Origin of the sequence: Legionella septentrionalis, from assembly GCF_003989745.1 — a bacterium.
GTDB classification, from domain to species: domain Bacteria; phylum Pseudomonadota; class Gammaproteobacteria; order Legionellales; family Legionellaceae; genus Legionella_A; species Legionella_A septentrionalis.
The window spans coordinates 55,676-113,346 of sequence record NZ_RZGS01000002.1 but is presented as its reverse complement, the minus strand read 5'-3'; the positions used below and the strand labels follow the sequence as shown (position 1 = coordinate 113,346).

Here is a 57,671-nt window from a genome sequence, read left to right as displayed (position 1 = left end):
TCCCACGATTGCCTATTTTATTCCTAGAGCCTAAAACGCTGTCACCCGCACAAATAACCATTCTGCGCCAATCGCTTAAAGTTGAGGCCACTGCCTTCATAAAAGATAAATTTCCTAGCGAGGGCCCCTACCTTACTGGAAAACGGATGGCTCGCATAGCCAGACTGATTCTTATTGCCGATTATTTGCATGCTTTCGACCTCATGCATGAGATGCTTGCCCGCCTTGAATTAATATTAGAAGAAAAAATGCTGGGGCAATCATCCTGGTTTTTTCAGTATGATGAAACTTGGGGTGGAATTATACCTAGCCAGGACGACTATGGCGCCCGCCATTACAATGATCACCATTATCACTATGGTTACTGGGTATATGCTTTTGCAGTACTGGCAAAATTTGACCCCCAATGGCTCAATACACCTCTTAAAACAAAATCTTTTACTCCCAGGGAATGGATCAATAATCTTATCCTTGATTACGCAAATAAAGATCCTAATAACCCATATTTTCCTCTGCAGCGACATCAGGATGACTATGCGGGACATTCCTGGGCATCAGGCTTAACGGCAACTGCGGCAGGGCAAAATCAACAATCCAGCAGTGAAGCCGTACATGCTTACTACGCGTTAGCATTATATGCCAAAGCAATACAAGATAAAGACACGTATGCCTGGGCATGCTTTCTTATGGGAAGAGAACTAAGAGCAGCACAATTATATTGGCAAATTGCCGCCAATAATTCCGTTTACAGTGAACAATTTAAGAAAAATAATCAGGTCGTTGGAAATTTATGGGCCAGTAAAGTCGATGCTAATGCTTATTTTGTAAGCTGTACAAACGCTTATCGATGTGGGTTGCAATATTCTTTTGGCATGCAAATGTTACCTTTTACAGCGATCACCAGATATTTATTGCATAAAGATTGGCTGCTGCATGCCTCGCCCGCTATCCGGGGGTTGATTAGCGGGAAATTGGCGAAGGTGGAGCCGGCATGGCGATGGATATTAATAAAAGGAATTGCCCCTATCCTGAATAAAGAAGAAAAAATAGTTTTTTTTCAACAGGCTGTAGATTCAAAACCGGATGAATATGATAATGGAGATTCAAAAACAAATACCTTATATTTTCTAATTGATGAATAATTTATTCATAAAAAGAATGGGATGCTTTCTCACCTCCCGCCTGATTATTTTTTCTATAGTATTAATTTTTTGTAGCCAGCAAACCGCATCTGCCAAACCCGCAGAAATAATCCCGACAGGCAAAAGTGCAATAACTTTTTCATTGCCACAAAACGCGCAAAAAGCGCTAGAAGAAAACTTACCCGTCGCCAATGATGCCTATCCTCACCCGGCAAACCAAAGCCAATGGCTGCATACCATCCTCTATTATCTCCTTTTAGGCATGGCACTTTCCGGAACCATCCCAGTCATTACTTTTTTTATAGAATATAACCTCGCCGGATTACATGTTTTCGTAAATCATCTCAGGAAATGCAAGGATTATTGCCCACAGACGGCTGTCATCATCCCAGCCTGGAATGAAGGCCAAGTGCTCGAACATACCATCAATATTTTATTAAAAATTGATTACCCTCTTGCAGCCTTACGTTTATATATCATTGATGATGGCAGCACGGATAATACTCAGGAAATTTTAAGCCGCAAGCAACAGGAATTTCCGGAAAATGTCTTTCATGTGCGCAAGGAGGGAGGAGGAAAAGGCAAAGCTTATGCTGTTAATTATGGATTGGATGTTGCTCTTGCTGATCCATGGACAGAGGCAGTTTTGCTGATTGATGCAGACATTTCCTTCAAAAAAGATGCTTTAAGGCGCATGACTAGACATTTATCTGATCCCGAAGTGGGAGCTGTCACAGCGTATATTAAAGTTGGGAACCGCAATACCAATTACATCACCCGCTCCATTGGCTATGAGTATATCGTATCGCAATCTATTGCCCGCAGAGCGCAAAATGTAATGGGGGTTGTGGCCTGCCTGGCTGGCGGCGCACAATTGCATACCCGTGCCAATATTGAAGCTCTAGGCGGGCATATCGATACATCGACATTAGCTGAAGATACCTATACCACCTTGGCAACGCAAAAGCTTGGCAAGCAGGTAATTTATGAGGGCAATGCCTTCGTTTATGCCGAAGAACCCACCACAATACTTGAATTATGGAAACAACGGTTTCGCTGGGCCCGGGGCAACTTGCAAATCACCAAAGCATTCAAAGGCGTTTGGTTTCGCAGTAAATATTCTGGCTTAGGAAGTTATTTTTTTGGCGTCATCTGGTTTTGCGTATTGTTAACACCCATAATCATGATCACTTCGGCACTGGGTTTGGTTGGACTTTACTTTCTTAATAAACAACACTCAGCCCATATCTTCTTTTACTTAGCTTCAGTCAGTCTTTTTGTTTATCTCTATACCACTCTTTTTGCCATCATAGTCGATAGAAGAACTTCGCGTCTAAGTTGGTTTGAGGGCATCGTCTATCCGGGGCTCATTGCCCTCACCATCTTGTTTTTTTCCATAAATCCCACATTTTTCTTTTATTTGATCAATACCTTATTTGCCTACGATAACCCGGATAAGATTAATAATGGTCTACTTTTATTTATGGAAGCGTGGAGTGCATTATGCATGTTTTTTTCCTGGATCGTATTTCGTCTTGAATACGCTGGGGTATCACCGCGAATAACCAATTTCTTATTAATCATCATCGGCTATGGCCCTTTTTTATGTTTAATTAATCTCGCAGCCTACATTGCTGAAATTAAACAACCCAATCTTCGCTGGGACAAAACAGAAAAAAGAAGTTCTAAAAGAATCATACGTTACCACCCACCACCCGTTAAGAATTATCAATTTGATCAGGCTATTGCCCGTGATATTCAAAGGGAATATCGAATTTTCTGCCGTGAACTCGTCAGCCTAGGACTGGTTGCCTTATTTTTTTTATTTCTTAATTACATATAACTTATGAAATTAATTTACCTGTTTATTCTATTTTTCTTCCAATCCCTTCATGCAGAAAGCATCATTTTATGCGATGTAAATAATGGCCTTAATTTAATAAATAGAACTTACTACTCCCCTGCACAAATCGAAAGTATATTAAATTCCTGCGATAAAATTTCACCCAATGCGCCCTCTGTTTTATTGCTGCATGGTTTATTCGCCAGAAAAAACCAGCAAAATGAGCAAGCTGTCATTTGGCTGCAAAAGGCAATGCTTGCAGCTCCTGATAATCTTCCCATCATCCTGGAATTGGCAACAACTTATGAATTGATGAAGCAATGGAATAAAGCTCAGGAATTGTATGGATTAATTTTGGCAAAAAGCCCCGAGGACAGGGCAGCATTATTGGGTTTAGCCAGAATATTTCGTCTGCAAAAGCAATACGACAAAGCTTGGGCAATTTATAAAAAATTTTTACTGGTTGATCCGCATGATACCGATGCATTAAATGGCATGGGCTGGATAAGTTCGGCACAAAATGATTTAGCTAGGGCAACAAATTATTTCGAAGAAACTTTAAAAATACAGCCGGAAAATGAGGAAGCATTAACCGCACTTAAGAATATCAAACTGACTGAGCTACAAAAACAAGGCCCCCCAATTTTATGCGATGCAACTCAAGGATTAAATTTATTAAACCAGCAAAAGGCATCGACTCAGCAAATTAATCAAATCTTAGAACAATGCAGCGTAAGTAAAATTGAGAATGCCGACACCTTATTACTGCGGGGTTTACTGGCAAGAAGAGAGGCTTTGCAAAACAACCACTATAACGATGCACTCTTCTGGCTAAAAAAAGCTGCTGCTTTTTCCTCGCAACTCAATCAAAACATTTATCTTGAATTAGCGATAACTTATGAATGGGCAAACCAATTTAATGATGCCTTGCTGATTTATCAGCATATCTTGTTAAGGCTCCCGGAAAATAGACTAGCCTTATTGGGTAAAGCACGCACGCTTAAGGCACTAAAAGAATTCAATGAAGCACGCAAAATCTATCAACAATTACTCATTAAAAACCCAAGAGATCTGGATGCTTTAAACGGCATGGGCTGGCTTGAATTAGCACAAAACCAGACTGAATTGGCAAAGCAATTCTTCAAAAAAAGCTTAAGCATCAACCCGGCAAACCAGGATGCCAACCGCGGATTAAAAGAAAGTGCACATAAAATACAGGTAGCAAATGTCGCGCCGACTGTTAGCTTGTGTGACGCCGACGAAGGGCTTATCCTTCTCAATGCAGCAAATCCGCCTTTCCAAAAAATTCAAAAAATATTGGCGCGCTGCGATCGAAATACGCCGAATCAAGTCTCCAATTTATTATTGCATGGCTTATTGGCCCGCCATGTTGCCCTGCAAACAGGTGATTATCAACATGCCATCACCTGGCTAACCAAAGCAGCGCAATATGCGCTGCCTGCCAATGACCTGCCCGCTTTGGAATTAGCAACTACCTATGAATGGGCAGGCGAATTTAATAAATCTTTAGCACTTTATCAGTTAATCCTCGCTAAAAGCCCGAATAACCGCGCGGCGCTACTAGGTAAAGCAAGGGTTTTGCGTTTTTCCTATCAAATCGAACCATCTTTACAAATTTATCGACAATTACTGATTGCCTCACCTAATAACAAAGAAGCATTAATAGGGCTTGGCGAAGCTTATATGGCAAATTACGAATTCGATAAAGCCAATGTAGTATTTAATAGGGTTTTAACGCTTGATCCCGATGATCAACAGGTAAAAAAGGATTTAAGCCTTCTCGCCAAAGCCACTAAAAACATGCTCGATTTCACCATAGGGGATTATCGGGTGCCTCCAGAGCATGCCAACGGATTTAATTTGAATTATTTCCGCAATCTCAATGCTACTGATGGCTTAACCCTTTATGCTACGCATAACACGAGACAGATTGAAAGCAATTTTGGCATTGGCCCCACTCTTTTGCCTAATAACAGTCTATTAATCGGCTACCAACATCTGGTACCGCAGCAACATGGTTGGCAAGTGAGTTACGATGCCCGGCAACATGACCACTTACCCTTTGAACATCGGTTGTTCGGTGCAGCGAACTTGTTTCTGCAAAAAAATTTGGAATGGTATGGCGGATTACGCCTCATTTTTCCTGATATCTGGAATACACAATTATTAACTTCGGGTATGACGGTGTATACAAATTTACCAGTCAATGTGTCTCTTACCGGATTTTGGGCATTCCAAGAAATTGGGGGTTACAATTCTTCTTACTCTTTGGACTTTAGCAAAGAATATAACAACCATCTTTTTTATAATTTTGGCTCGGCTTACCTGGTGGAACAAAAAAGCATGGAAATACATGGCCGCTTGATCTTCCCTGTTTCCCAAAATCAGGCTTTAATGGTTCAGGGTTCACATTATTTCTTTAATGACAGTACGTTTATTAACGCCGGATGGCGTGTATATTGGGCATAGCATAGGGAGCTGCGATGAAAATTTTAATTACGGGCGCAGGCGGAGCAGCCGCAGTGAGCGTCTGGAAAAGCCTGTCACAACTGCATGAATTGGTCATGGCTGATATAGACCCTTGTGCAGCAGGCTTATACCTTGTTCCTGCAAAAAATAGGGTTATTATTCCCGCCGGCAAGGATCCCGGGTTTGCCTCTACCTTACTTAAGCTTTGTTTACAACACTCAATCGAGTTACTCATCCCGACAGTTGATGCAGAATTATCCCATATTGCCAAACATAAAGCAGATTTCACGACAGCAGGGATAAAAATACCCTTAAGTCCTCTGCCCTGCTTGGAATTATGCCGTGATAAATATAAGTTATTGAATTTTTGTAAAGAAACTGGTGTGACACCTGCTTTCCAATTATATGATGAAGGATTTAATGCCTCACAATTCAATTTCCCCTGTTTTGCAAAACCACGCATGGGTGCTGGCTCCCATGGAGCTACAATGATTGCGAATCCTTCCGCCTTAAACCGTCTTCCTAAAGACGGAAGTTATATCATTCAAGAATTACTCCCCGGTGATGAATATTCGGTGGATGTGTATGTAAGCACGACAGGCCATGTTTTGGCTGCAGTACCTCGTTTAAGAATGAAAATTGATTCTGGGATTGCTGTTGCTTCGCAAACCAAAAATAATCCTGAATTAATCGAAAAAGCGTTAAATATCGCCCAAAAGACAGGGATAACCTACGTAGCAAACATACAATTTAAAGCTAATGCCAGTAAAGAATTCAAGCTCTTGGAAATAAACCCAAGATTCCCTGGAACATTACCCTTAACCGCAGCCGCCGGAATTGATATCCCCAAATTGCTTATTGATGATTTACTGGGCAAACCTTTAGGCGCATCCTTGCTTCCCTTCAGGGAATTAATGGTAGTGCGTTATTGGACAGAGCATTTTTTTGCAATCGATGAATGGAAGGCACTATGCCAGATTTAAATCTTTGGCTGATACGCCATGGTGAAACGGAAGTAAATTCTGGTACCTGGAGTAAAACACCTAATGAAACGTGTTTAACTGCACGCGGCATAGAACAAGCCCGAAAAAGTGCTGCGCAAATTCTTAGGCAGCCGGATTTATTTATTGTTTCTCCTGTAATCCGTGCCCAACAAACTAGTGAATTTTTTACGCAAAAGTGGCCGAAAACGCCTACGATTAATTTGCCCATTCAAGAGTTTGCGTATTTATCATCACAACGACTTGGCGAACTGAGTCAAGCCGAAATTCAAGCTAATATCAAAGAATATTGGCAGAAATGTGATCCTCTTTTTTGTGACGGTAAGGATGCAGAATCCTTTGCCGATTTTTTAAAGCGCGTATTTGCTTTTTACCAGGCAGTATTAAAAATGAGAGGTTTTGTCATAGCCATTGGACATGGCCAATTTTTTAAGGCTTTTCAATTAGGCTTAACCCACTCATTTACTCCTGATGCAAACTGGATGCGTTTATTTCGTAAACTGGAAACTTTAAACCCCATTATGAATGGTGAAATAATTAAATTGGATTTGTAATCGAACTTAAGAGTGACCGCATAAGGACATAACTTGAAAAAATTCTATAAAATTTTACTCATCGAACCGGATCTTGCTCTTGCTCAAAAGATCATAGAATGGATACAACCAAAGGCAGAGATAACCCATGTAGCAGATAACCAGGAAGCTAAAAAACAAGCGGTTATTAGGGATTGGGACTTGGTGATTACCGATATTAATGTATCTGAAATCAATGATCTCCATATTACAAGGTTAGTAAAAAAATCCAACCCCTCCACAGCCATTTTAATCATTGCAGAAAATATTAAAGTGGATTTTATTTTAACAGCCATGAAGTATCATGCTGATGGCTTATTTTTTAAGCCGCTGGATAAAAAAGAATTTGTAACACGTGCCTTAGAATTAGCCGAAGAATCAAAATTAAAAAAAGCTAAAAATAATAAAGTTGTTCTCGCCATAGGCGCACATCCTGATGATGTAGAATTTGGCTGCGGCGGAACTTTGGCGCGCTTAAAATCCGAAGGCAGTGATATTAACATCCTGACTTTAAGTATGGGGGGATTTGGTGGGGATCCGGAAGTTAGAAAGCGAGAAGCACAAAAAGCGGCACAACTTCAAGGTGCAAAACTTTTTTTAGGCGATTTTTTTGACACCAAAATAGATAATGGTATAGAAACGATTCAGTTTATTGAAACCGTGGTTGAGCAAGTCAAACCGACGCATGTGTATACGCATTCTATCTTCGATTACCACCAGGATCACAGAAGCACTTATCAGGCAACAGTCATCGCATGCCGTACCGTACCCAATTTATTCAGCTATCTGTCTCCGTCAAGCACCGTTGATTTTAGGCCTAATGTTTTTATCAACATCGATAAGTTTATAAAAAAGAAGCAAGAAGCCATTGCTGTCTATACCAGTCAAATGGACATTCGCCAATATTTAAAGCCGGAAATGATTCGTGCTATTGCTCTTTACTGGGGACGATTTAATAATTACAGCTTAGTTGAACCCATGGAAATTATTAAAGAAGCATTATAGAAATTGGTAGCAGGAATACCACCGAAAGATTATTTGTGCCATTACCCTTATTTTTACCCATGACGAGCCTTCTTTTCTATCTAATATGCAGTAAAAAAGAATAAATTCCCCTTGCTAAATAAAATGTGCGAAAATATTATTTAACAGGCAAATTATTCTTGTGTGCAATTCTTTTCATAACTGCCATAACATTTACTTTTAATGCCCTCAAATTTGTTCTTAGGATTACAGAAACATGGCAACTTCCACCCTAAAACTTTTTTTTGCTCTAAGCATACTGGCCGTCATCTTGCTAGCCGGCTGGTACCCTTTCAAAAAACGCAAACACCATGGCGAACATTTTGATTTTCCTTTAGGTGAAACCTTGGCTACCGGCGTTTTTCTGGGTGCGGCACTGTTGCATATGCTTCCTGAATCCAATGCCATGTTCAACGCCATGGGTTATGAGTACCCTTTCGCTTATATTATTACCGGACTTACTTTTCTGATTTTCTTATGGTTTGAGCATCTTGGCAAAGAACTCTATCATCATCATGATGGCAATCATCCTGCATTTGCCTTACTCGCCTGGCTCATGTTGTCCATCCACTCTTTGGTGCTTGCTACTGCCTTGGGATTTACCCATGATTTATCCGTAATCATCATGCTTTTCCTCGCCATCATCACCCATAAATGGGCGGAGAGTTTTGCCATTGCCGTACAATTGAATAAAAGTTCATTATCTACCCGGCAAAGCTTAATCTTTTTTCTGATTTTTGCATTAATGACGCCATTAGGTATATTTTTAGGCTGGTATTTTGAGCAGGGAGTTGAAACCAATTCTTTATTTGATCCAATCCTGGTTTCCATTTCTGCAGGGACGTTTTTATACCTGGGGACATTGCATGGTCTGGAGCGCTGTGTCATGGTAGAGCGCTGCTGTAATCTGCGCGACTTTAGTTTTGTCATCATTGGATTTTTACTCATGGCATCGGTGGCTGCTTATGTTTGATTTAATTCATCAAGAACCAATCATCTTGGCTTCAGGGTCAAAAAGCAGGCAACATTTGCTTAAAAGCGTGGGGCTGGATTTTAAAATCATCCCGTCAGGGGTTGATGAAACAGCGGTAAAAAATGATTTTAAGAAAGATTGGTTATCATTGGCAGTAACACTTGCCCATGAGAAAGCCTTGACTGTCAGCAAACGTTTTCCTGATACTGCTGTTATTGCGGCCGATCAATTGTGCATACTGGATAATGAGTATTTTGACAAACCGATTACCCATGCCAATGCAGTGGGCCAGCTGCAGCGGTTGAGTGGGAAAAAACACCAATTATTCACAGCCGTTTGTATAGCCAAAAATAACCGAATTATCTGGCAGCAGGAAGAATGCCCCGAACTGACCATGCATACACTTAGCATGTCAACCATTCAAGCTTACCTTCACCAGGAGCAACCTTACCAAAGTTGCGGCTCATATCATTACGAAGGCATGGCCAAATGGTTATTCAAGGAAGTTAGCGGTGCGGAAAGCACCATCATGGGTTTACCCTTGCAATCTTTGGTCAATGCGTTGCTTTCCCTGGAAATAGTGACTATCGCGTAAATGCGCACCCTTTAGCCTGCAACGGTTTAAAGGATGCTGGCACGAATCGATAAATTAGCCTGCATACGGCCTTGGCTGCAAAATTAGTTCCACTTCTTGAGTTTTTCCATACCACCCATGTATGGACGCAAAACAGATGGGATGACAATATTTCCTTCCTTATCCTGATAATTTTCCATAATAGCAACTAAAGTACGGCCTACGGCCAGGCCGGAGCCATTTAATGTATGCACCAGTGCCATTTCCCCTGTTTCAGGATGCCGATACCGGGCTTGCATGCGCCTAGCTTGAAAAGATTCCATATTGCTGCAAGATGAAATTTCCCGGTAGGTATTTTGGCTGGGCAACCAGACTTCCAAATCATAGGTTTTGGCAGAAGCAGCACCTAAGTCCCCGGTACACAAACTCATGACCCGATAGGGTAGCTGCAAATGCTTGAGAATAGATTCTGCATGGCTTGTTAATTGTTCAAGCGCTTCATAAGACTGTTCAGCTGTTGTTATCCAGACCAATTCAACTTTTTCAAATTGATGCTGACGGATCATGCCTTTGGTGTCTTTACCATAAGAACCTGCTTCACTGCGAAAACAAGGAGAATGGCAAACATAACGTATGGGAAAAGCCTGTGCATCAACAATGGTATTACGTACCGTATTGGTAACCGGGATTTCAGCAGTGGATGTCAGATAATATCCCTGCTCACCGGCGAGCTTAAATAAATCTTCTTCAAATTTCGGCAATTGGCCGGTACCGAGTAAACTCTCTGCATTGACAATATACGGTACATAAATTTCCTGATAATTGTGCTCGCGGATGTGGAGATCCAGCATGAATTGAATGAGGGCGCGGTGCAGTCTGGCTAATTCTGACCTTAATACTACAAAGCGGCTGCCTGTGATTTTAGCAGCCATGGCAAAATCCATCTGGCCTAATGCTTCCCCTAATTCATCATGGGAACGAACTGGAAAATCAAACGTGGGGATATCTCCCCAGCGGCGTACTTCTTGATTGCCTTTTTCATCCTCCCCTACCGGCACAGAAGCATGCGGCAAGTTAGGCAGGCTTAAACTCATGGCTTCAATCTGCTGCAAGACATTATCCAAAAGAGCTTTTTTTTCTTCCAGCTCAGCGCTAATGCGGGTGACTTCTGCACGCATAGGCGTGATGTCTTCATTCCGTGCTTTCGCCTGGCCAATTTCTTTGGAACGTTGATTGCGTTCATTTTGCAGCGCTTGCGTGGCTACCTGTAACGCTTTTCTCTGCTCTTCAAGAGTTTTAAATTTTTCCACAGTAAAATTAAAACCACGCAGCTTTAATCGTTGTGCAACCAGTTCGGGATTATTACGTAACAAATGGGGATCCAGCATGTCAATCAACCTCTGCTAACCATTGCAATATACGGCCACTGCCAATTTTTTCTTGAAAATAATTTAGCACTGCATTTATCCGGCTGGGTTCATCAAAAAACTCGATCACCATCGGTAAATCCATATGTAAATCCAAAAAACGCGCTTCACGCGTTTTCCCACTGCTGCCAAAGCCTTTTACACCGCGGAATAAAGTGGCGCCTTTAATATGTTGCTCATGCAGGTAAGTAAATATTTCATTCAACAAGGGTGAATCTTCACTAAGATAAATTCGGGCTATCTTGACTTCCATTATACTCCCCCAAGCCAACGTCCAGATTGTATACCTATCAATACCAATAACAGAGTCATGCAATTGTTAAGCATAATATTTAACACTGCACCAAGCCATTGGCCATTTTCATAAAGTACCCAAGTTTCCCAGGCATAACTGGAAAATGTAGTGTATGCGCCTAAAAAACCCACAACCCAAAACAAACGCCAGTGCGCCTGGTCAGCATAACGTTCTAAGAACAAATGCATGAGCAAACCAATTAAAAATGAGCCCAGGCAATTAACCAGTAAAGTTCCCACTGGGAAACGCGTCTTCAGCAAGGTTTGACTTAGAAATACAGTGCCAAAACGTGAAAGCGCGCCTAATGCGCCACCGCTAGCAACAGCAATAGCGGCAGAGAACCACATTATCTTACTATACCGCGGGTTGATTGATTAAGAGCATCAATCATCGGCACAACCTCAGGGCAATCCTTCTGTAATACCTCAAGTTCGGCTATGGCTTGCTGAACTGTCAATCCTTTACGGAAGATGATCTTATAAGCCCGGCGCAAACAATCAATTGCAGCGGAAGAAAATCCGCGACGGCGTAAACCCACCGTATTGATGCCGCAAGCTGAAGTGGAATGTCCGGCAATCATTACATAGGGTAATACATCCTTGGTCACATACGTAGCGCGTGCAATAAAAGCATAAGCGCCAATATGGCAAAATTGGTGTACCGCCGCGTATGCGCCAATATTGGCATAATCCTGCACGATCACATGCCCGGATAAAGCTGAATAATTCACCATAATGACATGATTGCCCACCATGCAATCGTGACCGATGTGGGTATATGCCATTAAAAAATTATCATTCCCCAAACGAGTCAAGCCACCGCCTTTGACAGTACCGCGGCTTATCATGCAAAACTCGCGAATGATATTATTATCCCCGATTTCAAGTCTGGTCGGCTCGCCTTTATAAGTAATATCTTGTGGTTCATCACCCACAGAGGCAAACTGAAAAATCTTATTATTTTTACCAATGACGGTTGGTCCCTGGATAACCACATGCGGACCTACCCAAGTATCCTCGCCAATTTCAACATCAGCACCAATAATGGTGCCTGGGCCTACTGTTACGCCTTTAGCCAGCTTTGCTGAAGGATGGATTATTGCATTCTCACTTATCACTTTTTATTTCCTTCGCCGCACTCATTAATTCCGCAGAACAAGCCAGTTTATCACCAACATAAGCTTCACCTTGCATACGCCAAAAATCTCGTTTCTGCCCTATCAGCTTAACTTCAAGCCGCAATTGATCGCCCGGGGTAACCACTTGCTTAAATCTGGCTTTGTCAATTCCGGCAAAAAAATATAAAAATTCATGACCTTCCGAAGCCGTGCGCGACAAATTGGATAAGATTGCACTGGCTTGCGCCAATGATTCCAGCATTAAAACCCCAGGCATAATTGGATTACCCGGGAAGTGCCCTGTAAAAAAAGGCTCGTTAATGGTTACATTTTTTATCGCCACCAAATAATCGAATTCCTTATAATCCAAAACCTTATCCACTAGAATGAAGGGATACCGATGAGGCAGTAACTTCAGAACTTTATTAATATCCACAGATCCATTCATAACTTATGTCTCGCTTGGTTCTTAAGTTTATTAACCTAATTATGTTAAAGGTGACACAGAGCATCACATGCTCAAATTTCAGTAATTTGTATTTACATCATCACTGCCCACTAAGGAGGAATAAAATCAAAGAGGAACAACGACATCAACACAGATGCAACTCTTTCAGCTTGTGCTTATTTGCACATACTGAAAGAGTTGCAACATCAATCATTAGAATATAGATTAGCCAATAGCTTGCATTACCTTGCTGGTTACATCAAGCTTCTCAGAACTGAATGGAGCAGCATCTTTTTGCAACACGATGTCGAACTTTTCAGTTTCTGCTACTTTAGCAATAGCCGCTCTGATTTTATTATAAAAGTCTTCCATTGCTTCATTGTGTGCCGTGCTTAACTCTTGCTGGTATTGTTGGCCTTCTCTTTCGAATTTTTGTTGTGTGCTAACAATCTTCTTCTCGAGTTCTTTACGTTGAGACTGGCTCATCACTGCACTGTCGCGCTTGAACTTTTCCATATCCTTTTTCAAGTTTTCTTCTACAGCGACTAACTTATCGCGACGCGGCTTAAATTCCTTTTCCAGTTTTTCCTGGATGGCTTTCATTTGCGTTGAAGTTTGCATGATCTTTTGCAAATCCACCACGCCAATCTTTGTGCCTTCAGCGAATGCACTGGCGCATCCTAATGTAAACATTAACGCTATAATAACGCTACCTAATCGCTTCATTATTTTTACTCCCGATTGAAAGACATACAAATAAACTCAAAACAAGATGCTCGCAACATCACTTTAGTAGGCTACAGGGCTTCTCACAAAATGATTTGCAATGGCCTGCCTCCTGTGAACCAGCTTTCCCAAATCCACAGGTCAGGGTTATAAATGCTAGCACAATTCATTATCCGTTGCGATAAATTGACGCCCATTCTTTTAAAAACTCGATGATAAGGTAAATTGGAAAAATTGCTTTTCATCGGTAGGCTGCGCGTTCAATGCTTGAGCTACACTGAATGCCAAAGGCCCAAAGGGTGAGCGCCACTCAACCGATACGCCGGTAGAGTAACGCAACGGGCCTGCATCAGTTCCTGCTAATGCAACCGGCGTTCCCCTTACAAAAACGTTACCCGCATCGACAAAGAGCGTGGTGCGCACATTATCCCGACTTAATGGATAAGGTAAAATTAATCCGGCACTGCCATTTACCAGGAAGTTAGCACCTAAAGCACGCCCTGTATTGTCTTGTGGCCCCAACGAGTAACTCTCGTATCCACGTACCTGCCCAGGTTGTGCAATACCCCCCGCAAAATAGTTTTCAAAAAACGGCAACCCTTGATTATTAAATGTATTGCCATAAGCCACATTACCCAGGGCCGTAAAGATAAATCCACGCGTTATTGGATAATACATTTTGGCAAGGTAAGAAGTTTTATAATATTTAAATGAATCCGACGAACCAGGAAGAGCCACCAGCAAACCCGCTTGCTGATTCGTGCCGCGGGTAGGATAAGGCATTTGATCGTAGGTATTGCGGTTCCATCCGGAACTCAAACGGATTTGGTCAAAATTACGACCATACAAATCCACAAAATTTTGAATTTGCTGCACCGTCCCTACCGATTTAATATTTAAACCTTGATACCCATACCCCAGTTGCATGCTGCTGTTTTCGCTGAGCAAGATATTGTAATTTACATCGCCCCCGAAACGATCCGAGCTATAAGCTGCGACATCCAATTGTTTTGGATCAACGGTTTGGAAATACAAATTGACGCCACGTCCGATACCTGTATTGGTGTAGAAAGGATTGTAATAATTGAAGGAGTAATTTTGCCCCCAGTTGCTGGCATTGAAAGCCAATCCGACTGCACGCCCAGTCCCCATAAAGTTATACTGATCAAAGGCTGCATTAAACTGCGGCCCGGTCGTGCCGTAGCCTAGCGACGCACTCGCTTCAGCGGAAGGAGCTTCTTCCAAGTAAACATCCAAATCCACCTGGTTATTTGCTTCGGGTACCGGTGTGGTTTTTACGTTGATATTTTTTAAATAGCTTAAAAGTCTTAATTGCCGTTCAGATTCTTTAATATTATGCAGTGATAACAATGCCCCTTCTTGCTGGCGGATGATATTACGCAGGACATAATCCCCAGTCTTTGTGTTGCCGTGGAAATTAATGCGGCGCACGTATACATGGCGGCCTGGATCGATCACAAAAGTAATCAAAACTGTTTTATTTTGTTCATCAATCTGCGGTTCGGCATTGATGGCAGGGAAACCAAAACCCACATCCCCCAAGGCAAGACCAACGGCAGAAATGCTTTCCGTCACTTTTTTACGTGAAAACACATCGCCTTTTCTCACCTGAATTAATGAGTCAATTTTTTCCCGCGGCAGGATTGTTTTGCCGCGAATTTCATAACCTGCAAAATGATATTGTGGCCCTTCTTCGATATGAATATTGATGAATACGTCTTTTTTATCGGGTGATAATAAAACTTGCGAAGAAACAATCTTGAATTTCAGATAGCCACGATCTAAATAATAGGAACGCAATGCTTCAAGCGAAGCATCCATGGCTGCTTTGGAATATTGGTCTTTTTTGGAAAAATAAGTAAACAGATTGCTGGTAGTCAGCGACATTTCTGACAACAACTCGCTTTCCGTAAAATCGTGGTTACCAATGATCCTGATTTCCTTAATGCGGGAAACCCGCCCTTCTGAAATGGATACATTGATGGCTACGCGGTTTTCAGTAAGGGCCGTTACATTCGATTCAATACGTGCATTGTATTTACCGCGCGCGTTATAGGCTTGCTTGAGCTCCTTTTCCAATCGTTCCAAAGAAGCACGCTGAAATACACGTCCCTTAACCAAGCCGAGATCTTTAAGAATTTCCTTCATTTTGTCGCTGGGAATTTCGCTATTTCCCGTGACATTGATCGAGCCCACGGTGGCGCGTTCGATAACTCGGACAATTAACGTATTTCCCTGGCGTTCAAGCACTACCGATTGAAAAAAACCGGTATCATATAAAGCGCGGATAATTTGCGGGGTAGACGCCGGGGTAATTTCCTCCCCCACTTGTACGGGCAGATAATTCAATACTGTCCCGGTACTGACTCGCTGGGCACCAATTACTTTAATATCCCGCACGATAAAGCCATTTTCGGCACTTACAGCTGCTGACCACATTAACGCTGTACTACAAAAAACACTCAATACAAATTGTTTACTGATTTTTTTCATTATTGTTTTTACATCCAGGGATATTTTAGTTTACTCAACTTCACTGGCTACATAGCAATGAAACGATCATGGTTTAAGCCCATTCGCTTGGTCTATCATGTGACATTAAAATGCACCCTTTTATAGGAAGTAGCAAATTCTGTCAAGAAATCAGCACATGCCGCATCGGTTCATAAAGCAATTTTGCTTGTAGCCTCGAATAAGCGTAAAGCAGGCAGCGCCGACTTATGCCCGTGCTAGGCAGCACAAAAAAAGATGGTTAAACCAGACAAATCATAAGCAATATCCAGCAGGCAGTACCTCTTATCCGACAAGCCTGCTTATGTCATTAGTTAAAGCCACCACCATCAAAGCAATTAAAATTAATAATCCTAAATACATACCCAGCGAGCGCACTTCCTCAGAAAGAGGCCGTCTCCTTATGATTTCAAGCAAACAATAAAGCAAATGCCCGCCATCCAACATGGGAATCGGCAATAAATTTAAAACGCCTAAACTGATGCTCACCAATGCCAAAAAAGAAAGATAGTAAGCCAAGCCACTGCGCGCTGATTCTCCCGCCCCCTGAGCAATGCCTACAGGGCCGCTCAAACTTTGCCAGGGTAATTTTCCCAAGGCTAAACGCCCCATTAAAGTAAAGGTGGCCTTGGTAAGGTTTAAAGTTTGCAAGAAAGCCGTGCCGGCAGCTTGCAAGGGATTTTCCTGATGTAACCGCAGCCAGTGAGACGGCCAGTTTATTGGATTGGAACGCACACCTAACAAACCTTCAACCGCCCCGTTATTATTGGCTTGACCGATTTTTACCGGAATAGTATGTGATGCACCGTTGCGCTCTATGGTGAGATGGGTTTGTTTATTCGGATTTTTCCGGACGTACTCGACCAGAACCAGCCAACTGTCAACAACGACCCCATCAATATGCGTTACCTTGTCATCAACCCTAAGACCCGCCGCCTGGGCAGGCGAATTCTCAAGCACACTGCCTACAATGGGGGGGATAGTGGGTACAAAAGGCGTGATCCCCATACTTTTTAAGACATCCTGGCTTTTGGTATTGAGCTGCCAATCAGCCAGAGGCAGGATAAGCTCGGTTTCCTTGCCATTATCTAAGGATTTAACGCGCAGGGTAACAGGTTCTTCTGTACCTATTAAAGGCATCAATGCATATTGAAAATCGCGCCAACTATTAATTTTTTCTTCATTTAAAGCCAAAATTTCTTGGTTGGCTTTAAATCCTGCCCGAGCGGCAAAGCTGCCGGGCTGCACTGCATCGATCATCGGCGCTAAGGATTTAATGCCAATGATAAGCATCAACCACAAGGCAGCAAAGGCAAATAAAAAATTAAATAACGGGCCGGCCAATACGATGGCCATGCGGGCCCATACCGATTTATTATTGAAAGCAAGATGTTTTTCATCTGCCGCCACTTCTCCTTCCGACTCATCCAGCATTTTGACGTAACCGCCTAAAGGAAAAATTGACCAGGCAAATTCTGTGCCACGCCTATCACGCCAGCTGGCAATCACTTTGCCAAAACCAAACGAGAAGCGCAGTACTTTTACTCCGCACCAACGTGCTACAAGAAAGTGTCCAAATTCATGCACAATGATAAGAAGGACAAGAGCAAGAAAGAAATAAAACAGCGTGAATAACATAAACTCAAAGCCCTGCAAAAAAGAATCTTACACCACAATAAAATAGGGGCAAAGCAGCAATCAGACTATCTAAACGATCAAGCACCCCCCCATGGCCTGGGAAAATATTGCCAGTGTCTTTCAATTTACAACGTCGTTTTAAAATACTGATGCATAAATCACCCAGTATTGAAATAAATATAGTGCCAGCCGCTAAAATAAACCAATAAAAGGAATAAACGGGCTTGAAATATAAATACCCTGCTGCTGCAACTGCCATGGCTAACAGCACCCCCCCGAGGGTGCCTTCGATGGTTTTACCTGGGCTTACCAATGGAATGAGTTTGCGGCGCCCACAGCTTTTCCCCGCTAAATAAGCACCGATATCAGCCGCCCAAACCAGGGCCAACAAATAAACGACCAAATCTTTCCCCGCCGTCAACCGGTAAAGCGCCATGAGGCTGCTTGCGAATAACGGCAGTAAGACCAAGGCAGCTCCTGCCACGATGAAAGGATAACCCCACACAACTTGGGATGAAGGAAACAGCAAAACAGCAAAAAAAATTAAAGTCCACAAGATTAATCCTGTGATCGACCAATAATCCAGCCATTGCATACATAACCAAGTGGCTGCGAGAACCAGCAGGGTAAACAGAATCTTATACGGTAATTTTTTTACAGGAATCAACTGGCTCCATTCCCAGGCACCTGCTGCCGTCAGGAGCAAAACTATGCTGGCCAAAAGCCAGGAAGGAGCATAGTAAATAGCGAATAAAACTGCAGGGATTAAGATAAGGGTGGTAATAAGCCTTTGTTTAAACATGGTTTTTCTCAGTTAATTGCTTTGAGGTTTGACCATAACGCCGTTCGCGCAAACTGTAGCTCTGCAATGCTTTTTCAAATTCTTCTAGTGTGAAATCCGGCCAATGAACTTCGCAGAAATAAAGCTCCGTGTATGCAAGTTGCCAAAGAAAAAAATTGCTGATTCTTTGTTCTCCACTCGTTCTAATGAACAAATCAGGCTCTGGAAGTTTGTGAGTGCTTAATTGCCGGGTAAAAACTTCTTCATCCATATCTTCAAGACGAATTACCCCTTGTTGCAATTCTGCCGCCATTTTTTTTGCGGCCTGCAAAATATCCCATTTCCCGCTGTAATTCACTGCCACATTTAAAATCAAACGCTCGTTTTTACAAGTCAGCGCTTCAGCGGAATGCATTTGGGTTTGCAAATCCGCTGATAATTGCCTGCGCTCGCCTATGAAACGCAGGCAGACACCATATTCATGCAATTGTTTTATTTCTTCTCTTAATGCATGGATAAAAAGTTGCATTAAAAAATCAACTTCGCCTTCCGGGCGAGACCAATTTTCGCTACTAAATGCAAACAAGCTTAAAATATGAATATTTTTTTGCAAACAATGTTGTACAACAGACTTTACCGTTTCGATACCGGCTCGATGCCCTTCAGCGCGAGGCAACCCTCGATTTTCTGCCCAACGTCCATTACCATCCATCACAATAGCAACATGTTCGGGTAATTTTTGATTCAACCCACTTCTTCCATCAACAAAAATGGCCTATAGTCTACCTGCTTTATAACAAAAGATTAAGCAAAACTAACTGGCGTAGCTTTTTAGTTTGCGGCGACAGTAACATTAAGCGATGCATGCCTTAAGGAGTGATTATGTTCTCGGGAAAAAAACCTCCATTGGTTTTATTGATTCTGGATGGCTGGGGGTATTGTGAAAACTCGGAACATAATGCCATTGCCCAGGCACATACTCCGCACTGGGATAAATGGTGGAAAACCGAACCGCATATTTTACTGCAAGCATCTGGGAATCCGGTTGGTTTGCCTGCTGCGCAAATGGGTAACTCAGAAGTAGGCCATATGCACATCGGCGCTGGCCGAGTGATATACCAAGACTATACCCTGATTAACGAAGCAATTAAAACAGGGGAATTTTTCAACAATCCCGTATTTCTTAACACCATTGAAGAAATTAAACAACAGGGAAAAGCCCTGCATGTGATGGGCTTGCTTTCACCTGGCGGCGTTCACAGTCATGAAAACCATTTGTTTTCATTTTTAACTCTGTGCGCAGAGAAAGAATTTTTTAATGTCTACCTGCATTTATTTCTTGACGGCCGCGATACCCCGCCGCAAAGTGCTGCAGCAAGCATCAAAAGATTGCAAGACCATTTAAACAAATATCCTGTAGGCTTTATAAGTTCTATATGTGGTCGCTATTATGCGATGGATAGGGATAAGCGCTGGGAGCGAGTCTATCCCGTTTATCAACTACTCACCGAAGTAATCAGCCCCTACGAATTTAATACGCCTGAAGAAGCACTGGCTTTTTATTATCAGCAACAAATTTATGATGAATTCATTCCCCCGACACGTATTGGCATAGGCAAAGCCATTACTGATGGCGATGCAATTTTCTTCTTCAACTTCCGCGCAGATCGGGCTCGGCAATTAACCCAAGCATTTACCCTGGATGAATTTGATGGCTTTACACGCGTACAAAAACCACAGCTTGCTGCTTTCATCAGCATGACCCGATATGCCAAAAATTTACCAACCAAGCCTGCCTTTCCGCCAGCATCGCTTAAAAACACGCTGGGAGAAGTCCTCGCCTACGAAGGTTTGACGCAGTTGCGCATTGCTGAAACCGAAAAATACGCCCACGTCACTTTTTTTCTAAACGGTGGCTCTGAACAAATTTATCCCAATGAAGATCGGATTTTAATCCAATCCCCACACGTCGCAACTTATGATGAGAAACCAGAAATGAGTGCGCCTGAATTGACTAAAACGCTCGTAGATGCGATAAAAAGTGGCGCGTATGATGTCATTATTTGTAATTATGCCAATGCCGATATGGTAGGTCATACCGGGAATTTCGCGGCTACCGTAAAAGCCATTGAATATCTGGATAAAGCAATGCATGAGATTTGGCTTGAACTACAGCATGTAGGCGGTAAATTATTAATTACTGCCGATCATGGCAATGCGGAAATGATGTTTGATGAATCCACAAGCCAACCTCATACTGCACACACCAGCGAAGCTGTCCCTTTTTTATACTTGGGCGGAAACTGGCATTTCAATGCCATCCATGGCAGCTTGATTGACATAGCTCCGACTTTACTTACCTTGCTTGACATTACCCCCCCAGTGGAAATGACCGGAAAACCGTTATTGGTAAAAAATCATGCGCATGCGGACTAAACTTTTCTGTGTATGTTTATTTCTGAAGGTGAGCTCTCTTTCATTTGCCGAAAGTGCCCCCATACACGAAACGCGAAATAAACTAAAAGATTTAGACATTAAAATTAGCAAGCTGCAACAAACGCTGGCGCATGCTCATAATAAGCAGGCGGTGCTCTATCAAGAACTTGCCGCAACAGATAAAAAAATTGGAGAAAGTGTAAAAAAATTGCACGAAACTCAAGAAATATTAACAGAAAGACAAAACAAAATTGCAGACTTGCAACAACAAATTGCATCGGTAAACAAACGCTTGCAAAAAGAGCAGCACTTGCTGGCTATCCATGTGCGGACTCGCTATAAAATGGGTGAATATCAACCCCTTAAATGGTTCATCAATCAAGAAGACCCTGCTACTATCAATCGCTTGCTTACTTATTATGAATATTTGATTCGCTCACAGAAAAATATGGTAGCACAGGTAAAAAAAACCAAGGAAACCCTCACTTCTTTAACTGCAACATTACATGCTGAATTGCTTGCACAACAAAAATTGCAAGAGCAAATCGTATTAAATCAGCAAAAACTCAAAAATGAAAAGAGTTATCAAATTCAATTAGCCCATACTATGGGAAAAGACATTCTCTCCGCCCGGCAAACTTTAAAGGAATATCAACAGAACAAGGCTAATTTAGCCCGCTTGCTACAAACGCTGATGCAGCAAAGTTTGCTGCAAACCCACTCACCTTTTTCAAGGATGCGCCATAAATTACCCCTACCCGTCAAAATTGCTCGCGATACGTTGCAAAAATTGAATCATGGGTTGATTTTTTATGCCAAGGAAGGTACTGCAATTAATGCCGTATACCCGGGAAAAGTAGTGTTCAGCGACTGGCTTAAAGGCTATGGCTTGTTATTAATAATCGACCATGGACAGGGTTTTATGACGCTGTATGCACACAACCAATCCTTGTACAAACAAAAAGGCGATGTTGTGCACCAACACGAGCAAATTGCAACGGTTGGCCATAGCGGTGGACTTAATCAAAACGGTCTATACTTTGAAATAAGACACCGGGGGAAAGTCATTTCGCCACTTGAATGGTTGTCTTGATTGTTTTTGGCGAGTTGCCGAACAACAACAATAACAACACGGAAAGCAACTATGGCCAACCAGCCGTGCTTTCAAGGAGAATTTTATGTCCGCTAATTATTTGTCTAAGGGTTTACTCACCTTATTCACGGCTTTTGTTTTATCTCCTGCCCCAGTTCTTGCTGAAGAAGAAGCACAGCAACGTATCCCCATGGAAGATGTTCAGCGCTTTTCCGATGCCTTGAGTCAAATCAAAAAATATTATGTAAAACCAACCAATGACAAAGAATTATTCGATAATGCCATACGTGGCATGCTCTCCGGTCTTGATCCGCATTCAAGCTATCTTGACGAAGAAGATTTCCAGGATTTGCAAACAGCGACCAATGGTGAATTTGGCGGTTTAGGCATTGAAGTGACCATGGAAGAAGGCGTGGTTAAAGTGGTGACGCCACTGGTGGATACTCCTGCCTATAAAGCGGGTATCAAAGCGGGTGATTATATTATCAAACTCGGTTCGCAATCTGTGCAGGGGCTTGATCTTAAGGATGCAGTGAATTTAATGCGCGGAAAAATAGGCTCTCCTATCGAACTGACCATTTTACGCAAAGGCGAAACCAAACCATTAATCTTTACCTTAGTCCGCGAAAAGATTTTAATAAAAAGCGATAAAAACAAACTTCTCGATAACAACTATGGTTATATCCGCCTAAGCCAATTTCAAGCTACAACCTATAAGGATATGAAACAAGCGATTGATCAACTCAAACAAGAATCCGGCGGGAAACTTAAAGGATTGGTTTTGGACTTGCGCAACAATCCAGGCGGCTTGTTGGATTCAGCGATCCAAATTTCCGATGCATTCATCCACAATGATCAAAAAGGTGAAGAAGAAAAAATCGTTTATACGGAAGGCCGTTTACCCGGCTCCAAATTTACTGCTTTAGCAAACCCTGGTGATATTCTGGAAAATGCCCCCATGGTTGTCCTTATTAACAATGGTTCAGCTTCCGCTTCTGAAATTGTCGCGGGTGCTTTGCAAGATAACAAGCGGGCGGTTATTCTCGGTACCAGAAGTTTTGGCAAGGGTTCAGTACAAACGGTCCTGCCCCTTGATAGCAAACGAGGCATAAAACTTACGACTGCCTTGTATTATACTCCTGCGGGCCGCTCTATCCAGGCTACCGGTATTACACCGGATATCGTGGTTGAAGAGGTAACGGTTCCCAAAGCCGGTTCCCAGGAAAATTTCTCAGGCTTTACTGAAGCAGATTTGAGTGGCCATTTGTTGAATGGCAATAAAAATGATGATGGTAAAGCCAAGCCAACCAATACGGCTCAAGACGACCAAACATTGCTGCATGAAGATTATCAACTATATACGGCTTTGATGATCTTGAAAGGATTAGTCATTGCTCGTCATTAATACAAATTGCAAATCCACTTGTCTTATTTAAGTGGATTTTGCAGTCGCTCTTTGCGATAATTGCGCTTTAGTTTGGCACGAACTATTTATGCGCTTATACAAATCCTGGCTGTTTATATTTTTTATTTTTTTCGTACAACAAGCTACGGCCGATGTTGTTGCACATTTTAATCGGATTAAATCTGATCCCAACGCTCTTTATGCTTTCTTGAAAAATATGCCAAAGGGAGGGGAGTTGCACTACCATTTAGCGGGTGGCGCTTATCCTGAAACCATGGTAGCACTGGCAGCTCAAGGAAATTATTGCCTGAATAAAAATACCTTAGCGCTTAATAAGACTGTAGAATTGTGTCATGGGGTCAAGTCATCGGACATTTATTCCCAACCTGAACTTTATCATCAAATTATTCGCGCATGGTCCTTGAAAGATTTTGTGGCAGGGCAAGAATCATCCCATGATCATTTTTTTGCAAGTTTTTTTAAATTCATGCAGATAGTTGCGGATTTCCGGCCACAATTGTTAGCTGAAATTATAAAACGTGCCGCCTCCCAGCAAGCACTTTACCTGGAAGTGATGATATTACCGGATAACGCACACTCGGCTTCATTCGCCAATCTTATCCAAAATGCAACTTCATTTGCTGAAAAAAAACGTTTGCTGCTGACTCATCCTGAATTTAAAAAAAATATTCAGCATACTATCACCGAAAGCGCCCGCATTTTAAAAAAAACCCGTCAGATCTTGGGCTGCGACAAAAATCCGCATTTGCCTGCATGCAAGGTTACCGTTAAATTTCAATATTATATTTTACGCGAGCAAGCACCTGATAACATGTTTGCGCAGGCTGTGAATGCGTTTGCCGCAGCCTCTGCATCGCCCGATCTGGTTGGGGTTAATTTGGTACAAGCTGAAGATGGAATCATTTCCCTGCGCGATTATCGTATGCATATGCAAGTGATGCAGTTTTTACACCAAATTTATCCAAATGTGCATATCTCCCTGCATGCGGGAGAAATGGCGCCCACTGCCGTGCCTCCGGAGGATTTACGTTTTCATATTCATGACGCCATATTCACAGGTCATGCAGAACGCATCGGTCATGGAGTAGATATTGCCTATGAAAATCAGGCTGAGCGAATTGTGCAATACATGGCCGAACGCCCAATCCCAGTAGAAATCAATTTAATCAGCAATCAAAAAATTCTACAGATCAGCGGCAAGAATCATCCCCTGCTTTATTATCTTGCCCACCACGTGCCCGTCGTGCTTTCCACCGATGATGAAGGCATATTGCGCACGGATTTAACGCAACAATATGTAGAAGCGGTCATGACGCATGGGATTGGCTACCACAAGCTTAAAACAATTAATAGAAATGCCTTGACCTACAGTTTTCTCCCTGGGAAAAGCATCTGGAAAGATGCCAAGCATTCTCTGCCGATAGCAGCATGTGAAAACTTAGAAAATCCCACATGCCTTGAATTTATAAAAACAAATGAAAAGGCAAGAATTCAATGGCAGCTTGAAAAACAATTAAGCGCGTTTGAAAAAAGCTTTGCCGCTTCGCATGAGTTCACTTAAGCTTAATAAGCTGCAGTGATAAGACTTCAAAATGGCAAATTAATAACGTATTATCTTGGAATCTTTGCCGGAATTATGATGCTATTTGGAGTAGAACCATGACAGCCGAATTCTATTCGGCTTCTCTTGTAAGCCGATTTTCCATCGCTGAGAAGCACCTCGTTCCTAAAGGTTATTATCGTTCAAAGTTATTCATCGCTTCTTCTACCTCCAATCCATTGGTGGCAGCGGCAGGACCTTTACTGTCTTTACTTGAACGCTTGTGCATTAGCCCTACCCTACCTCCTATTCATAATATCCGCGACAACATCGAACATGAATTATTGGCTTTTAATAGTCGCCTTCTTGGGCAAAATTACTCCGAAGAATTTGTCGTCATTGCTCATTACCTACTAAGTGCCACCATCGATGAATTGTTAGGTAAAAATTATCTACGCTTGTATAAAACCCCCGCCGAGTTTAAGGCATTTACCCCTTCCTCCCATGACGAAACAGGTCCGCAGCGGCGTTTTTTTGACATTGTTAATTTCATCAAAGAACGCAGCAGCCAATATTTGGATTTACTTGAACTGGCTTACTATTGCCTTATTGCCGGATTTGAGGGCGAGCAGCACTTGCGCGCTGACGGCCGTCAAACCCTGGATAATTTAATCGAAGAATTATTTCAGCTGATCCAACAAAACCGTGTGAACAAACCGCACAAACTGTTCAAAGAACAAGCGAATACCATAGCGGAACCCAAAAGCAATAAATATCTATTGATTGCTGCGCTATTTTCTCTGGGTTTATTGATTTCGATTTATTTTCTTAGCCATACGCTCTTGGATCACAAAGCCAAAACCCTCTTGCTTGATCATACTGTACTTACCAATATGGATAATTAATGGATAAATCGTTGTCTGCTTTATGCCACGCCTTAAAAAAAATTATCGGGCAATTAAAACCGCAAAATAATGCACTCTCCTTTTTATTATTGACAGGAAAAATAAATCAGGGAAAAACTGCTTTATTGCGGCAAAGCCAGCTCCAACATGTTATGGTCGATGCGGAACGCAGTGCGGATATTTATTACAATCAACAAGGAGTTATTGTCGAACTGGGCGAGACGTGGTTAAACCAAAGTACCAACCCTCTGCAACATACCCTCAAACAGTTAAATCGCTGCCACCGAGCTCTTAAGATCAGCGGCTTATTACTTTGTGTAGACGTCAATGATTTATTTGCTGCCGAGCCAAGCCAAGTTGCTGAACAAATAAAAAGCCATACGCAATTGCTGCATCGTTTTGGCCAAAGCCTCGGGTATCGCATTGATGCAGGGCTTATTCTTACCAAACTGGATGCTTTAGCCGGGTTTGCTGAATTCTTCCAGTATGAACATGAATCTGAACTGAAAAAACCGCTTGGCTTCTCCATTTTCAGTAGCATGCAACGGGAAAAATTGCTTGAGGCATTCACCAGCCAATTTGAGCATTTAATAGAAATGCTAGGGCAACAAGTTATCAGTAAAATGCATCCGGCACGCTCCAGCCTTAAAAGAACGCTTATCCGCGAATTTCCCCTACAATTGGCAAGTTTGCGAGGTGCGCTGCAGCTTTTAATTTTAAATACATCGCCTCGTTTTTTTAACCTACAGGCGCTTTATTTCACCAGTGCTGAACAAGGCGGGGTGAGCCTTGATCGATTAAATAAAAAAATTCAACATGAATATACGCTCGCAGTGCAAGATAAATACCCACAATCCCTAAATTATCGCGCTTATTTTATCGATGGGATGCTGCAGGCATTTCAGCAACAAACCCGGCGTTTTGTTCCAGCGGTTACTGTCCCGCATAAGTGGCTTATGGCAAGTTTATCAGGTGCCGTAGGAATATCGCTTATTTGGGTTGCACATCAATATTTAAAATCTTCGCAATTGTTGGATGAAGCAAGCAAAGAATTGTTAATGTATGAAACCATGCGTGGGCAAAAAAATTCTAATGCCGCCCCAGCTTTATACCATTTAGCCAAAGCATCCAATTCCCTGGAAAAAATTTCATCCCATATTGCATTACCCACAGTACAACTTTTAAAAACACAATTGCAAAGCAATACCAAGCAGAATTTACAAGGTAATTTTCTGCCAGCACTGCTTGCTGAAATTGAACAGCACATGACTGACGTCAATGCTTCACAATATGACCGCTATCAAGCTTTGCGCATCTATCTAATGCTTGGCGATGCGCAAAAATTTTCTCAACCTGAGGTTATGGGATGGTTTAACCAAGCATGGAATAAAGAAGCGCCCGAACAAGTGCAAAAAAAGATGAGCTTGCTGAAACGCATTGGGCAACAACCTTTTCAGCCCATAAGCATCAATGCACAAATTGTCAGCGATGTCCGCAATTACTTAAATGCCTTGCCAATGAGTTATTTATATTATTCGCTGGCAAAACACCATTTTCCGCAAGAAAAACAAGCCATCGCAATTCCAGGCTTTACGCTACCACAACAAGAATTGCCTGTTTATCTCACCAAAGCAGGATTTCAAAATATCATCAGCAACTTGCCAGAAATTAGCAGGAAACTTCACGAAGATAACTGGGTATTAGCGCGCCAAGATGTATTCGATTTACAAACAGTATTGCAACAAGCTTATTGTTATGAATACGTCTCCTGGTGGCAGAATTTCATGCGCCGCTCCATGCCGGTTCATTTTCAGGATTATCAGCAAGCTCGGGAACAAACCTTGTTATTGCACCAATCCGGTGCAATTCCTAAGCTAATTGATTTTATTCAGCAACAAACTACCCCTGAACTTGCAAACAGCTCTACCCTTTTTAACCAGGAAATTGCCAGTAAATTTACCGAGCTTAGTTTGCTAAGCCAATCTGCCATACAAGACTTAGGAATAAATCTCAATGAACTGCAAAAATTTCTGGCTACTTTGTCCGTGGTTAACGATAAGGGCAAGACCGCGTTCACTTTAACACGATCTCGCTTCCTGGATGATACAGTTTCCAATCCGTTGAGTGTTCTTTATTCCCGTGCCCAGCAGTTGCCGGAACCGGTAGCAAACTGGGTAAAACAAATTGCGGACGATGCCTGGTTTATCCTCATTAATGACAGCAGGCAATATATTAACCAGCAATGGCAGCAAACGGTTTATCAAAATTATCAATATCAAATCGCCCAACGTTATCCTTTCGATCCCATGCAACCACAAGAGGTTGCCATAGCCGACTTTGAGCGCTTTTTTGCAAGGCAAGGAATTTTAAATCAATTTTTGGATTATTATATAAAACCTTATCTTGATACTTCACGTGCTCAATGGCAGCCCAAAGAATTAAATGGTTATGTATTGCCTATTGCAGCGGAAAATATTAATGAATTAATCCGCGCCAATGTCATCACCAACATGTTCTTCCCAGAACAAAGCGCCACAAGTAAAATTGACTTTAGCTTACAAAAAATTAGCCTCGATCCAATCGTTGCTAATCTGGCATTGAAAGTTGGCCACACGAAACTTTACGATGATCAGAACTCTGAATCTACAACGCATTTTTCCTGGCCTGAAGCGGATGCCAAGCTTGTATTAAACTCCATCGAAGGAAACCATTTCGAGTTAAACGAAACGGGACCTTGGGCATTTTTTAAAATTCTGCAAAAAGTAAACGTACTGGTTAGCGAACAAGACAGTTCCAGCTTACAAATTTTATTTGATATAAACGGCAATTCCGGGCGCTATTTGTTAAGAACGCAAAACCAGGTAAATCCATTCATCCCGGGGATATTAAATGGATTTACCTTACCGGAAGCAATCGTTTAATCAGATATTGGCAGGAGTAAACATTGCTTGCTGACTTCCCGAATGAATTGTTACCTGGGCAGGTTTTGGTGACGTAGTTAGACAATCCCGCAGCTTGGCCGCCATCATACTTATCTCTTGGCTAATGATTGTCGGCGATGAAGCTTGCGGGGAGTAATAATAGTTATGAAATACATAACGCGTATGATAAGTTTCTGTATCCACTTTATATGGAGTAGGCTCTAACAAATTTTCCCGGGTAAGTGGGTGCGTCGCATTAGCCGAAGTGCAGTAAGTTTGCAAGGATTGTTTATTAAAAATTTGCGACCTCCCAGGAACAGGCAGCCATGCTGAATCCTTAAAATATTGCTTTACCAGCACCACTGCGTTTTCCGGTGCAGGCTTCTCTAAGTCTATCGTACAGTTGCCATTTAACCGTTCAAGCATGTCTTGGTATTTTTGTAGTAAATCGGCAATTTCGCGGCTGTCTTTTTGCGCGAGCTGTTGCGTTTCTTGAGGGGTTAATAATGGGGCAGAGTTTTTTATGATTTCGTTTAATTCTTCCTGGCTTAACTCTAAAGCTTCAAATTGCTGCGGTTCTATGGGATTAGTATAAGTATTTTCTTGAGCGGCTTGGAGCATGGACAGCAGTTGCTGCATTTGATCTGCATCGGCATATTGGAACCTTCGCTGTATTAGATCTTCATCCATTGCCTCTGGTGCATCACTACTTGAAAAGAAAGAAAAGAAAAATAACCGAAATGCATAATCATACCAGCCCTCCAGGCCACCCTCCCATGCTGCCCGAGCGCCCTTAATAGGGGAGATTATCACTTCACATAAAGCAAAAAAAAGCACTACCGGAGTGATTGCTGCAGCAAGCAGGGTCAATACCGCTGCTGTGCCTGCCGCGACCAATGCAGAGGCGACATAGGAGGGAACCAACTCAAAAGTCTTCGCGCCCACAACGAATGAAACAATAAGAATAATGACCGCTGCTATAGGAATCGCCAGAGCTGTAGAAAGTAATAATGCACCCAAACGCACGAATGGGCTGGCAACTAAGGCAAAACCAGCCAGGAAAAGACGGCTCAATTTGTGAAGAACTTCGGGCAACCCCATGTTTATCCTTTAGCAACAATTTAACCAAAACGTATCATACAGTAACCTGCATAATAATTCAACTGGGTGAAAATTATTAAAACAATTTATCCGCTGCTCTCAAGCAATCCACATGGCTTGATGAACAAACTTGCGAATAAATGGTGTCTTAACAGTAAAATGGTGCAGGCAAGCTTTAACCTCGGTGCGGAGGCAATGTTTTACTGTTGGGATCGCGAGAATAAGTTTCGAGAATGTCTCTAACCAATTCTTCAAGTACACTGACTTTGCCTTCTTCTTCTATAAACCCACCTTCCGCTTTTAAAACGTCAAGGCGTGCAGCCAGTTCTTTGGTTACAGTACCATTTGGAAATAACGAGGCAAGAAAACGTCTTGCCTCGGCAGGGCCAAGATGCCTATACAGCTGATTGCGCACAGTGGCATCTTCCGCGGTGGTACTGAATGCCCATAATTCAATAGGACCTAAAGTCAATGTCAACAATTGCACATTGACGCCGCTTTTGGTAGCGAACTGCGCAAGAAAAGTTGCCCCGCCTTCACGAGGCCCATGCACCCGTGTTCTTAAAGCTGTTTTTGCGGTATCAGAAAGCCCGAAAATTTTGGTGGTTTTCTCAATTGCCTGCGATGGCCCGGCATCCATAATATAAATGGATGTCGCAAATTCTATCATCACCGGATCAAAATCATCAACGGATTGAGACAACAAAGAAATTTGTACCTTCCATTTCCGCCCTTCCCGCATGTCAATAATCACTTGATCACGCACTGCAGCTGATTTTGAAGTGCGATGAAATTCATCATAAACAATTCGCTTGGGATCTTCGCGGATCTCGGCAATCCGCTCTTTATGATACGCTTGATATTGCTGAGGAATGCTGCTTAAACTTTCATCGGTTAGATAATAATGTCGCGCCAGTACATAACGCGCCAGCATGTACATAACAGACGTTTGCCTATCCGCAGCATCCCCTCCGCTTTTTGCTACTTCATCTAGGTCCAAGGAAACGATACGTGCATCACCAATATCAAAAGCAGTCACTCTGGATAAAATCGGGTATTCCCGTACAGCTCCGGAAACCATACGCGAAAACGAACTAATCAAGGATTCACCCGTTGGTGCCGTAATTTTTCCATATAAATCCTCTATCGATGGCGTACGACAAATAGCTGCAGCGTCTGCAAGTAACGGCATAGCATAGCGTTGTGCCAGCATAGCTTCGTGTACAAAGCCTGCAGAATAAAGAGCGTCTGTAACTTCCCACCATGTCGATTTGGAATCTCGCACAAACCCTATTTCCTCCAAAATACTATCTATAAACTCTTCAACGCCCGGAGTATAAGGGGTTGGATTAAACTCATCCGACAAGCTTTTATAAAGCTCATCAACCACCATACCATTCAAATCTGCCATGCCGTCATAAGGTTTTGTAGCACCGAGAGGCGTTGTCAATAAAGTTAAAAAATTTACTAGGAAAGAGCGCTCTAATGCCGTAGGAAATCGGCACCCTAATTGTGTGTCAAAAGGGTTTATTGAATATTCTGGTGTCATGCGCAGGCGATGATAGGCAACCAAATGCCTTTTTGCGGCAGGCAACGCCTCTTTAAGCAGGGAAATTAACCCGCTGCTAGAAGGGCCGATATCAATAATGGCAATTCTTGGTAAGCGGGTTAACCCTCCTGACAAACATAAAGCCAGGTTTTGCGCATTGGATAATACCGATTTACCAGAGCCTGGACGAGCGTATACCAGGTCAATCCAAGTGGTTTGTTGATTCGAACCGGGCTGAAAAGGCCAAGGTTTGCCGTCCGGAGAGCGATACAATAAGGCCCCAGTACGCCAGGGAGAAGCAGGTCTTGTAATAGGCAGCATAGCCACTACGTCGGAAAGAGGGGCTACAGAAGGCACGGCAACACTGTTCGTAGTTGCAGCCAACATACCGGAAACAAATCCAGCAAAAGGATCCCCGCTCACCTCCGATACATCGGTAGAACCCCACCCTTCTACCGCTTTAATCAATTCAGAACTACGGCGGCGCAATAACGGCAGGTTATCGGCAGGCGCCCAGGTGGTGGCCACCACACGCAGGCGAATGAGTGCCTCGTCTGTATTAATTTTTAGATACTTTAGTAAATTGACTGAATCGCTTATTAAACGATTTTGGGCAGAGGAAAAACTCAAAATTGAAGCCAGCAAACCTTTGAGTTTAATGGTTTCCAATCCTTCACTTTCCAGCAGAAATGAGATTCTCCAAGGAATATGGGTAGGAAGGATTCGTGAAAATAACGCTAAAAAAGGGCGGAAATCCTTTGGAAAAAGATCGATGTAAGTGCAGGAATAAATTTTATCGCCTACCTGAACCGTGCGGCGATCGATAATTTCCGCATCGCGGGGAATTACCTGTTTAGCCAACGAAGGCCAGAGCAAATCTGAGGCATCGCCTTCAAAATTATTAATTTCGCGAACTGGCAACTTGTCCCCGGGTAAACTGGCATGCCAATCATCTGCAGTGAAATCAGGATCAGCCGTCATGCGTATGGCATGTATAGCATCATGAACTTCCAGTAATCTGGCCATGATGTTTAAAGAATCCAATTCATTTTGCACCGAGCGTACATACGCACTATGGGTGTCACGTAATTCAGGAATCGCTGCGTAAATGGTTTGCGAATTTTTAAATGAAGGTGCTTTTTTCTCCTGAATCATCTTAAGTTTGGCTTTATTAGCTGCTTTTAATTGATCTTTGGGCAAATTAAAAGGGCGAGTGTAAAGTACAAAATAAACGCGTTCTTCTGCACAATATTGCGATAAAAAATTCACCCTTTCCTCAAAGAGGTCACCAAGATTGAATTCAAGGCGCTTTGAAGTAGCTTCGGCAGGAGCATAAATGTCTTGAATGAGCTTTCGAATGTTTTGTTTATCGTGGCTGAAATAAACTTGTAGCGCATGCCCAGGCCTGCCCATGGCTGCTTGAAAGGTATTGGTTAATCCTTCTACTAATCTCTCAAACTCGTCTGCACCTACCAAAGCCGTTACGCCTTCTACCTGTAAAATGGAAAGCAATGAACCGTCATGATTAACCAATACGGTAGGACTGTCTGCTGTTTCTAACTCGCAATAAGATTCGGTCGTCTGCTTTAAGGACGTACTGAGCCAGGCAAAAAAAGTATCCACGCCTTCAAAAAAAGATTCTGCCCATGTACCCATGCTCTATCCTCATGATCAAAAAAGCCCGAAAGCAGGCCATTTAGCATTATGAATTGTCCGTATTATCCTTCTGCAATTTCTGCCAACGCACTTGCAGCCCAATGTTCAATTTGTTTTCTAAATTTAGCCCTGGAGGGTAATAAGCGAATGTTTTTAAATACTTTTTCAGAAATTTCATCCGCAATATGACCAGAATCAATCAATAAGTGCCCAAACATAGCAGGATCACTCGTACCTTCTCCAAATTTATCTTCCACAATTTGTGAGCGGAACTTAAAACTGCGGTAAATGGTTTGGGCAGTATTTTTATAACCTGTATCATTGGTAATCGCACAAAATAACACATGGCATAAACTATTTAATTCTGCCTGCGACAGTTCAGGCAGGTAAATTAGATTTCCGCCGCCATAACCTCCAACTCCTACGGATTCTATAAAAAAACATTGAGAACAAAAACAGCAAGCGGTTAGCAAATTGGCTAGATGGTTATTGGTATAGTCCCCATCAAGATTAATGACTTCCTGGTACAGTTTTGCCTGGAAACCGCAAAACTGACAAGTATAGCGATCACGTTGCAAAACTTTTTGTTCAAAGGTTTTAAAGCGCGGATCAGCTTTTCTGGCGGAATATAAGCGCCATGAGCCTGGACTTGCAGTTAATTTTAACTCGTTGCGTTTTTCAGTCCGCATGGGTCAAGCTCACGAAAATGTAAAAGCAAACACTCCAGAGGAAACTCTGGAGTGCAATTCTATAACGGTTTTATTCGCCGCCGCCATCAACACCATAAATGCTACCGGTTGGGCCAGCAACTTCACCGCCCTGGAAGATGGTACCACCGGCAACACCTAATACGGTTGGTAAAAATAACAGTGCCGCGGCAATAAATACCAAGGCAATTGGTGTACCAATTGGGATTTGGGTTGGGTTATCTTTATGTTGTTTAAACTTCATAATGGCCCCAATCGAAAATCCCAAACCGGCGATATAAGAACCAGCGGTAATTAGCTTGGCAAGGCTGGTAAAGGAGCCGACGATCTGATCCGCCATGCCTCCAACCGTTGTTACAGCTGCTGCGGCTGCCCCTGTGAACAGCAACAAAGCTAAGGTGGCAAAACCAACCCAACTTTTCTTTAATATTGTTCTTAATGCGTTTTTCACGTTTATTCCCCCCTTTTAAAAAGCCTTCAACTTGTGCCATATAAAGTATTATTAATGATTTGCAATGTTCCTACAATGTTCATCGCTAAAATTCCACCAAACACGTGCATCATTCCTTTCCCTGTACCACCAGGTGGCTGCCCTTGCGAAGCAGAACGGGAAATTAACACCCATCCTCTAATAAATGCAATCAACCCAATCGTTTGAATAATAATGGTTAACGGTTTTCCTACCAAACTATTTGGTCCAAACAGTGTATTTAATGTTTTATTCTCGCTTCCTATGGCAGAATAGGAAAGCGGATTTGCATACCCAAATGTAGTATTTAAGAGCACTTGAAACGCGGTAGGGAAATAAATAAATATTGCAGCTACCAACAAATAAGTTACTGGCTCTTTAATACTGGCATTTGATGACATCATTGTCCGCGCCTCGCCATATACTTTTAAGCTGTACAAAGCCTTAAAAGCAAAAGACAATCCAATTAAATATGCTGCTCCTGTTAAAAGACGTTGTACTGGCTTTAAGGAGTTGGCAATATTGTTCAAAATATCTACATTACTGGTAATCCAGTCTATTGCATTCCAATCAGCCATCGCTACCTCAACTATCGTCTTGACTGAACCTAATTATCTGGCCTGAACTTGTGATTATTCTTCCCTGTAGTGGATCTATAAATTTTACCGTACCATAACCTGGAACGACCGTTCCTTCTCTTACAGTAAGTGTAGCTCCATTTTGAGCAATTAACCAAGCCCGTCCTGGAATTACTGCCTGAATATAATATTTTGGCGCAGTGGTGATTTTACGCACAACCGGGTGAACTTTTTTGGGACGAGCATACGCCATTAATTTTTCAATTTCATGAGCCTGCGCATCAATCTTGGCATTTAGTGCAGCAAGAGTTTGATTAAGCTGGGTGATTTGATTCGCTAAAGTATTCACATTGGAGTTTATACCACCAAGCTGATTACTGATGGAAGCAACTTCAGAGCGCATATTCTGCTGGCTTACTTCCAAAGCGGAAAGCTTTTGCTCCGTTTGCGGATCAACCGTCTGCGTAGGAGGCATCGCGGGTTGTATCACAGGAGTGGGAGCAATGGGTTGCGGTGCAGGCGTGGGTTTAGGGGTTATGGGAGTTACTGCCGTCACCGTTTTAACGGGAAGTCTTCTTTCCGAAAAATAAGAACCCAAAAATTTGTAAATTATCATAGCCAACACGACCAAGCCTACCACAATCAATGCATTGCGCCGGATATTTGTTCCCGCAAGATTGCGCCTTTTGCTGACGGTAGTCTCTTCCGTTACTGTTTCTTGCCCCTCAGGAGTAAGCGCATCCAAATCATTGAATTGATACTCATCATTGTATTGATCTTTGTATTGATCGTTAGGTCCACCTGTATCAGCCATGTCTTACCTATTATCAATTAAATTGATTTCACGTCCTGCGTAAACAGGATCCCCACGCCCGTTCCTGCACACACTTCCACAGTAGTAGGTCGATTAAATTGTTGTTGTGCCACTTGGCCCCAATTTTTACCCAGGGTAGCCAAGCCAATGACAGCATTTTCTAAAATAGAGCGGCCAATACCACTTTGAATCGTTGTTTGCTGTACAGTTCCTGTACCGCCAATAGTAATGGTAGTACCTGCGGATTGAAATGCATTTCCAAATCCTTCCAGGAACGTTGCAGCAAATAACGATCCATAGCGCATTAAATAATGATGGTTTGCAGAACTTGCCAGGGCAGTACGTGCCGTATTCGGATCAATGGCAAAAGCATTAATTGAAACGCTTTTTGGCGATCCGGGAACCGACATGGTATTAAAACTGATGACCATTTTATCGGCATTACTGGGCAAATTAAAACTGCCAATTAATTTGGCACCCTTTAATCTTCCAGAAACGATCGTCGCTAAAATGGGGCCGGGTTCATCACTATTGATAGAAGTATCCAGCACGGCAAAGACCACATCACCTGTTTTAATAATAGCAGGCTTAGCAGCTCCACCAAAACCTGCTCCCAGTCCTTCTTCAGTTGTTACCGCCATGCCACTGCCACCACCGCCATGGATGGGCAAGCCTAACGCATCCCTTCGCCCACCTGGCAGGGCTGCTTTTTCTTCCTTCTCAGCCCCTCCGACAAAAGTTTGCACTGAAACAGCATGCCAGCCTTGCAACAAGGCACTTGCTGCACCTTGCATGGCACTGGCTCTTTGTTGTAATTTTTGCTGCGAGCGTTGATCAGCCATCTGCGTTTGCTGCCGCTTTAAAATTTCCTGAAGCTGCCTGGTTTCGGAAAGCTCCCCTGTAGCTGCCTCCCCCCTCGGCCTCGCAATGCTCGGGATCGCAGTCACTGAGGAAGATGAGCCAGGAGGCAACTCAACACCGGGCAAACCTGCCACAGATGATTCCTGGGCAGAAAAACCTGCTGCCTGTAATTCAGGTGCGGAAAAGCCTGCATTACTTAATTCCGTGGCAGTAAAACCAGCGTCCTTCATCTCTTTTGCCGAAAACCCAGCATTTCTTAACTGAGCAGCTGTAAAGCCTGCATCTTTCAAATCTTTTGCAGAAAAACCTGCGCGCCGCAATTCTTCTGCGGAAAAGCCTGCGTTTTTCAAGTCAGTTGCGTTAAACCCCGCAGCTTTAAGATCGGCTGCGCTAAAACCTGCATTTTTTAACTCAGCAGCAGTAAAACCGGCATCCTTTAGTTCAGCTGCGCTAAAGCCCGCATTCCTTAATTGTTGTGGAGTAAATCCTGCGGCTCTTAAATCTCTGGCACTAAAGCCTGCTGCTTTTAATTGCTCGGCTGTGAATCCAGCGTTTTTTAATTCAGCCGCCGTATACCCTGCATTTCTCAGTTCAGCCGCCGTATAGCCAGCCCGCTTCATTGCCTCGGCAGTACACCCCAGGGTTTGTTTTATCGTGGCGGCAGACACTCCCATGGCACGTGCTGCAGTCAAAGATTCAACGCTGCAACCCGCAGTTCTGCCTGCTGCAAGGATAGCTGTGGGATTTAACCCTGCCCGATTTAATTCTTGCGGTGTAAATCCTGCTGCAAGCAACTCTTGTGGCGTAAACCCTGCATCGGATAGTGCTTTTGCATCATAGCCAGCTGCTTTTAATGTTTCCGCTGTACATCCATTTGTTTCACGGATAAGTCGGGCGGACACCGCCTGTGACAATAGCGTCCTTAATTTTGCGGGATCACAACCCGCTGCTCGAATAGCATTTAGATCAGGAGGAAGGGCGGCTTGCACTTCTGCAGGCGTAAAACCGGCCGTCAACAATTCCTGCGGCGTATATCCTGCAGCCAACAGCTCTTGGGCACTGTAGCCTGCAGCCCTGAGTGCGTTGGCATTACACCCATTTAAATCACGAATACGTGTGGCTGAAACACCCTGAGCACTTAAGACCCGCAGTTTGTTAGGATCACATCCTGCGGCGCGGATAGTATTATCGTCAATCGGCTGAGTGGCTTGTACTTCAGCAGGCGAAAAACCAGCAGCCAGTAGTTGCTGCGGCGTAAATCCAGCCTCGGCGAGGGCTTTGGCATCATATCCAGCGGCGCGAAGCGCTGCGGCAGTACATCCATTTAAATTGCGAATTCGTTCGGCTGAAACACCTTGTGCAACTAATTCACGCAAGCGGGCCGGATCGCAGCCTGCGTTGCGAATGGCATTATCGCCTACTGCAGCCTGCGCGGTTTGCACTTCAGCTGGCGTAAATCCTGCGGCCAGTAGTTGTTGCGGCGTAAACCCAGCATCGGTGAGCGCTTTGGCGTCATATCCCGCAGCGCGAAGTGCTGCTGCAGTACACCCATTTAAATCGCGAATACGTTTGGCTGCCACACCTTGCGCAGCTAAGATACGCAAACGTATCGGATCACATCCTGCAGCACGAATAGTTGCAGTATCAACCAGTGGCGTGGCTGCCCGGATTTGTTCCGATGTGAAACCCGCACGCGCCAACTCCTCATCGCTAAATCCAGCTGCTTTTAAAGCCCGGGCGCTACACCCCGCCTGTTGGCGTATTAATTTGGCACTGACGCCGGCAAGCCGCTCCCGCCTCAAAGCGCCAATATCACACCCTGCCTCTTTAATGGATTGCACCGTCATCCCAGGTGGTAATTCATTTTCGGCCACATTAATTTCTTCGGGAGTATATCCAGCACCTTTTAAATCAGACGAAGTAAAGCCTGCATTGAGCAACTCGCGCGCTGAAAAGCCTGCCTGTCTAAGATCTGCCGGAGAAAACCCTGCATTTCTCAAATCTGCTGCACTAAAGCCGGAATTTTTTAATTCTTGTGCAGTAAATCCCGCAGCTTTTAATTGGGTGGCACTACAACCATTGATCCGCCGAATTGCCCCGGCTGAAACGCCCGCGGACCGTAATCTGGTTAATGCCGCCACGTCGCACCCGGCTTTTTGTACATCCGAGACGGAAATTCCATCAGGTAAGCCGCTAGCACGCGCTATTTCGCTATCACTAAAACCTGCCCCTTTCAATTCGCCGTCGGTAAATCCACCATCTTTCATCTCTTGTGCTGTAAAACCGGCGCTGCGTAATGAACATGCATCGAATCCACATTCACGCAGCCTGCCTGCAGTAAAACCTGCTTCTTTCATTTGCCTTGCATTAAATCCGGCTGCTTTCAAATCCTTACAACTACAGACAGGTCCCAAATCAGTAAGCGGGTAGCCATTATCTTTCAGTTGCACGCAACTGCATGCTCCTCGCACATCACTTAACTTGGCTCCTTCACTGATTACTTGCTGGACACTGCTCCTGCTGCAATTATTCTCTCTTAATGCCTGCAACCATAATCGCTGCTGCTCGCCTGCACTATCCGCCAAAGCCAATGTCGAAAACCCGACCCCTCCCTCTCCTTGTTGCGGCCCTACCGGCTGAACACCCTCACCAAAAGCTTGCGTGCGAATGATGGTCGGAATGGCACTGCTGCCTCTTCTTTGTGCTTCTTCCGCTTGCTGGATATTACGGGTTTCCACCAGATGCGCATATTGCGCCGTAGGATCAGGAGAACCTGGGATGGAGCGAATGCCTGTGGGAGCACCGGTAACCCTCGCCCCGGCCCGTTCTGATGTTGTGAAAGAAGTAAATCGGATGACGCCAATGACCACAGCAATGATTAAGACAATCGCCGTAAAAATAATGATTACACGCGAACGAGTATTGGTAAAAAGCGCTTTGAGGTTTTCTTTTCTGCCAGCCATGTTATAACCCTTCTACCTTAAGCTGCATGACTTTCCCATGCCAGGAAACTAATAAAACCGGCGATTTTTGCATTTCATATGCATGCATACCATCGGCACTGGTCATACTCCCTATCCAACCTGGCGATAAAATCGTGAGATTTGTTCTCACATACATTTTTTCATTTAGCAACCATGCCCTGGCATCTCCGCCGCTGATGGTAAGCCGTGTACTGCCGGGAGGCGGAACCCCATCAAGCACATTCAATAAAAGATCATTAGCTGCCGGTGGAATACCTACTTCCAGAGGCATGTTCTTTGCATTAGGACCGTATCCTTGAATACGCAAATCGACGCGGTAGTCTACAGCTTTTTGTCCTGGAATTAACGTTAGCATGACCGGTGTATTCAAACCACGGAGGCGAACTGCAAGATTTCCGTAAGTATATACTTTAAGTGCCTGAATCATTAACGTATTACTCGTTTTATCCCATTGAATGTTAAAAGAAGAAGGATCCCCCAAATCATAAGCACTGATAGGCCATGGGGCACCGGTTGAATCCAAAAACACCAAAGATGAAACAAAACCTTGTGATAAACGAATCACAGGCGGTGTTGAACCAGGAGAAAGATTTACAATTTGTGACGTGGCGGTGGGTTTCGGAGGTGTGCCAGCGGGTGAGGCTTGAGCAAATTCCTGGGTTTGCTGCATTTGTTTAAGGCGCACGATTTGTTCCGGATTAAGCGGAAACAATTGTTCGGTAACTTCATCAAAAGCCATGGAGTCAAAAGACTCTTTGTCTACAGGAGTTAATGCAGTCACGGTATCGCTTCCAGCATTGTTTGCAGGAGTAGCGGCAGGTGCAGGAGGTGGAGCTGTCGGGGCAGCTGCAGGGCGCGGTGTGGCGGCAACTGCTGCGGCATTTGTTTCCACTTGCCCCACGGTTGCTTGTTCGCTTTCAGGACTCGTGGATAAACGCTGTTGCAACATCCTTAATTGTTCTAAAGCTTGCTGTGCAGAATCCGCCTGCTCAGCGGAACCAGTAATTGAGAAGCAGAATACAGCAATAAAAAAAACAGCTTTTACAATATATTTTTTGCTTCTCATTAACTCACCTCTCCACTGGCGGGCCCCACTACAAATTGCGCAATCCCGATGCCTCGGGGCGAATTCAGTGTGGATATGCGAGTAATCAACATCGTGACCACATTATTTTGTTGAGAAAATTCACTGGCACTTTGATAAGTCACCAAAATAGGCATTTGCACGCGCCAGGAGAAGCGGTTATTCAATATTCCTTTCTGCAGAATGATAGGAGCTCTCGTTGCTACTGCTGACACGATTAATTTTTTAGCTTTAACAGCATCCAAGTTATTGGATTCTTGCAAAGCATTTAAGAATTGCGTCCAACCTTCCGCAGTAAAAAAGCCGGAAGCGGCTTGTAATTCAGTGCGGTAATTGACAAAGTTATAGGTAAATGCAGCAATGGCAGCCTGGTTCGCCCATTGCAACACAGCTGAATCCGATTGGTTGGGTTGATTTAATGGAAACAAAGGGGTAATCCGGCCGTTAATACTCGTTGCAAAATATTTGGGCGCAGGCGGATTCAAAATGATGTATAAAAGCATGGAAGCAAGCACTAAATTTGCAAGCAGAGAAATTAATAAAACCAGTATAATTTTCCGTTGACCATCGCGATAAAACGCATTTCTCATTGCAACTGCGGTCAAAGCATCTTGAGCCATAATATTTCCTACTATTGAGGTATCGTTTTATTTATATTGGCAGCACTTTCCTGATCATCGTCTGCAAGCAAAGGTACAGACGTGTAATTCGGACTATCCAAAGGCGTTAATTGCACAGGCGGCGTTATCCCGTTTGAAGCATAAAAATCGGGCTCAGAACGATTGAAATAAGTGTAATAAATGGCAAGAGTCAGCAGCAAATTTAAAATCATGGACAAAAAAAGCACGCTACCAGCTCGGCGGTATGTGTTGATGTAGAAGCCTTTAGAATTCTTAATTAAATTCCAAGTTTCTCGACTCATTTTTTCTCCACTTAGGCAACTGCATCTCGGAAAGTTATTTCAATTCTTGAATTTGGCGATTGATCACCACCCTGGTCAAATCCAACTATAGGTTTATCACTACCCAACCCGTGTGTAAAGATGAAACGGCTATCAATATTCTGTGACCATAAATAATCACCGACCGCACGCGCCCTTGCCAAGGTTAGTGCGCGCTCCCGCTGTGGTGAGCCGCATTTATTGCTATAGGCGGTAACATTGACGCTGATCTTACGGAATTGCTTCAAGTAGCACGCCACATCATTGAGCAAGCCATGCCCTTCCCATAACAAACGTGGCGAATGGTTTGCAAATAAAGCCGAGGAAGGGATGCTTATCAAATAATCCTGGCCCAAAGATATCACTTGAATCCCTGCTTTGTTGAATTGCTTTTGCATAGCCATAATAGCAGCATCTGCAGCACCTGCTACTTTATAGGGTAAAACTGGAGAAGTTGAAAGCGGAGGTTCTCGGCGATTCCAACAGCTCGATAATAAAACGAAAGCGAGCATTAATAAAAAAAATGGAATCTTGCTGATACTTGCATGAATATTTGTTAATGACCATTGATTTATTGCGTTGCATTGCTTATTTTTTTTCATTAACTTTACCTGCTTGCAAAAATCAACCGCTTTGCACTTCGTGTTAGGGATTTAGCATCAGAAAATTTATTCTAAGAAATAAAAACATACAAATCATTGCGTTACAAGTAATAAGTTAAAATTTGTCCCGCTTATGCAAAAAATTACAATATATTGAATTTAATTTGGACAAGAAATCCCCTGCGGAAAATTCTAATTTATACGGTTTCCTCGCTCTTATTTTTTGCTTTTGTTCGTGCTTCGCTAAATTGGGCTGAAAGCGATTGAGCAATTTGCGTCAACTCAGGAGCATCGATGATATCGCGTTCAGTAGGTGGATAAGAAGTAGCCATTTGGAAGTCTTTAATCAGCTCATTGGCAATGCTGCCAGCCAATTTATCTTTTTCACCGCTTAATCGTTCGATCGCCATCATATAATCACGCGTTTCATTAATTGACAACAGCGGTTTTGCAAAACGTTCAACATCTTTCACAAGCAATTCTGGGGCATTTGCCGGATAATGAAGTTTAGTAAATATGGTTAATGTTCCAGCAACTTCTTCTTCAATCAACTCTTCGACTTTTTCAGGCTCATTATGGCTATGGAAAGCTAATAAAGCAGCTACTCCACGTTCAATCGGATCGGCAATTTTTGATTCACGCAGCGTCTTGCTGATTAAAGCAATTTCTTCATTGTGGACTTCTTTATCAATGCTGATATCACCGCTATTTACGATATTTTGGAATCCAGACAATTGTTTTTGTAATTTTGCCAAATAATCATCAGGCGGCGGCTCTACTTTTAAGAATTGATTTAATTTTAATTGCTTAACTGGTTTAGGATTTGCATAAAACATGCGCGCACGGACAATTTTAGAACGGAAAAAGATGTGAGCTTCACCTTCCGTTTGATCCTTTAAATCCAGCAAATCAATCCGCGCTCTTCTTTCAAAAGAAGAACTCTTAGTATCCATGTAACTATTGACTACTGCCGTATCTTTCGTCTGGAATGAATCCACTTTGGTAACGTATGCTTCACCTGCCGTTTTGGTAAAAAAGTCCCAAGTTTCAGATGGGTCTTCAAGCTTCATACATATTTTGATGTTTGTATTTGCACCAATGGAAGCGGCTTCTTCTTTGGACGCTTTTTGGAAAGCAGGTAAATCTTGTCCGGCAAAGATAGCCGAAAACCCCAGAGAACGTGCCTGTGCCGGTACTACGGCAAACCCCTGCACGGCATAATAACCATATTCATCCAAAACACAAATAAATGGCGTAGGAGCGTTGGTCGGCTTTCGCTCGATCACATCGCGATAATCCCCTTCAACTTCTTCACCCAAACCGGCAGCCATCATCGCTTTTAATGACGAAACAATAATTTTGCCTAGGTTCGATAATTCATCAGGAGATTTTTCCAGTGCGGGTAATAAAACCACCAGGATTCTTCTGTTTAATACGACGTCTTTAAAATCTACCTCCGCTAGGTTTGTACGCACAATATGACCGTAGGTATCAGCCAGAGATGAAAAAGCCCTTACCAATTGCATGGTAATAAAACCATGCTGCTCAAATACTTGCGAAACTTGCTTGCCTTTTTTTTCTTTGTTGTATCCAGGTAGAGTATTTAAATAGTTACGCAAAGGATCAGTCACGACTTTGGGAATCGACTCAATATTAATGCTTTCCTGATCATCACGCGGGAAAATTTTATCGATCACAATCGTTTCAAGCCGCTGCAAATCAAAATAATTACGGATAGTATCAGCATCTAAAAGTATGGCGCCCTCATCGCGCATGTAGACCAGCAATCGCATGAGCGCTTCCACGAAGGCAATCGCCCTGCCTTTCCACATATCGCCATCCGAGGATTGGCTTGCGCCCCCCATCAAGCTTACAACAAGCTGGGTAAGCATGCTGGAAGAACCCTGACAAAAAGGGTTTAACGTGTTTGATAAGCGTTTTTCCTGCGGACCAATAATGTCGCGGGCACCCGTCATAAAGTTAATTAATAATAAATCATCCTCACGCCCCATGCTGCGTACCATGGAGAAAACTTTTGCGTATAAAGAATTGTCCCCTTTTCCATCAACATAAATAAAACCACTTCCCTGCACTAAAGCATTAAATGCGATGGAAACCAGCGTTTCGGTTTTACCGCTACCGGTTGAGCCGAAAATAAGGGCATGCGTACGCATATCATCATTAGCGAACCATAATTCTTCATTGGTTTTACGATCATTCCCGAAAAACGCAATGCCTCTCGCCATATTAGGTTTTTTGATACCGGGTTTTAAATCATTGTAATCTTTAACACGGGCAATTTTTGGCAAACGAAACGGTAAAGTTTGTTTGCGTGTGAAAGTATAAGTAAACGATAAAATACCTAGAATAAACGTTACCAAGGCAACTTCAGATAAATAATAGGCGACGGCAGCCATCGAAACCAGGATAATGGAAACATTGGTTGGATCGGAAAAAAAATCACCCAAACGCTGCCCAATGGTACGGGTATCCCGCAAAAGCAGGGTAGGATCAATTTCATGACGTGAATCTATGCCTCGCATCATGGCTGCAACTCCTGCAATTCTTGAGGCGATAACTTCACTTCTTTAACCGCAATCTCCAGCGCCTTAATCGCCTCGTCTATCATAGGCACCAGAGAACGTCGTCCCATGGCTTGTTCTGCTCGCCAATGGGCAAAAGGACCGCCAACTTCCACGAAAGGGGTTTGCCGGCCTACACAATTAAGCATATACCATAAACGCCGATCGACAGGTTTTAACCATAAAAATTCAGAAGTAGGCACTACTCCGTCATCGCGTGCGCTCTGCAGCAAAGAAGCCATAACCGTTAATAAATACGCATGTTTTGCCACAATTCTTTGCACAATTTCCGTATTTTGATACTTCTTAAGTATAGCAATGGCAACGCTGTAATCAGGTTTGCCTTCTGCATAAGTCCTATCGATGGATTCCAAAATTTTAACCGCAGAATTTCTGTCGCGATTTATTCTTGCCATAAAAACAGCTGCTAAAGCTTGTGCATGAGGCGGACAGCGTTCAAAACCATCCCAATAGGGACCCAGCTGCAGAGTAAAAATGCGTTTGGCATCCCCACGCCGAATGCCCGCTGTCATTTCCTGGCCAGGCAAAGGATTATCCAGTAAGGCATCTTCTTTTTTAAGTAATTTGAACCGGCGCGCAAACTCCATTGGCGTTAAAGCCATTGCCCATGGGCCTTTATTAATATCCATGCCTACTAAATCTTCTTTTACCACAGGCATAATGGCAGGCCAATTGTATTGTTCTTGTGCCCGTAAAGAGCGCATATCATACGTTTTTCGAAATTTAAGCGTAATATTGGAACGATAGAGAAAGAATGCCAGAACGATAAGAACCGCTGCGATGGGATAGCGCACGTAATTTCCCACACTGCGGGTAAGATCAATCAATTGATTCCACTTGACAGTCGCAGGATCAATGGTTTGCATTAAATAAATTTCATTGGCAAGCTGCGTTCCACCAGTAAGAAAGCTAACCAGTTTTGCTTGCAAAATATTGATATGAAAAATGAAGGCAACAATATACTCATGCGCTACATACCAAACTATGTATAGCGTTAATAATAAAAGCACCATAATCCATACGGGTGCCAGCGAATTATCACCACTGCCGGGTTGTTGTGCTTGTTGTGCCATGTGCGATTTTTAGGAAGATTATCTAAATAAAGTATATACTGATTTCCTGGTTTTGCGACACTGAAGGGCAATTTCCGCCAGAAACAGTCAACATTGAAAATTATTTAATCAATTTCTTGCCCAGTACTTTTTACTAAACGTCCGCCTGCATACTTATAAATGCCAGATATGTGAATAAAGCGATTGATATTATCCAGGTTTAAGGATTTATCTTTTAATGAGAGCAACGGTTTACCTAATTTATCTCTTGGAATTTTGTCTGGTGCTAAAGGGAGAATATCGTTTTGATTCACATAAATCGAGACATAAGCTTCATTCACCTTATTTTCTTTCGTTTTGATGATTTCTTTGATGTCTTTCTCTTCTGCATAAATTGGACGAGAAATCATTTGTCTTGGTAAATTGGCAACGATTCGCTCCCAAGAATAAATATTATTTCCATCCGCAGAGTAAAGACCAATAAAAATTTCTTGCTGACCGCTGCGTAGTGCGATGCGGTTAGCCAAATGTGCTGCCATTTTTACTTTATCCTGAGATGAATCCAAATGATGGGCAAATTTTTCGCGTATTTCCCGCAAGTTTTTACCAATTACTCTAAGAAAATTAGACTCCTCCCAAGGCCCTTTTGCAAGGGTTTCATCCAAGGCTTGTAAAACAGCTTCTGCTTGTTGTGCCGATAATTCATCTTTCATACGGAATGCTTATTACGTTGGTTCTAGTCACACGTTATAATCGAACATTTGATCATGAATGTGATCAAACAAGAATTGCATATTTTTTTTTCATCTTATTATAGAGTATAACACCAATCAACAAGTATGCAGATTGGCTTATCTTTTCTTTTGAAATACAAATTGGACAGCTAAAATCCAGGCTTTTGCGGAGATGGCTCTGATGATTCCGGTGCCGGTTCGGTGTTCTTTCCAAGGCTTGATAAATTTTGTTTAGACAATCCACCATAGGGGGATTTGGAGGCAGCATTGCTGTCAAGACTCATATCTGGACCAGCATTTTTAATTTCTTTTATTCTGATTGATAAATGGTTCAGAGCTTCTAGCGCTGCTTCAAGTACAGCAGCGGGGCGATAAGCAACCATCTGCTCAACTTTATTTTTAAGCTGTTGCACAGGCCCCTCGACTTCGGCATGTAAATATCCCTGAGTAATGCGCTCAGATTTATCCTGAGCAAAAAAGGTTTCGCGGCGATGAGCCCATACGCTTTTCTCATGATTGCTGCTAGCCATAAAACCCCCTGAAAAATACATCTGCTACATAGAAGTAGACTAACAGAATATTGGTTACTTTAATCTGCAATTAAGCTTAATTTGCAATTTTTTTACATTTTTATTAATGCCGTCAGTCGTACATTAACTCGTCTAAAGGCGTATAATCCTTGCTGGGCCCTCCTTGGATAAGCTCATTAACCACATCCGTCATACACAAGAGACGCAAAACGTTGGGTGTTACATCATCAAACACCACACGAGAGCCTAAGAGCGAGCCCTCAGCTTCTTCAAATGATATCCCTAAACCATATCCAAGGCACAAAGAACATAATTGATCCGCTCTACGCGCAATGGCAGGTAAAAGACCAGTGTAAGCAAAAACCTCATCAAAACTGACAAAACGGTCATTTAAATAAAATTTAGCATTCAAACTGGCGGCTATTAAAGACATGCTTTTGCTAATATCAGGTTTCATCTGCGCCACCAGGGTTGGGAAGACCTAATGGGACCTGCCAAAAAAGTCCTTAACCAGCGTAAAAAAACAGGCACTGTAAATCCATAATGCTCAAGTATGCCAAAAAATAAAGCAGATACGATGACTAATATCCCGGTCCAAATGCGAATGTGCATTAGAAAGAGAAAAATTGGAAATGCTGCCCGTGCGTCTACCATGAAAAAGCGAGCACTTCGGGCTGAATCGCGCCAATGAGCTGTAGAAGAAAAACCACCACTAGCCATAACCTAACCCTTTTCAAATATATAATAAAAGTATATCGCGCAGGCAAGGTAATGCAAGCGCGGAAACTTAAATCTAAGGATGGCAGTATTACTTAGTATCGTTTGGCTGCAAACGTTTCTTGAAACTTGGGCTTAGGCAATTCGCCAAGATTTCAGCAGGATTAGGTTCAGGTTTTTCCATAGAAAAATTGGATTTAGCTGTTTTTAAAGAAGCTTCTGTAGCCGTCAAAGATGCCGTTTTTTCTTCTTTAAAAGTATTTTGAGTAGAAGAAGAAGCACCCATTCGATTTAACATACGACTTGTGCTGCTCATAATATCTCACTTTTTGCCCCAAGTTTTTCCATTTTATAATGTAAAAATTAAGGTTTTATTAAGAATGGTAAACTTGCCTCAAAAATTTTCCTGTAATAAAGTACGCGCATGCAGCTTATTTATACTCACATATGAACGGACGCTACCTTGCACTGGCCATAGTAGTGATTACTGGCTGCGCAATTATCTTTCAACAAAATGTGTCCCTTCTAATAGAGTGGATAACGAAGTTAGGATGGATTGCACCTATTTTGTTTCTGGTTCTGTATTGCTTTGCTACTATTTTCTTTCTGCCAACCATGATGCTTACTTTGGCAGGAGGCGCCATTTTCGGCCCATTTCTAGGGATAATTTATAATTTGCTCGGCGCCACGCTTGGCGCTGCTTGTGCATTTTGCATCAGTCGGCATCTGGTTAGCGATAAATTGATCGGCATAAATCAAAAACGGATTAATAAATTTATCCTCGGAGTTGAGGAACGTGGTTGGCAATTTGTGGCAATACTTCGCTTATTACCCGTGGTTCCTTTTAGTCTTGTAAATTATGGATTGGGACTAACCCGTATAAAATTTACCCAATACATGTGGGCCACTGTCATTTTTCTAATCCCTTTGGAAATTATTTATACTTATTGCGGCCATCTCGGCATGACGCTCATGACACACTCCAGTAGCATTTACCGCTATTCAGGTTTACTTGGAATAGGCATCATTCTATTGTTATTAGGGGTATACCAAATTTATAAAAAAATAACGCTGGGCAAAGGAAAATAAAAATCGAATGCAGCATGCAATCCTTGCTGGCAGCAATATTGCATTACTTAAGCTTGATTCATTCGCTGTCACCGAGCAAAAGCATTTGACAGCGAACCTTGATGCGGATTAATGATGCAGCGTAAAATTAATCCAAATCTTCGAATACTTCTCTTAAATCTTCATCCAATCTCCGCTTTTCCAGCAACTCTTCCCAACGCTTGCGGGCACTGGAAACCGTGTCGACAATGATTTCCTCTGGATCAACAAATTCATCTTCTGCTATTAAATCTTTTTCTTCTTCATCATCAAATAGTTCGCGATTCATACTATCCCCTTTAATAGGCTAAGAAACCATTACTCCACCCTATCCAGTGGAACCTATTTAATTTTGCAAGCTATATACCTGATTTTTTTTCATTTGCCTAGTAGATTTCTAACTTAATTAAAACTTGAACTTCAAGATGCCACACGTAATAATTCTGTGCGTTAAAAACGGGTGTGCAAAGCATGAGCGAGGAAACCAGACGGAAATTAAGGGATGCGTATCGCTTGGTGCGGAAAAATTTATCTGCCGACTACCAAGAAATTACCTCTTATAAAATTTGTGAGAACTTGCTGCAATTTCCACCTTATCTGGCAGCCTCACGCATTGGCTTGTATTTTGCGATAAATGGTGAAGCATCCTTGCAGCATTTATGGAAAACGGCAATGCAACAAGGAAAAAAATGTTATTTTCCAATTCATAAAAAAGATGATTCGTTATCTTTTTTGCCTGCTGATGCCACGACAACATTGATAAAAAATAATTTGGGTATCCTTGAACCTGCACCTGGAACGCAAACGCCCTTTGTAGCCAAAGAACTCGATATTATTTTAATTCCGGCGGTAGCATTGGATAAGCAAGGCCACCGTTTAGGCATGGGAGCTGGTTGTTACGATCGCACTTTGGCAAATTGTCATAAGCCTTTACTGATCGGGGTAGCCTATGCGTTTCAATGCGTACCTTCCATTCCTGCGCAACCGTGGGACATCACTTTGAATGTTATAGCGACCGAACAAGATATTTATTGGAGTAAACCATGACTCGTCACTATTGGCTTTTAAAATCTGAGCCTGATTGCTTTAGCATTGATGATCTGCGCAATGCTCCTGAGCAAACAACACCATGGGATGGAGTACGCAATTATCAAGCGCGTAATTTCATCCGGGATGGTATGAATCCTGGCGATTTAGCTTTTTTTTATCATTCCAATTGCAATCCACCTGGGATTATTGGCATAGCCGAAATTGTCAGCAAACCCTACCCGGATTATACGGCTTACGATCCAACAAGCGAGCATCCAGATCTTAAAAGCACGCCTGAAAACCCGCGCTGGTACATGGTAGATGTGCGTTTCAAAAAAAAATTTACCCACCTTATTTCTTTGGATGAGCTTAAGCGACATCGGGAATTAGAAAAAATGCCTGTGGTGCGGAAGGGAAATCGGTTATCTGTATTGCCAGTCACTGCAGAAGAATGGGAGTTTATTTTAAAGTTGGGCGAAGCATAGTGACATGCAAATATCCCATCTTCTGCAGCAAAACGTGGAGAAGATGGGATGTACTTTAAAGCTTAACTTAAGGCATCTTCGCCTACTTCGCCGGTGCGGACTCGGATTGCTTGCTCCAAATCATAAACAAAAATCTTACCGTCACCGATTTTGCCCGTGTATGCAGCTTTACAAATTGCATCAATTGCTGCCTCTACCATATTATCGGGCAAAGCCAATTCAATTTTTATCTTCGGCAGAAAATCTACCACATACTCAGCGCCACGATAGAGTTCAGTATGTCCTTTTTGCCGGCCAAATCCACGGGTTTCTGAAATAGTAATGCCAGGAATTCCGATTTCCATTAGGGCTTCATGTACATCATCGAGCTTAAATGGCTTGATGATTGCTGTGATCATTTTCATTGCTTACCTTAAAAACGATTATTGATAGCTCATCTAGTTTGATTTTGCTAGACTCTAGAAAAATAATTATTGGAGTTTGTATGTTTGACCCTAAACAATTTGAGGATTTAGCAAAAAAATTATACTCTTCATTACCTAGCAGTTTACAAAATTTTGAAAATGAGATTCAACAAAAATTCAAGGAAATTCTGCAATCTGCATTTACCCATATGGATTTGGTAACACGCGATGAATTTGACGTGCAAACTAAAGTGTTAGCCCGTACCCGTGAAAAACTGGATGCTTTACAACAGCAAGTAAATACATTGCTGGCAAAACAAACAAAAGAAAAATAATTACCTACTCCCTCGACGCGCTTGTGCGGTTTCAGTAGAATAACTTTTCCAACCTCAAAAATAATTATTATCATGAGCTTAGCGATTATAAGGACGCGCAGCAGCATCGGTATTCACGCGCAAGCCGTTTCTGTAGAAGTCCATTTATCCAACGGGTTGCCAGCATTTACCCTCGTCGGTCTTGCCGAAACAGCGGTAAAAGAAAGTAAGGATCGAGTGCGCAGTGCCATCATAAACAGCCAATTTGAATTTCCATGCCGTAAAATCACAGTCAATCTAGCCCCCGCTGATCTTCCTAAAACAGGCAGCGGCTTTGACCTTCCTATTGCAATTGGCATTCTTGCAGCTTCGGGACAATTGCCCATGGAGAAGCTCAAAGGACACGAGTTTATCGGCGAATTGGCTTTGGATGGCAGCTTGCGCAGAATAGCAGGAATCATTCCAGCCGTCTTAGCGGCTCACCGCGACCAACAGCAATTGCTGATCCCTTACGCAAATGCAGAGGAAGCAGCGCTCGTTGGTTCAGAGTGCGTCTCGGCTGCATGCAATCTTCGCGCGGCATGCGGGTATCTATGCCAGGGCATCCCTTTGCCCAAGCTACCCGCCAAGCCGGAAATTGTTCGCAATGATGCCCACCTGGATTGGTCTGATATAAAAGGGCAACAGCATGCAAAACGTGCTTTGGAAATTGCCGCTTGCGGAGGCCACAGTATTTTATTAAGCGGGCCGCCGGGGAGCGGCAAAACCATGTTGGCAACCCGTTTTAGCACGCTGCTCCCTGATCTGTCAGAAGAACAATCGCTAGAGTGCGCTTCCATTCAATCCATCCGCGGCCGCTCGCCTGATTTTACCAATTGGCGCCAACCCCCTTTCCGTTCGCCGCATCATACTGCATCCCCAGTTGCGCTGGTGGGAGGAGGCAATCCGCCAAAACCCGGTGAAATTTCCCTGGCTCACCATGGAATTTTATTTTTGGATGAACTTCCCGAATTCCATCGCCACGTACTTGAAACCTTGCGTGAGCCATTGGAATCGGGACGTATTTGCATCTCAAGAGCGACCACACACGCTGATTTTCCAGCCCGGTTTCAATTACTGGCCGCGATGAACCCTTGCCCTTGTGGACAATGGGGTAATGCCAAGGCGACATGTTATTGTACTCCCGAGCGCATTAACCGTTATTTAGGCAAGCTATCAGCACCTTTGTTAGACCGGATTGACATGCACATCACTGTGCAAGCCCTGAGCGAAGAAGAACTTATTAAGCCTAATACATCGCCTGGCAAAGAAAGCTTAGCAATAAGAGAACTTGTAGCCGAGGTACGGTTGAGACAAATGCACCGGCAAGGCTGCATCAATGCCCAGCTAGGCGCAAAAGATTGTGAGCGGGTATGTGCATTGAATACACAGGAACAAGATTTTTTGTTTCAAGTCATGCATAAACTAAAATTATCTGCCCGTGCCTTTCATCGTTTGTTGAAAGTAGCGCGCACTATTGCGGACATAAGGCGTGCCGAACCCGTCACTTTGGTAGATTTGCAACAAGCTTTATCTTTCAGGCAAATCTTTAAAATGCCTGGGTAGATTTACGATGCGTGCTGCATCAAAGCTTCCAGGATAGCCATGCGCATAAATACGCCATTTTGTACTTGTTTCAAGATAAAGGCTTGAGGACTATCTGCTACCTCGCTATCAAGTTCTACTCCCCGATTGATAGGGCCAGGATGCATAACCATGGCATCAGCTTTGGCATATTTAACCGTATTTGCAGTGATTGCATAATCGCGATGGTAGCGGGCAAAATCCAACTCTTCCCCTGTTTTTAAACGTTCTTTTTGCACGCGCAAACAAATCACTACATCCGCATCAGCAATCCCTTCCTGCAAGGAAGTGGTTGTGCGACCATGATGGATTTTCTCTGGCAGCCAAAGGGAGGGCGCTACCAAAACCAATTCCTTTACTTGCAACAGCTTGCACAAATTCTGCATGGAATTGGCAACACGCGAATGGCGTAAATCTCCAACGATGGCGATTTTAATTTGATCGACATAAGGTTTTTGCTCCATGATGGTCATCATATCCAGCATCGCTTGGGTTGGATGTTCATGCTTGCCATCGCCTGCATTGATTACGTGAATTTTACGGTCAAATTGTTCGGCAATGCGCTTTGGCAACCCTTCTTCGCTATGGCGTATAACAAAGCCGGCAATGCCCATGGCTGCGAGGTTGGCAATAGTGTCTGTGAGCGTTTCGCCTTTACTCTCGGAAGAATTTTGTAAGTCAAGATTAATCACAGGCATGCTTAAGCGTCTTGCGGCCATTTCAAAACTGACGCGTGTACGCGTACTGTTTTCATAAAAAAGATTCGCCACAGTAGTAAGAGGGTAGGCAGGCTGAATACTGCTGTGCTTTAATGCAAATGCCCGCTCAATAAGATGCTTGGCTCCGCCACGGCTGAGCTGGTTTATTTCAAGAAAATGTTTCATGTCTACTCACCAGGAATGCTGCAGCCATTGTTCCAAAATGATGCAGGCCGCAATGCTGTCAATTTCTGATTTTTTAATTTTACGATATCCACCTTGCTCAAACAAATGAGCACGGGCTTCCACGGTAGAAAGCCGTTCATCAACAAGATGCACCGGCAGGGAAAAACGATCTTTCAATTGGTGGGCAAAATTGCGCGCTGCTTCGGTAGTGTAAAGTTCACTATCGTCGATACAAGTGGGTAATCCGACAATCAAGGCCAATGGTCGCCATTCCTGAATAAGTTTGCGAATAAAATCCCAGTTTCGAGGCACGCCCTGCTGCGCTTCAATGGTTGCAAGCGGTGAAGCATTCCCGGTAAGCGATTGCCCAACGGCGACTCCTATGCGCTTAAACCCAAAATCAAACCCAAGATAAATACCTTCACGCATGGCCCACGCTAGACGTTAATTCACTCATTTTTACGCCAATTGTCAAACCTGCATATTCCCAGCGTTCTTCAAATGGCACATCATATAACAATTCGGGGGTACTCGGGCAAACTAGCCAGGAATTTTCCATGATTTCCTTTTCTATCTGATTTTCTCCCCAAGCTGTATAACCTAAGGTAACCAATACGTCCTTAGGTCCATGCTCTTCTGCAATAGCGCGAATGATATCATTTGAAGTGGTCACCGTCACATCATCTCTCAAAAGAAGACTGGAACGCCAATCTCCGAAAGGTCTATGAATGACAAAACCGCGATCGGGCTGCATGGGCCCCCCAAACAATAGTGGCATGAGGCTGCGTTCACTGCGCTTAGGTTGAATCTGCAGTTGATCAAACACAATTCCCAAAGGATACTGCATAGGGCGATTAATCATAAGCCCTACTGCCCCTTGCGCATGATGCTCACAAACATAGACAACTGCTCTTTTGAAATTAGGATCATTTAGTGAGGGCATTGCAATCAGTAAATGATTCGCTAATGACATATTGAGTGCCATGACAAGCCCTCCTTTTTGTCTCTTTGTATTAATTATACACCACGACCCAAATTGTTGATCGCCTTTATGTCAAACAGACGATATTTTTAACATAAAATGAAAAGCATAAATAACTATGGCATTTGTCTAAAATCCCAAGGTAAGATTTGCATCATGTTCTTCATAAAAGGATTTTTGTGGATCACGCACCTGTGAGTATTAAACCTAGGGTTATTTTCTTTTTAAGGGCTTGGGAGCTTGGTGAATTAATTTGGCTGATTATTTCAGTGAGCACCCTCTTGTTTCTCATCAGTTTGTATCTTTATGATAGAAACCAGAAGAAGCGCACCATCTTACGCAATTATCCAGTTATCGGCCATTTCCGTTATGTCGGTGAATATTTGGGAGAGTTTTTCCGCCAATACTTTTTTGCAGGCGATCGCGAAGAGCTGCCTTTCAACCGCGCGGAACGCAACTGGGTATATCGCGCCTCTAAAAATGTAGATACAACGCTAGGTTTCGGCTCTACCCGCCCTTTGAATAATACTGGCACGGTTTATTTCGTAAATGCGCCCTTTCCGCCGCTGGCAACAGATAAAGCACATATCCGTGCCGTAACGATAGGCCCTTTCTGCGCCAAACCATATACTACCACGCATTTTTTTAATATTTCGGCTATGAGTTATGGTGCGATTTCAAAACCGGCAATACAGGCTTTGGGCCGGGGGGCTAAAATGGCCGGATGTTGGCTAAACACAGGTGAAGGCGGCATCGCACCGTATCACTTGGAATCCGGATGCGATATTGTTGCGCAGATAGGTACAGCTAAATATGGTTTTCGTGATCTGGACGGCAAATTATCGGATAAAAAATTGCGCGAATACGCACAAATTGACTGCATAAAAATGTTCGAAATTAAACTAAGTCAAGGTGCTAAACCTGGCAAAGGTGGTATTCTGCCAGCAATAAAAGTAACTGAGGAAATAGCCAAAATCCGCGGGATACCAGTGCACGTTGATTCCATCAGCCCAAGCCGACATATTGATATCAGTAATGTGGAAGAACTGCTCGATGTCATTAACCATGTGCGCGAAATAACTGGAAAACCAGTAGGATGCAAATTTGTATTGGGTAGCTATGACTGGCTGCACGAATTATGTCAAACGATTCACAAGCGCGGGATCCCTTGTGCCCCTGATTTCATCACGCTGGATAGCGCCGATGGCGGCACCGGGGCTTCACCACAAGGTTTAATGGATTACATGGGCATCCCAATTGATGAGTCATTACCCAAGCTGGTTGATTTTCTTGTCCTTTATCATTTGCGCGAACGAATTAAAGTGATTGCGAGCGGTAAATTGATTACGCCAGCAGAAGTCACTTGGGCGCTCTGTGCTGGTGCAGATTTTATTAATTCAGCTCGAGGTTTTATGCTTGCTTTAGGCTGTGTTCAATCGATGAAATGCCACCGCAACACCTGCCCTACAGGGATTGCCACGCATAACAAGCACTTACAGCGCGGCTTGGTCGTGGAAGACAAAGCAGAACGGGTATATCACTACGCCAATAATATGGTGGATGAAGTGGCTATTCTTTGTCATTCCTGTGGGGTGGATGAGCCAAGGCAATTGAAACGCTCGCACGCACGAATTGTGCGCGAAGACGGCTTCTCGGTATCTTTGGCGGAAATATTCCCCGACCAGGAACCTTTAGCGCAATATAAAAGCCTGAGCCACTCTTATCCTTAATTCATCAATGATTTGTCCGCGGGTAGTTTCAGGATAAGCGACAACAGTTTGCGCGGCTTGCCAGACACCATGCGGCCATAAATCGTCATTTATAAAGCGACCTATTACGTGGACATGTAATTGCGAAACGATATTACCCAAGCTCCCTATATTTAATTTATTAGGCTTAAATACATCCTGGACAATAGTAGAAGCCGCGTGCAATTCATCCATGAGCGTGTGGCGTTGCGATGCTGACAATTGCCAAATTTCCTGAATAGCTTTAACGCGTGGCACCAGGATAAGCCATGGAAAATTAACATTGTCTTTCAATAAAATACTTGAAAGTGGCCAGTCGCCTAATTCAAAAGAACTGCATAAGATTCTTGGGTCAATTGTAAATTTCATAGAGAAACTAAAAAAAGAAAGTATTGTAACCTGACTTTTAACTCTATTTAATGCGCAATATAGCTTAATTTTTTAGCCATCTTTTGGTCCATGCTATTTACGCGACTTATTTTTTTATCTAGGCAAGCCGGTGCAAGCTTATGTTCTTCACAATGTTAACGCTTTATGCATCGCTATGCAGCCATTAAATGAAAGCAAAACTTGCAAAAACACTGTTACCAATGCTTTTATACTGAAAGGATTTCATTGCTTGCGAGAAAAGGATGTATTCAAAACACAAAATCATTTCGTTATTTTGGAGAGGCTTACTTACTTTGCTGCCTTTCTATCTTACGCTTTATTTTATATTTTGGTTGCTACAAAGCATCGAAGCCATTTCCAGCCAGGTTCTCCAAAAAATCTTGGGAACTTATTACGTCCCTGGAATGGGATTGTTAACCGCTTTATTAATCGTGTTTTTAACCGGTTTATTGCTGCAAACTTATATAACCCGGCATATGGCATTCGTTGTACAGCGTTTTATGAGCCGGCTACCTATTATTGGCGATGTCTATCAGGCAATTCAAACCTTCATTAAATATCTGACCTCTCCTACCAAACCAGATGGCGAAGACGTGGTCATGGTTCATTTTAAAGCGTTGAATATTAAAGTCCTTGGCATTGTAACGCGCACCAGCTTTGATAAGGCGCCTGCCGGCATCGGCGACGATACATTAATTTCAGTGTATCTGCCGATGAGTTATCAAATTGGCGGTTATACCGTCTATGTACCTAAAGATGCAGTCACGAAAGTTGAATTATCCCAAAAAGAGGCAATGAAATGGGCATTTATGGGGGGAATA

At 43.0% G+C, this 57,671-nt stretch carries 55 protein-coding genes (2 of these 55 running past the window's edge); 21 read left to right on the top strand and 34 right to left on the bottom strand.

Annotated elements, in window-relative coordinates; all coding sequences use genetic code 11:
• The 8 genes from ELY11_RS01650 to ELY11_RS01615 form a co-directional block, all read left to right on the top strand.
• On the top strand, window positions 1-1,142 hold the 3' portion of the coding sequence (locus tag ELY11_RS01650) for a glycosyl hydrolase (protein WP_126954669.1). 988 nt of this gene lie to the left of the window's left edge; 1,142 of the gene's 2,130 nt are visible here — the last part of the coding sequence; its start codon lies off the left edge, out of view; the stop codon is at window positions 1,140-1,142.
• Window positions 1,135-2,985, top strand: coding sequence for a glycosyltransferase family 2 protein (locus ELY11_RS01645; protein WP_126954668.1), 1,851 nt, complete (start codon window positions 1,135-1,137; stop codon window positions 2,983-2,985). The genes ELY11_RS01650 and ELY11_RS01645 overlap by 8 nt, the downstream gene beginning before the upstream one ends.
• Before the next feature lie 3 nt (window positions 2,986-2,988).
• On the top strand, window positions 2,989-5,475 hold the full coding sequence (locus ELY11_RS01640) for a tetratricopeptide repeat protein (protein ID WP_127032385.1): 2,487 nt from the start codon (window positions 2,989-2,991) through the stop codon (window positions 5,473-5,475).
• Between the two features lie 14 nt (window positions 5,476-5,489).
• Window positions 5,490-6,458 (top strand): ATP-grasp domain-containing protein, encoded by a 969-nt coding sequence (locus ELY11_RS01635; RefSeq protein ID WP_127032384.1) that lies wholly within the window; start codon window positions 5,490-5,492, stop codon window positions 6,456-6,458.
• Complete coding sequence (locus ELY11_RS01630) at window positions 6,446-7,030, top strand: phosphoglycerate mutase family protein (RefSeq protein WP_126954665.1); 585 nt, start codon at window positions 6,446-6,448, stop codon at window positions 7,028-7,030. Before ELY11_RS01635 ends, ELY11_RS01630 begins: the two co-directional genes overlap by 13 nt.
• Window positions 7,031-7,063: 33 nt before the next feature.
• Window positions 7,064-8,053, top strand: a complete 990-nt coding sequence (locus ELY11_RS01625) for a PIG-L family deacetylase (RefSeq protein ID WP_126954664.1) — start codon at window positions 7,064-7,066, stop codon at window positions 8,051-8,053.
• 235 nt (window positions 8,054-8,288) lie between these two features.
• On the top strand, window positions 8,289-9,044 hold the full coding sequence (locus tag ELY11_RS01620; RefSeq protein ID WP_126954663.1) for a ZIP family metal transporter: 756 nt from the start codon (window positions 8,289-8,291) through the stop codon (window positions 9,042-9,044).
• Window positions 9,037-9,639, top strand: coding sequence for a Maf family protein (locus ELY11_RS01615; RefSeq protein WP_126954662.1), 603 nt, complete (start codon window positions 9,037-9,039; stop codon window positions 9,637-9,639). The genes ELY11_RS01620 and ELY11_RS01615 overlap by 8 nt, the downstream gene beginning before the upstream one ends.
• A gap of 83 nt (window positions 9,640-9,722) precedes the next feature.
• Here ELY11_RS01615 and serS read toward each other — a convergent pair whose 3' ends face one another.
• From serS to uppS, 10 genes are all read right to left on the bottom strand, one after another.
• A complete protein-coding gene (serS, locus tag ELY11_RS01610; RefSeq protein ID WP_127032383.1) occupies window positions 9,723-11,006 on the bottom strand; it encodes a serine--tRNA ligase in 1,284 nt (427 codons plus the stop codon).
• A gap of 1 nt (window position 11,007) precedes the next feature.
• The gene (locus ELY11_RS01605) at window positions 11,008-11,298 is read right to left on the bottom strand and encodes a DUF190 domain-containing protein (RefSeq protein ID WP_126954660.1); all 291 of its coding nucleotides are present in this window, start codon (window positions 11,296-11,298) and stop codon (window positions 11,008-11,010) included.
• On the bottom strand, window positions 11,298-11,687 hold the full coding sequence (gene crcB / locus ELY11_RS01600; protein WP_126954659.1) for a fluoride efflux transporter CrcB: 390 nt from the start codon (window positions 11,685-11,687) through the stop codon (window positions 11,298-11,300). Before crcB ends, ELY11_RS01605 begins: the two co-directional genes overlap by 1 nt.
• Window positions 11,687-12,457: an acyl-ACP--UDP-N-acetylglucosamine O-acyltransferase gene (gene lpxA / locus ELY11_RS01595; RefSeq protein WP_126954658.1), complete on the bottom strand. Its 771-nt coding sequence runs from the start codon at window positions 12,455-12,457 to the stop codon at window positions 11,687-11,689. Before lpxA ends, crcB begins: the two co-directional genes overlap by 1 nt.
• A complete protein-coding gene (fabZ, locus tag ELY11_RS01590) occupies window positions 12,447-12,905 on the bottom strand; it encodes a 3-hydroxyacyl-ACP dehydratase FabZ (RefSeq protein WP_126954657.1) in 459 nt (152 codons plus the stop codon). The genes lpxA and fabZ overlap by 11 nt, the downstream gene beginning before the upstream one ends.
• 225 nt (window positions 12,906-13,130) lie before the next feature.
• Window positions 13,131-13,631, bottom strand: coding sequence for an OmpH family outer membrane protein (locus ELY11_RS01585; RefSeq protein ID WP_126954656.1), 501 nt, complete (start codon window positions 13,629-13,631; stop codon window positions 13,131-13,133).
• A gap of 201 nt (window positions 13,632-13,832) precedes the next feature.
• Window positions 13,833-16,145: an outer membrane protein assembly factor BamA gene (bamA, locus tag ELY11_RS01580; RefSeq protein ID WP_126954655.1), complete on the bottom strand. Its 2,313-nt coding sequence runs from the start codon at window positions 16,143-16,145 to the stop codon at window positions 13,833-13,835.
• Window positions 16,146-16,448: 303 nt separating this feature from the next.
• Window positions 16,449-17,801: an RIP metalloprotease RseP gene (rseP, locus tag ELY11_RS01575; protein WP_127032382.1), complete on the bottom strand. Its 1,353-nt coding sequence runs from the start codon at window positions 17,799-17,801 to the stop codon at window positions 16,449-16,451.
• Between the two features lie 4 nt (window positions 17,802-17,805).
• Entirely contained in the window at window positions 17,806-18,603 is a 798-nt protein-coding gene (locus ELY11_RS01570) for a phosphatidate cytidylyltransferase (RefSeq protein ID WP_126954653.1), read from the bottom strand.
• Entirely contained in the window at window positions 18,596-19,330 is a 735-nt protein-coding gene (uppS, locus tag ELY11_RS01565) for a polyprenyl diphosphate synthase (RefSeq protein ID WP_126954652.1), read from the bottom strand. Before uppS ends, ELY11_RS01570 begins: the two co-directional genes overlap by 8 nt.
• Before the next feature lie 134 nt (window positions 19,331-19,464).
• Here uppS and gpmI point away from each other — a divergent pair, with 134 nt between their 5' ends.
• The 6 genes from gpmI to icmF all read left to right on the top strand — a co-directional run bounded on the left by gpmI (window position 19,465) and on the right by icmF (window position 28,903).
• A complete protein-coding gene (gpmI, locus tag ELY11_RS01560) occupies window positions 19,465-21,018 on the top strand; it encodes a 2,3-bisphosphoglycerate-independent phosphoglycerate mutase (RefSeq protein ID WP_127032381.1) in 1,554 nt (517 codons plus the stop codon).
• 28 nt (window positions 21,019-21,046) lie between these two features.
• Window positions 21,047-22,111 (top strand): murein hydrolase activator EnvC family protein, encoded by a 1,065-nt coding sequence (locus tag ELY11_RS01555; RefSeq protein ID WP_233579565.1) that lies wholly within the window; start codon window positions 21,047-21,049, stop codon window positions 22,109-22,111.
• Window positions 22,112-22,196: 85 nt separating this feature from the next.
• On the top strand, window positions 22,197-23,516 hold the full coding sequence (locus tag ELY11_RS01550; RefSeq protein ID WP_127032380.1) for a S41 family peptidase: 1,320 nt from the start codon (window positions 22,197-22,199) through the stop codon (window positions 23,514-23,516).
• 88 nt (window positions 23,517-23,604) lie between these two features.
• A complete protein-coding gene (locus tag ELY11_RS01545; protein ID WP_127032379.1) occupies window positions 23,605-25,098 on the top strand; it encodes an adenosine deaminase family protein in 1,494 nt (497 codons plus the stop codon).
• 98 nt (window positions 25,099-25,196) lie between these two features.
• Window positions 25,197-25,982 carry a type IVB secretion system protein IcmH/DotU gene (gene icmH / locus ELY11_RS01540; protein ID WP_127032378.1) on the top strand — a complete coding sequence of 262 codons (786 nt, stop codon included), beginning with the start codon at window positions 25,197-25,199 and terminating at the stop codon, window positions 25,980-25,982.
• Complete coding sequence (gene icmF, locus ELY11_RS01535) at window positions 25,982-28,903, top strand: type IVB secretion system protein IcmF (protein ID WP_127032377.1); 2,922 nt, start codon at window positions 25,982-25,984, stop codon at window positions 28,901-28,903. The genes icmH and icmF overlap by 1 nt, the downstream gene beginning before the upstream one ends.
• Here the strand turns inward: icmF and ELY11_RS01530 are convergent, their stop codons facing one another.
• From ELY11_RS01530 to ELY11_RS01445, 18 genes are all read right to left on the bottom strand, one after another.
• Window positions 28,904-30,004 carry a hypothetical protein gene (locus ELY11_RS01530; protein WP_126954033.1) on the bottom strand — a complete coding sequence of 367 codons (1,101 nt, stop codon included), beginning with the start codon at window positions 30,002-30,004 and terminating at the stop codon, window positions 28,904-28,906.
• A gap of 175 nt (window positions 30,005-30,179) precedes the next feature.
• Window positions 30,180-33,209: a type IV secretion protein IcmB gene (locus tag ELY11_RS01525; RefSeq protein WP_126954032.1), complete on the bottom strand. Its 3,030-nt coding sequence runs from the start codon at window positions 33,207-33,209 to the stop codon at window positions 30,180-30,182.
• Between the two features lie 62 nt (window positions 33,210-33,271).
• Window positions 33,272-33,898: a type IVB secretion system protein IcmJDotN gene (icmJ, locus tag ELY11_RS01520; RefSeq protein ID WP_126954031.1), complete on the bottom strand. Its 627-nt coding sequence runs from the start codon at window positions 33,896-33,898 to the stop codon at window positions 33,272-33,274.
• Between the two features lie 70 nt (window positions 33,899-33,968).
• Complete coding sequence (locus ELY11_RS01515; RefSeq protein ID WP_371923165.1) at window positions 33,969-34,373, bottom strand: type IV secretion protein IcmD; 405 nt, start codon at window positions 34,371-34,373, stop codon at window positions 33,969-33,971.
• A gap of 20 nt (window positions 34,374-34,393) precedes the next feature.
• Window positions 34,394-34,963: a type IV secretion protein IcmC gene (locus ELY11_RS01510; RefSeq protein ID WP_127032376.1), complete on the bottom strand. Its 570-nt coding sequence runs from the start codon at window positions 34,961-34,963 to the stop codon at window positions 34,394-34,396.
• A gap of 7 nt (window positions 34,964-34,970) precedes the next feature.
• The gene (gene icmG, locus ELY11_RS01505) at window positions 34,971-35,777 is read right to left on the bottom strand and encodes a type IVB secretion system protein IcmG/DotF (protein WP_127032375.1); all 807 of its coding nucleotides are present in this window, start codon (window positions 35,775-35,777) and stop codon (window positions 34,971-34,973) included.
• 17 nt (window positions 35,778-35,794) lie between these two features.
• Window positions 35,795-39,601, bottom strand: coding sequence for a type IVB secretion system protein DotG/IcmE (gene dotG, locus ELY11_RS01500; RefSeq protein ID WP_127032374.1), 3,807 nt, complete (start codon window positions 39,599-39,601; stop codon window positions 35,795-35,797).
• 1 nt (window position 39,602) lies between these two features.
• Window positions 39,603-40,688, bottom strand: coding sequence for a DotH/IcmK family type IV secretion protein (locus ELY11_RS01495; RefSeq protein ID WP_127032373.1), 1,086 nt, complete (start codon window positions 40,686-40,688; stop codon window positions 39,603-39,605).
• Window positions 40,688-41,326 carry a type IVB secretion system apparatus protein IcmL/DotI gene (locus tag ELY11_RS01490; RefSeq protein WP_126954026.1) on the bottom strand — a complete coding sequence of 213 codons (639 nt, stop codon included), beginning with the start codon at window positions 41,324-41,326 and terminating at the stop codon, window positions 40,688-40,690. Before ELY11_RS01490 ends, ELY11_RS01495 begins: the two co-directional genes overlap by 1 nt.
• 11 nt (window positions 41,327-41,337) lie before the next feature.
• Entirely contained in the window at window positions 41,338-41,628 is a 291-nt protein-coding gene (gene icmM / locus ELY11_RS01485; RefSeq protein WP_126954025.1) for a type IVB secretion system protein IcmM/DotJ, read from the bottom strand.
• Between the two features lie 11 nt (window positions 41,629-41,639).
• Window positions 41,640-42,158 (bottom strand): type IVB secretion system protein IcmN/DotK, encoded by a 519-nt coding sequence (gene icmN, locus ELY11_RS01480; protein WP_126954042.1) that lies wholly within the window; start codon window positions 42,156-42,158, stop codon window positions 41,640-41,642.
• Between the two features lie 287 nt (window positions 42,159-42,445).
• Window positions 42,446-44,794 (bottom strand): TraM recognition domain-containing protein, encoded by a 2,349-nt coding sequence (locus tag ELY11_RS01475; protein ID WP_127032372.1) that lies wholly within the window; start codon window positions 44,792-44,794, stop codon window positions 42,446-42,448.
• Window positions 44,791-45,924 carry a type IVB secretion system coupling complex protein DotM/IcmP gene (gene icmP, locus ELY11_RS01470; protein WP_126954023.1) on the bottom strand — a complete coding sequence of 378 codons (1,134 nt, stop codon included), beginning with the start codon at window positions 45,922-45,924 and terminating at the stop codon, window positions 44,791-44,793. Before icmP ends, ELY11_RS01475 begins: the two co-directional genes overlap by 4 nt.
• 104 nt (window positions 45,925-46,028) lie before the next feature.
• A complete protein-coding gene (gene icmQ, locus ELY11_RS01465) occupies window positions 46,029-46,616 on the bottom strand; it encodes a Dot/Icm secretion system protein IcmQ (RefSeq protein ID WP_126954022.1) in 588 nt (195 codons plus the stop codon).
• Window positions 46,617-46,786: 170 nt separating this feature from the next.
• A complete protein-coding gene (locus tag ELY11_RS01460) occupies window positions 46,787-47,167 on the bottom strand; it encodes a hypothetical protein (protein WP_126954021.1) in 381 nt (126 codons plus the stop codon).
• A 112-nt stretch (window positions 47,168-47,279) separates the two neighbouring features.
• A complete protein-coding gene (locus ELY11_RS01455) occupies window positions 47,280-47,624 on the bottom strand; it encodes a type IV secretion IcmS family protein (RefSeq protein ID WP_126954020.1) in 345 nt (114 codons plus the stop codon).
• Entirely contained in the window at window positions 47,621-47,887 is a 267-nt protein-coding gene (icmT, locus tag ELY11_RS01450; protein WP_126954019.1) for an IcmT/TraK family protein, read from the bottom strand. Before icmT ends, ELY11_RS01455 begins: the two co-directional genes overlap by 4 nt.
• A gap of 88 nt (window positions 47,888-47,975) precedes the next feature.
• Window positions 47,976-48,182, bottom strand: coding sequence for a hypothetical protein (locus ELY11_RS01445; RefSeq protein WP_127032371.1), 207 nt, complete (start codon window positions 48,180-48,182; stop codon window positions 47,976-47,978).
• Window positions 48,183-48,451: 269 nt separating this feature from the next.
• On the opposite strand from ELY11_RS01445, the gene ELY11_RS01440 reads away from it, so the two are divergent.
• Window positions 48,452-48,973, top strand: coding sequence for a TVP38/TMEM64 family protein (locus ELY11_RS01440; protein ID WP_233579561.1), 522 nt, complete (start codon window positions 48,452-48,454; stop codon window positions 48,971-48,973).
• Between the two features lie 127 nt (window positions 48,974-49,100).
• On the opposite strand, the gene ELY11_RS01435 is transcribed toward ELY11_RS01440, so the two are convergent.
• On the bottom strand, window positions 49,101-49,280 hold the full coding sequence (locus ELY11_RS01435) for a hypothetical protein (protein WP_126954017.1): 180 nt from the start codon (window positions 49,278-49,280) through the stop codon (window positions 49,101-49,103).
• A gap of 182 nt (window positions 49,281-49,462) precedes the next feature.
• On the opposite strand from ELY11_RS01435, the gene ELY11_RS01430 reads away from it, so the two are divergent.
• Window positions 49,463-50,038 (top strand): 5-formyltetrahydrofolate cyclo-ligase, encoded by a 576-nt coding sequence (locus tag ELY11_RS01430; protein ID WP_126954016.1) that lies wholly within the window; start codon window positions 49,463-49,465, stop codon window positions 50,036-50,038.
• The gene (locus ELY11_RS01425) at window positions 50,035-50,505 is read left to right on the top strand and encodes an EVE domain-containing protein (protein ID WP_127032370.1); all 471 of its coding nucleotides are present in this window, start codon (window positions 50,035-50,037) and stop codon (window positions 50,503-50,505) included. Before ELY11_RS01430 ends, ELY11_RS01425 begins: the two co-directional genes overlap by 4 nt.
• Before the next feature lie 62 nt (window positions 50,506-50,567).
• On the opposite strand, the gene ELY11_RS01420 is transcribed toward ELY11_RS01425, so the two are convergent.
• Complete coding sequence (locus ELY11_RS01420; protein ID WP_127032369.1) at window positions 50,568-50,909, bottom strand: P-II family nitrogen regulator; 342 nt, start codon at window positions 50,907-50,909, stop codon at window positions 50,568-50,570.
• Window positions 50,910-50,989: 80 nt separating this feature from the next.
• Here ELY11_RS01420 and ubiK point away from each other — a divergent pair, with 80 nt between their 5' ends.
• Together ubiK and ELY11_RS01410 are read left to right on the top strand one after the other, a co-directional pair.
• Window positions 50,990-51,244, top strand: coding sequence for a ubiquinone biosynthesis accessory factor UbiK (gene ubiK, locus ELY11_RS01415; RefSeq protein ID WP_126954013.1), 255 nt, complete (start codon window positions 50,990-50,992; stop codon window positions 51,242-51,244).
• A 72-nt stretch (window positions 51,245-51,316) separates the two neighbouring features.
• On the top strand, window positions 51,317-52,828 hold the full coding sequence (locus tag ELY11_RS01410) for a YifB family Mg chelatase-like AAA ATPase (protein WP_127032368.1): 1,512 nt from the start codon (window positions 51,317-51,319) through the stop codon (window positions 52,826-52,828).
• Between the two features lie 2 nt (window positions 52,829-52,830).
• On the opposite strand, the gene ELY11_RS01405 is transcribed toward ELY11_RS01410, so the two are convergent.
• The 3 genes from ELY11_RS01405 to ELY11_RS01395 are packed head-to-tail and all read right to left on the bottom strand — an operon-like array spanning window position 52,831 to window position 54,715.
• Window positions 52,831-53,730: an aspartate carbamoyltransferase catalytic subunit gene (locus ELY11_RS01405; protein WP_127032367.1), complete on the bottom strand. Its 900-nt coding sequence runs from the start codon at window positions 53,728-53,730 to the stop codon at window positions 52,831-52,833.
• A gap of 6 nt (window positions 53,731-53,736) precedes the next feature.
• A complete protein-coding gene (ruvX, locus tag ELY11_RS01400) occupies window positions 53,737-54,159 on the bottom strand; it encodes a Holliday junction resolvase RuvX (protein WP_126954010.1) in 423 nt (140 codons plus the stop codon).
• On the bottom strand, window positions 54,152-54,715 hold the full coding sequence (locus tag ELY11_RS01395) for a YqgE/AlgH family protein (RefSeq protein WP_126954009.1): 564 nt from the start codon (window positions 54,713-54,715) through the stop codon (window positions 54,152-54,154). The genes ruvX and ELY11_RS01395 overlap by 8 nt, the downstream gene beginning before the upstream one ends.
• Before the next feature lie 176 nt (window positions 54,716-54,891).
• Here ELY11_RS01395 and ELY11_RS01390 point away from each other — a divergent pair, with 176 nt between their 5' ends.
• The gene (locus ELY11_RS01390; RefSeq protein WP_233579560.1) at window positions 54,892-56,442 is read left to right on the top strand and encodes an FMN-binding glutamate synthase family protein; all 1,551 of its coding nucleotides are present in this window, start codon (window positions 54,892-54,894) and stop codon (window positions 56,440-56,442) included.
• On the opposite strand, the gene ELY11_RS01385 is transcribed toward ELY11_RS01390, so the two are convergent.
• A complete protein-coding gene (locus ELY11_RS01385) occupies window positions 56,404-56,829 on the bottom strand; it encodes an HIT family protein (RefSeq protein ID WP_126954008.1) in 426 nt (141 codons plus the stop codon). The genes ELY11_RS01390 and ELY11_RS01385 overlap by 39 nt on opposite strands.
• A gap of 263 nt (window positions 56,830-57,092) precedes the next feature.
• Here ELY11_RS01385 and ELY11_RS01380 point away from each other — a divergent pair, with 263 nt between their 5' ends.
• Window positions 57,093-57,671 carry the 5' portion of a DUF502 domain-containing protein gene (locus tag ELY11_RS01380; protein WP_126954007.1) on the top strand. It continues 9 nt past the right edge of the window, so 579 of the gene's 588 nt are visible here — the first part of the coding sequence; its start codon is at window positions 57,093-57,095; the stop codon falls past the right edge of the window.

Bases quoted from the DNA above. Each gene is read 5' to 3' on its own strand.
- ELY11_RS01645 (WP_126954668.1), top strand. From the start codon at position 1,135: ATGAATAATTTATTCATAAAAAGAATGGGATGCTTTCTCACCTCCCGC.
- ELY11_RS01640 (WP_127032385.1), top strand. From the start codon at position 2,989: ATGAAATTAATTTACCTGTTTATTCTATTTTTCTTCCAATCCCTTCAT.
- ELY11_RS01635 (WP_127032384.1), top strand. From the start codon at position 5,490: ATGAAAATTTTAATTACGGGCGCAGGCGGAGCAGCCGCAGTGAGCGTC.
- ELY11_RS01630 (WP_126954665.1), top strand. From the start codon at position 6,446: ATGCCAGATTTAAATCTTTGGCTGATACGCCATGGTGAAACGGAAGTA.
- ELY11_RS01620 (WP_126954663.1), top strand. From the start codon at position 8,289: ATGGCAACTTCCACCCTAAAACTTTTTTTTGCTCTAAGCATACTGGCC.
- ELY11_RS01615 (WP_126954662.1), top strand. From the start codon at position 9,037: ATGTTTGATTTAATTCATCAAGAACCAATCATCTTGGCTTCAGGGTCA.
- serS (WP_127032383.1), bottom strand. From the start codon at position 11,006: ATGCTGGATCCCCATTTGTTACGTAATAATCCCGAACTGGTTGCACAA.
- ELY11_RS01605 (WP_126954660.1), bottom strand. From the start codon at position 11,298: ATGGAAGTCAAGATAGCCCGAATTTATCTTAGTGAAGATTCACCCTTG.
- crcB (WP_126954659.1), bottom strand. From the start codon at position 11,687: ATGTGGTTCTCTGCCGCTATTGCTGTTGCTAGCGGTGGCGCATTAGGC.
- fabZ (WP_126954657.1), bottom strand. From the start codon at position 12,905: ATGAATGGATCTGTGGATATTAATAAAGTTCTGAAGTTACTGCCTCAT.
- ELY11_RS01585 (WP_126954656.1), bottom strand. From the start codon at position 13,631: ATGAAGCGATTAGGTAGCGTTATTATAGCGTTAATGTTTACATTAGGA.
- bamA (WP_126954655.1), bottom strand. From the start codon at position 16,145: ATGAAAAAAATCAGTAAACAATTTGTATTGAGTGTTTTTTGTAGTACA.
- rseP (WP_127032382.1), bottom strand. From the start codon at position 17,801: ATGTTATTCACGCTGTTTTATTTCTTTCTTGCTCTTGTCCTTCTTATC.
- ELY11_RS01570 (WP_126954653.1), bottom strand. From the start codon at position 18,603: ATGTTTAAACAAAGGCTTATTACCACCCTTATCTTAATCCCTGCAGTT.
- gpmI (WP_127032381.1), top strand. From the start codon at position 19,465: ATGTTCTCGGGAAAAAAACCTCCATTGGTTTTATTGATTCTGGATGGC.
- ELY11_RS01550 (WP_127032380.1), top strand. From the start codon at position 22,197: ATGTCCGCTAATTATTTGTCTAAGGGTTTACTCACCTTATTCACGGCT.
- ELY11_RS01545 (WP_127032379.1), top strand. From the start codon at position 23,605: ATGCGCTTATACAAATCCTGGCTGTTTATATTTTTTATTTTTTTCGTA.
- icmH (WP_127032378.1), top strand. From the start codon at position 25,197: ATGACAGCCGAATTCTATTCGGCTTCTCTTGTAAGCCGATTTTCCATC.
- icmF (WP_127032377.1), top strand. From the start codon at position 25,982: ATGGATAAATCGTTGTCTGCTTTATGCCACGCCTTAAAAAAAATTATC.
- ELY11_RS01530 (WP_126954033.1), bottom strand. From the start codon at position 30,004: ATGGGGTTGCCCGAAGTTCTTCACAAATTGAGCCGTCTTTTCCTGGCT.
- ELY11_RS01525 (WP_126954032.1), bottom strand. From the start codon at position 33,209: ATGGGTACATGGGCAGAATCTTTTTTTGAAGGCGTGGATACTTTTTTT.
- icmJ (WP_126954031.1), bottom strand. From the start codon at position 33,898: ATGCGGACTGAAAAACGCAACGAGTTAAAATTAACTGCAAGTCCAGGC.
- ELY11_RS01510 (WP_127032376.1), bottom strand. From the start codon at position 34,963: ATGGCTGATTGGAATGCAATAGACTGGATTACCAGTAATGTAGATATT.
- icmG (WP_127032375.1), bottom strand. From the start codon at position 35,777: ATGGCTGATACAGGTGGACCTAACGATCAATACAAAGATCAATACAAT.
- dotG (WP_127032374.1), bottom strand. From the start codon at position 39,601: ATGGCTGGCAGAAAAGAAAACCTCAAAGCGCTTTTTACCAATACTCGT.
- ELY11_RS01495 (WP_127032373.1), bottom strand. From the start codon at position 40,688: ATGAGAAGCAAAAAATATATTGTAAAAGCTGTTTTTTTTATTGCTGTA.
- ELY11_RS01490 (WP_126954026.1), bottom strand. From the start codon at position 41,326: ATGGCTCAAGATGCTTTGACCGCAGTTGCAATGAGAAATGCGTTTTAT.
- icmM (WP_126954025.1), bottom strand. From the start codon at position 41,628: ATGAGTCGAGAAACTTGGAATTTAATTAAGAATTCTAAAGGCTTCTAC.
- icmN (WP_126954042.1), bottom strand. From the start codon at position 42,158: ATGCTCGCTTTCGTTTTATTATCGAGCTGTTGGAATCGCCGAGAACCT.
- ELY11_RS01475 (WP_127032372.1), bottom strand. From the start codon at position 44,794: ATGATGCGAGGCATAGATTCACGTCATGAAATTGATCCTACCCTGCTT.
- icmP (WP_126954023.1), bottom strand. From the start codon at position 45,924: ATGGCACAACAAGCACAACAACCCGGCAGTGGTGATAATTCGCTGGCA.
- icmQ (WP_126954022.1), bottom strand. From the start codon at position 46,616: ATGAAAGATGAATTATCGGCACAACAAGCAGAAGCTGTTTTACAAGCC.
- ELY11_RS01460 (WP_126954021.1), bottom strand. From the start codon at position 47,167: ATGGCTAGCAGCAATCATGAGAAAAGCGTATGGGCTCATCGCCGCGAA.
- ELY11_RS01455 (WP_126954020.1), bottom strand. From the start codon at position 47,624: ATGAAACCTGATATTAGCAAAAGCATGTCTTTAATAGCCGCCAGTTTG.
- icmT (WP_126954019.1), bottom strand. From the start codon at position 47,887: ATGGCTAGTGGTGGTTTTTCTTCTACAGCTCATTGGCGCGATTCAGCC.
- ELY11_RS01445 (WP_127032371.1), bottom strand. From the start codon at position 48,182: ATGTTAAATCGAATGGGTGCTTCTTCTTCTACTCAAAATACTTTTAAA.
- ELY11_RS01435 (WP_126954017.1), bottom strand. From the start codon at position 49,280: ATGAATCGCGAACTATTTGATGATGAAGAAGAAAAAGATTTAATAGCA.
- ELY11_RS01430 (WP_126954016.1), top strand. From the start codon at position 49,463: ATGAGCGAGGAAACCAGACGGAAATTAAGGGATGCGTATCGCTTGGTG.
- ELY11_RS01425 (WP_127032370.1), top strand. From the start codon at position 50,035: ATGACTCGTCACTATTGGCTTTTAAAATCTGAGCCTGATTGCTTTAGC.
- ELY11_RS01420 (WP_127032369.1), bottom strand. From the start codon at position 50,909: ATGAAAATGATCACAGCAATCATCAAGCCATTTAAGCTCGATGATGTA.
- ubiK (WP_126954013.1), top strand. From the start codon at position 50,990: ATGTTTGACCCTAAACAATTTGAGGATTTAGCAAAAAAATTATACTCT.
- ELY11_RS01410 (WP_127032368.1), top strand. From the start codon at position 51,317: ATGAGCTTAGCGATTATAAGGACGCGCAGCAGCATCGGTATTCACGCG.
- ELY11_RS01405 (WP_127032367.1), bottom strand. From the start codon at position 53,730: ATGAAACATTTTCTTGAAATAAACCAGCTCAGCCGTGGCGGAGCCAAG.
- ruvX (WP_126954010.1), bottom strand. From the start codon at position 54,159: ATGCGTGAAGGTATTTATCTTGGGTTTGATTTTGGGTTTAAGCGCATA.
- ELY11_RS01395 (WP_126954009.1), bottom strand. From the start codon at position 54,715: ATGGCACTCAATATGTCATTAGCGAATCATTTACTGATTGCAATGCCC.
- ELY11_RS01385 (WP_126954008.1), bottom strand. From the start codon at position 56,829: ATGAAATTTACAATTGACCCAAGAATCTTATGCAGTTCTTTTGAATTA.